The 45,627-nt window shown below is 65.1% G+C and carries 46 protein-coding genes; 24 read left to right on the forward strand and 22 right to left on the reverse strand.

Annotated features, from left to right (window positions below; genetic code table 11):
* The first annotated feature begins 29 nt into the window (after nucleotides 1-29).
* Nucleotides 30-821: a PP2C family protein-serine/threonine phosphatase gene (locus BM031_RS05800; RefSeq protein ID WP_091872302.1), complete on the forward strand. Its 792-nt coding sequence runs from the start codon at nucleotides 30-32 to the stop codon at nucleotides 819-821.
* A gap of 188 nt (nucleotides 822-1,009) precedes the next feature.
* On the opposite strand, the gene BM031_RS05805 is transcribed toward BM031_RS05800, so the two are convergent.
* From BM031_RS05805 to BM031_RS05830, 6 genes are all read right to left on the reverse strand, one after another.
* A complete protein-coding gene (locus tag BM031_RS05805; RefSeq protein WP_091872304.1) occupies nucleotides 1,010-1,690 on the reverse strand; it encodes a hypothetical protein in 681 nt (226 codons plus the stop codon).
* Between the two features lie 15 nt (nucleotides 1,691-1,705).
* Nucleotides 1,706-2,803: a cell division protein ZapE gene (gene zapE / locus BM031_RS05810; protein ID WP_091872307.1), complete on the reverse strand. Its 1,098-nt coding sequence runs from the start codon at nucleotides 2,801-2,803 to the stop codon at nucleotides 1,706-1,708.
* Nucleotides 2,804-2,940: 137 nt separating this feature from the next.
* The gene (lpdA, locus tag BM031_RS05815) at nucleotides 2,941-4,371 is read right to left on the reverse strand and encodes a dihydrolipoyl dehydrogenase (RefSeq protein WP_091872309.1); all 1,431 of its coding nucleotides are present in this window, start codon (nucleotides 4,369-4,371) and stop codon (nucleotides 2,941-2,943) included.
* 227 nt (nucleotides 4,372-4,598) lie between these two features.
* The gene (locus BM031_RS05820) at nucleotides 4,599-4,943 is read right to left on the reverse strand and encodes a PspC domain-containing protein (protein ID WP_091872312.1); all 345 of its coding nucleotides are present in this window, start codon (nucleotides 4,941-4,943) and stop codon (nucleotides 4,599-4,601) included.
* A gap of 62 nt (nucleotides 4,944-5,005) precedes the next feature.
* A complete protein-coding gene (gene odhB / locus BM031_RS05825) occupies nucleotides 5,006-6,262 on the reverse strand; it encodes a 2-oxoglutarate dehydrogenase complex dihydrolipoyllysine-residue succinyltransferase (protein ID WP_091872315.1) in 1,257 nt (418 codons plus the stop codon).
* A gap of 71 nt (nucleotides 6,263-6,333) precedes the next feature.
* A complete protein-coding gene (locus BM031_RS05830) occupies nucleotides 6,334-9,189 on the reverse strand; it encodes a 2-oxoglutarate dehydrogenase E1 component (RefSeq protein ID WP_091872318.1) in 2,856 nt (951 codons plus the stop codon).
* 274 nt (nucleotides 9,190-9,463) lie between these two features.
* On the opposite strand from BM031_RS05830, the gene BM031_RS05835 reads away from it, so the two are divergent.
* Genes BM031_RS05835 through BM031_RS05855 form a run of 5 tightly spaced genes read left to right on the forward strand, consistent with a single transcriptional unit; the run spans nucleotide 9,464 to nucleotide 13,870 of the window.
* Complete coding sequence (locus BM031_RS05835; protein WP_091872320.1) at nucleotides 9,464-10,126, forward strand: PepSY-associated TM helix domain-containing protein; 663 nt, start codon at nucleotides 9,464-9,466, stop codon at nucleotides 10,124-10,126.
* Nucleotides 10,127-10,173: 47 nt separating this feature from the next.
* Nucleotides 10,174-10,677: a DUF2271 domain-containing protein gene (locus BM031_RS05840; protein ID WP_091872323.1), complete on the forward strand. Its 504-nt coding sequence runs from the start codon at nucleotides 10,174-10,176 to the stop codon at nucleotides 10,675-10,677.
* Between the two features lie 18 nt (nucleotides 10,678-10,695).
* Nucleotides 10,696-11,511, forward strand: a complete 816-nt coding sequence (locus tag BM031_RS05845) for a DUF4198 domain-containing protein (RefSeq protein ID WP_091872325.1) — start codon at nucleotides 10,696-10,698, stop codon at nucleotides 11,509-11,511.
* A gap of 14 nt (nucleotides 11,512-11,525) precedes the next feature.
* A complete protein-coding gene (locus tag BM031_RS05850; protein ID WP_091872328.1) occupies nucleotides 11,526-12,530 on the forward strand; it encodes an FAD:protein FMN transferase in 1,005 nt (334 codons plus the stop codon).
* Nucleotides 12,527-13,870, forward strand: a complete 1,344-nt coding sequence (locus tag BM031_RS05855; protein WP_091872331.1) for a sulfite reductase subunit alpha — start codon at nucleotides 12,527-12,529, stop codon at nucleotides 13,868-13,870. The genes BM031_RS05850 and BM031_RS05855 overlap by 4 nt, the downstream gene beginning before the upstream one ends.
* A 200-nt stretch (nucleotides 13,871-14,070) precedes the next feature.
* Here the strand turns inward: BM031_RS05855 and BM031_RS05860 are convergent, their stop codons facing one another.
* On the reverse strand, nucleotides 14,071-14,430 hold the full coding sequence (locus tag BM031_RS05860) for a KGG domain-containing protein (RefSeq protein WP_091872333.1): 360 nt from the start codon (nucleotides 14,428-14,430) through the stop codon (nucleotides 14,071-14,073).
* Nucleotides 14,431-14,695: 265 nt separating this feature from the next.
* On the opposite strand from BM031_RS05860, the gene BM031_RS05865 reads away from it, so the two are divergent.
* The 8 genes from BM031_RS05865 to BM031_RS05900 all read left to right on the forward strand — a co-directional run bounded on the left by BM031_RS05865 (nucleotide 14,696) and on the right by BM031_RS05900 (nucleotide 20,002).
* On the forward strand, nucleotides 14,696-16,276 hold the full coding sequence (locus BM031_RS05865) for an ATP-binding protein (protein WP_502500618.1): 1,581 nt from the start codon (nucleotides 14,696-14,698) through the stop codon (nucleotides 16,274-16,276).
* Nucleotides 16,273-16,935, forward strand: coding sequence for a response regulator (locus tag BM031_RS05870; RefSeq protein WP_091872338.1), 663 nt, complete (start codon nucleotides 16,273-16,275; stop codon nucleotides 16,933-16,935). The genes BM031_RS05865 and BM031_RS05870 overlap by 4 nt, the downstream gene beginning before the upstream one ends.
* 85 nt (nucleotides 16,936-17,020) lie before the next feature.
* Complete coding sequence (locus BM031_RS25450) at nucleotides 17,021-17,413, forward strand: hypothetical protein (RefSeq protein ID WP_177207661.1); 393 nt, start codon at nucleotides 17,021-17,023, stop codon at nucleotides 17,411-17,413.
* Between the two features lie 53 nt (nucleotides 17,414-17,466).
* Entirely contained in the window at nucleotides 17,467-17,847 is a 381-nt protein-coding gene (locus BM031_RS05880; RefSeq protein ID WP_091872341.1) for a BlaI/MecI/CopY family transcriptional regulator, read from the forward strand.
* Nucleotides 17,848-17,849: 2 nt separating this feature from the next.
* Nucleotides 17,850-18,023 (forward strand): oxidoreductase-like domain-containing protein, encoded by a 174-nt coding sequence (locus BM031_RS05885; RefSeq protein WP_091872343.1) that lies wholly within the window; start codon nucleotides 17,850-17,852, stop codon nucleotides 18,021-18,023.
* An 83-nt stretch (nucleotides 18,024-18,106) separates the two neighbouring features.
* The gene (locus BM031_RS05890; RefSeq protein ID WP_091872345.1) at nucleotides 18,107-18,571 is read left to right on the forward strand and encodes a DUF421 domain-containing protein; all 465 of its coding nucleotides are present in this window, start codon (nucleotides 18,107-18,109) and stop codon (nucleotides 18,569-18,571) included.
* Between the two features lie 141 nt (nucleotides 18,572-18,712).
* Complete coding sequence (locus BM031_RS05895; protein ID WP_091872348.1) at nucleotides 18,713-19,306, forward strand: CHRD domain-containing protein; 594 nt, start codon at nucleotides 18,713-18,715, stop codon at nucleotides 19,304-19,306.
* A 273-nt stretch (nucleotides 19,307-19,579) separates the two neighbouring features.
* A complete protein-coding gene (locus BM031_RS05900) occupies nucleotides 19,580-20,002 on the forward strand; it encodes a hypothetical protein (RefSeq protein ID WP_091872350.1) in 423 nt (140 codons plus the stop codon).
* A gap of 2 nt (nucleotides 20,003-20,004) precedes the next feature.
* Here BM031_RS05900 and gluQRS read toward each other — a convergent pair whose 3' ends face one another.
* Both gluQRS and BM031_RS05910 read right to left on the reverse strand, forming a co-directional pair.
* Nucleotides 20,005-20,901, reverse strand: coding sequence for a tRNA glutamyl-Q(34) synthetase GluQRS (gluQRS, locus tag BM031_RS05905; RefSeq protein ID WP_091872353.1), 897 nt, complete (start codon nucleotides 20,899-20,901; stop codon nucleotides 20,005-20,007).
* An 18-nt stretch (nucleotides 20,902-20,919) separates the two neighbouring features.
* Nucleotides 20,920-21,414: a nuclear transport factor 2 family protein gene (locus BM031_RS05910; protein WP_091872356.1), complete on the reverse strand. Its 495-nt coding sequence runs from the start codon at nucleotides 21,412-21,414 to the stop codon at nucleotides 20,920-20,922.
* Nucleotides 21,415-21,562: 148 nt separating this feature from the next.
* On the opposite strand from BM031_RS05910, the gene BM031_RS05915 reads away from it, so the two are divergent.
* From BM031_RS05915 to BM031_RS05930, 4 genes are all read left to right on the forward strand, one after another.
* The gene (locus tag BM031_RS05915; protein ID WP_091872358.1) at nucleotides 21,563-22,252 is read left to right on the forward strand and encodes a response regulator transcription factor; all 690 of its coding nucleotides are present in this window, start codon (nucleotides 21,563-21,565) and stop codon (nucleotides 22,250-22,252) included.
* Nucleotides 22,239-23,462 (forward strand): sensor histidine kinase, encoded by a 1,224-nt coding sequence (locus tag BM031_RS05920; RefSeq protein WP_091872361.1) that lies wholly within the window; start codon nucleotides 22,239-22,241, stop codon nucleotides 23,460-23,462. Before BM031_RS05915 ends, BM031_RS05920 begins: the two co-directional genes overlap by 14 nt.
* Nucleotides 23,463-23,684: 222 nt before the next feature.
* Entirely contained in the window at nucleotides 23,685-25,325 is a 1,641-nt protein-coding gene (locus BM031_RS05925; RefSeq protein ID WP_091872363.1) for a phosphoethanolamine transferase, read from the forward strand.
* Nucleotides 25,326-25,341: 16 nt separating this feature from the next.
* Nucleotides 25,342-26,109: a phosphatase PAP2 family protein gene (locus BM031_RS05930; protein WP_229408635.1), complete on the forward strand. Its 768-nt coding sequence runs from the start codon at nucleotides 25,342-25,344 to the stop codon at nucleotides 26,107-26,109.
* Here the strand turns inward: BM031_RS05930 and rnk are convergent.
* From rnk to paoA, 6 genes are all read right to left on the reverse strand, one after another.
* The gene (gene rnk / locus BM031_RS05935) at nucleotides 26,018-26,425 is read right to left on the reverse strand and encodes a nucleoside diphosphate kinase regulator (RefSeq protein ID WP_218147568.1); all 408 of its coding nucleotides are present in this window, start codon (nucleotides 26,423-26,425) and stop codon (nucleotides 26,018-26,020) included. The two genes, BM031_RS05930 and rnk, sit on opposite strands and share 92 nt — an antisense overlap.
* Nucleotides 26,426-26,749: 324 nt before the next feature.
* The gene (locus tag BM031_RS05940) at nucleotides 26,750-27,694 is read right to left on the reverse strand and encodes a hypothetical protein (RefSeq protein ID WP_091872371.1); all 945 of its coding nucleotides are present in this window, start codon (nucleotides 27,692-27,694) and stop codon (nucleotides 26,750-26,752) included.
* Nucleotides 27,695-27,780: 86 nt separating this feature from the next.
* Nucleotides 27,781-28,551 carry a hypothetical protein gene (locus BM031_RS05945; protein WP_143084513.1) on the reverse strand — a complete coding sequence of 257 codons (771 nt, stop codon included), beginning with the start codon at nucleotides 28,549-28,551 and terminating at the stop codon, nucleotides 27,781-27,783.
* 290 nt (nucleotides 28,552-28,841) lie between these two features.
* Entirely contained in the window at nucleotides 28,842-31,100 is a 2,259-nt protein-coding gene (locus tag BM031_RS05950) for a xanthine dehydrogenase family protein molybdopterin-binding subunit (RefSeq protein WP_091872377.1), read from the reverse strand.
* Nucleotides 31,101-31,103: 3 nt separating this feature from the next.
* On the reverse strand, nucleotides 31,104-32,054 hold the full coding sequence (locus tag BM031_RS05955) for an FAD binding domain-containing protein (RefSeq protein WP_091872380.1): 951 nt from the start codon (nucleotides 32,052-32,054) through the stop codon (nucleotides 31,104-31,106).
* A complete protein-coding gene (paoA, locus tag BM031_RS05960; RefSeq protein ID WP_091872382.1) occupies nucleotides 32,051-32,698 on the reverse strand; it encodes an aldehyde dehydrogenase iron-sulfur subunit PaoA in 648 nt (215 codons plus the stop codon). Before paoA ends, BM031_RS05955 begins: the two co-directional genes overlap by 4 nt.
* Nucleotides 32,699-32,991: 293 nt before the next feature.
* Between paoA and BM031_RS05965 the strand changes: the two genes are divergently transcribed.
* Nucleotides 32,992-35,571 (forward strand): hybrid sensor histidine kinase/response regulator, encoded by a 2,580-nt coding sequence (locus tag BM031_RS05965; RefSeq protein ID WP_091872385.1) that lies wholly within the window; start codon nucleotides 32,992-32,994, stop codon nucleotides 35,569-35,571.
* On the opposite strand, the gene BM031_RS05970 is transcribed toward BM031_RS05965, so the two are convergent.
* From BM031_RS05970 to BM031_RS05980, 3 genes are read right to left on the reverse strand one after another with little or no spacing between them, the layout of a single operon-like run.
* Nucleotides 35,568-36,503 carry a prolipoprotein diacylglyceryl transferase gene (locus BM031_RS05970; RefSeq protein WP_091872387.1) on the reverse strand — a complete coding sequence of 312 codons (936 nt, stop codon included), beginning with the start codon at nucleotides 36,501-36,503 and terminating at the stop codon, nucleotides 35,568-35,570. The two genes, BM031_RS05965 and BM031_RS05970, sit on opposite strands and share 4 nt — an antisense overlap.
* 18 nt (nucleotides 36,504-36,521) lie before the next feature.
* The gene (locus BM031_RS05975) at nucleotides 36,522-36,863 is read right to left on the reverse strand and encodes a TfoX/Sxy family protein (RefSeq protein WP_091872390.1); all 342 of its coding nucleotides are present in this window, start codon (nucleotides 36,861-36,863) and stop codon (nucleotides 36,522-36,524) included.
* A gap of 16 nt (nucleotides 36,864-36,879) precedes the next feature.
* Nucleotides 36,880-37,755, reverse strand: a complete 876-nt coding sequence (locus BM031_RS05980; protein WP_091872393.1) for a PhzF family phenazine biosynthesis protein — start codon at nucleotides 37,753-37,755, stop codon at nucleotides 36,880-36,882.
* A gap of 176 nt (nucleotides 37,756-37,931) precedes the next feature.
* Between BM031_RS05980 and BM031_RS05985 the strand changes: the two genes are divergently transcribed.
* Nucleotides 37,932-38,363, forward strand: coding sequence for a hypothetical protein (locus BM031_RS05985; RefSeq protein ID WP_091872395.1), 432 nt, complete (start codon nucleotides 37,932-37,934; stop codon nucleotides 38,361-38,363).
* A 55-nt stretch (nucleotides 38,364-38,418) separates the two neighbouring features.
* Here BM031_RS05985 and BM031_RS24935 read toward each other — a convergent pair whose 3' ends face one another.
* From BM031_RS24935 to BM031_RS05995, 3 genes are all read right to left on the reverse strand, one after another.
* Complete coding sequence (locus BM031_RS24935; RefSeq protein ID WP_143084514.1) at nucleotides 38,419-38,916, reverse strand: hypothetical protein; 498 nt, start codon at nucleotides 38,914-38,916, stop codon at nucleotides 38,419-38,421.
* A gap of 110 nt (nucleotides 38,917-39,026) precedes the next feature.
* Nucleotides 39,027-39,572 carry a HipA N-terminal domain-containing protein gene (locus BM031_RS05990; protein WP_091872398.1) on the reverse strand — a complete coding sequence of 182 codons (546 nt, stop codon included), beginning with the start codon at nucleotides 39,570-39,572 and terminating at the stop codon, nucleotides 39,027-39,029.
* Between the two features lie 2 nt (nucleotides 39,573-39,574).
* Nucleotides 39,575-39,838, reverse strand: a complete 264-nt coding sequence (locus BM031_RS05995; RefSeq protein WP_091872401.1) for a helix-turn-helix domain-containing protein — start codon at nucleotides 39,836-39,838, stop codon at nucleotides 39,575-39,577.
* 287 nt (nucleotides 39,839-40,125) lie between these two features.
* Here BM031_RS05995 and BM031_RS24940 point away from each other — a divergent pair, with 287 nt between their 5' ends.
* Nucleotides 40,126-40,404, forward strand: a complete 279-nt coding sequence (locus tag BM031_RS24940; RefSeq protein ID WP_143084515.1) for a hypothetical protein — start codon at nucleotides 40,126-40,128, stop codon at nucleotides 40,402-40,404.
* Between the two features lie 395 nt (nucleotides 40,405-40,799).
* Here the strand turns inward: BM031_RS24940 and BM031_RS06005 are convergent, their stop codons facing one another.
* On the reverse strand, nucleotides 40,800-42,347 hold the full coding sequence (locus tag BM031_RS06005) for a DUF4214 domain-containing protein (RefSeq protein WP_091872405.1): 1,548 nt from the start codon (nucleotides 42,345-42,347) through the stop codon (nucleotides 40,800-40,802).
* 73 nt (nucleotides 42,348-42,420) lie between these two features.
* Here BM031_RS06005 and BM031_RS25455 point away from each other — a divergent pair, with 73 nt between their 5' ends.
* The 3 genes from BM031_RS25455 to BM031_RS24950 all read left to right on the forward strand — a co-directional run bounded on the left by BM031_RS25455 (nucleotide 42,421) and on the right by BM031_RS24950 (nucleotide 45,504).
* Nucleotides 42,421-42,567, forward strand: coding sequence for a hypothetical protein (locus tag BM031_RS25455; protein WP_177207662.1), 147 nt, complete (start codon nucleotides 42,421-42,423; stop codon nucleotides 42,565-42,567).
* Between the two features lie 546 nt (nucleotides 42,568-43,113).
* Nucleotides 43,114-44,685 carry a hypothetical protein gene (locus BM031_RS24945; protein WP_143084506.1) on the forward strand — a complete coding sequence of 524 codons (1,572 nt, stop codon included), beginning with the start codon at nucleotides 43,114-43,116 and terminating at the stop codon, nucleotides 44,683-44,685.
* 15 nt (nucleotides 44,686-44,700) lie between these two features.
* Nucleotides 44,701-45,504, forward strand: coding sequence for a hypothetical protein (locus BM031_RS24950; RefSeq protein ID WP_143084505.1), 804 nt, complete (start codon nucleotides 44,701-44,703; stop codon nucleotides 45,502-45,504).
* Nucleotides 45,505-45,627: the final 123 nt, after the last annotated feature.

The following is a 45,627-nucleotide window of genomic DNA, read 5'->3' on the forward strand; positions in this document are numbered from 1 at the left end:
TGGCGCGAGCGCTAAGGAATCCAAGGTTTATGACAACATACAAGATCGAAGCAGGCACCGCGCAACACATCGGCAACCGCCCCCAGCAGAACGACCGCGTTGCCCTGCTCACCGGCGCGCGCGCGCCCGGCTACGTGCTGGCCGTGCTGTCCGACGGCCTGGCCGGCTCGTCCGGCTCGGACCAGGTGCTGCACACGGCGCGCCAGGTATTCGACGAATTCAAGCCCGGCGACCACCCGAGCCTCGAACGCCTCGGCCAGCTGCTGCGCGAGATCGTGGGCGAAACCCACCTGGTCATGAAGATGAACGCCGTCACCACCCAGGTCGAGGCGCATGCCAGCTTCGTGGGGCTGGTATTGACGCCGCATGGCGAGGCGGTGTGGGGGCACGTGGGCGATTCGCGGCTGTACCGCTTCCAGGACGGCAAATGCGTGGCGCGCACGAACGACACCGCCTATATCGACCACCTGGTGGCCAGCGACAAGCTGCCGGAAGACGCGGCCAGGAACCACCGCAAGTCGAAACTGCTGCTCAACGTGCTGGGCAATAGCCGCAAGGATCCGTTCGTCACCATCGACAGCCATGCGGGGCTGGCGCCAGGGGACAGTTTTCTTCTGGCGACCGATGGGCTGTGGCATTTCTTTACCGATGCGGAGCTGGCGGCCGTGATGGCCAAGGCCACGCCCCGGCAGGCGTCGGAAATGCTGATCAGCAAGGCGGGGGAGCGCTCGCAGGGCAAGGGTGGGAATTGCACGATGGCAATCGTGAAGCTGGTGAAGGCGGCGCAGGAGGGGATGGGGAGGGTGGGACGGATTGTTTGAGCACCCTAACGCCCCCTGTTCCCACTACCCCTCGATCCGTCGTTCCGGCGAAGGCCGGAACCTCATTTTGCTCGCGTACCGATAAAAAGGAGCGTAGGTGCTACGCGAAGGACTTGGGTCCCGGCCTGCGCCGGGACGACGACTCAACGTGCGGTGGTCAGTTGCAGGCGCCGCGAAACCGCCCTGCTTCACTTCCCGGCCGGCACGGCCGCTTTCGCCTTCTCTGCATCCGCCTTCTTGCGCGCAGCCTTCGCCTCGCGTTCCGCGACGCGCTGCGCCACGTCCTTCTGCTTCTGCTCCGCCTTGCGCTTGCGCTCTTCGAACGCCGCTGCATTGGCTGCGGCCTTGGCCGCCTCCTGCGGTGCACGCGCGGCTTCTTCCTGGGCCTTGGCGTTGCGGCGCGCCATGCGCGAGGCGGCTGGCGAGGGCTTGGCTGGCGGCAGGGCCGTGGCTTCTTTCGGGGCCACCGCGGGCTGGCCGGCCAGCGCGGCTTCTTCAGCCTTGTACTGGGCCTCGGCCGCGGCGATGTCGCGGTCGCGCTCTTCGACCTTCACGCGGCGCTTGAAGCGCTCGGCTTCGATTTCGATGTTGCGCTGGGCGGCCAGCGCGGTGCGGCGGCGTTCCTGCGCTTCATCGAGGCAGTTATTGACCAGGAATTTGTCGTAGCAGACCGCCTCGCGCTCGGCGAAGCGCGCTTCGATGGCGGCGCGCTCGGCGGCCACGGCGACCAGGCGGGCGTCGGCCTGCTCGCTTGAGGTCACCGGGTCGATCGCCGCCACGGTCGGTCCCTGCTCTACCGTCGAACACGCGCCCAGGACCAGGGCCGCAAGGCCCGCCGCGATGCTGCGCAAAACTGTGTGACTCGTCATGGTGTCCTTTCGGGTTCAGGCGATGGCGTCGGCGGCGCCGCGGCGCTCGGCGAGCATGTACTCGCGCGACTGCATTTCAATGATACGCGAGACGGTACGGTGGAATTCGTTCGCCAGCATGCCTTGCGTGTAGAGCTCTTCCGGCTCCACCGCTGCCGACATGATCAGCTTGACCTTGTGGTCGTAGAACACGTCGATCAGCCAGGTGAAGCGGCGCGCTTCCGAAGACTGGCCGGCCGACATCGCCGGGATGCTCGACAGGACCACCGTGTGAAAGCGCTCGGCCAGTTCCAGGTAGTCGTTCTGCGAGCGCGGCCCGCCGCACAGGGTGGCGAAGTCGAACCAGATCACGCCGCCAGCGCGGCGCAGCGCGCGGATCTCGCGGTTCTCGATGTGGACGATCGGGTGTTCGTCGGCGGTATCGGCCACCTTGGCGTAGGCGTCGCGCAGCTGCTGGTCCGATGCCGCGTTGAGCGGCGTGTAATAGGCCTGCACCTGTTCCATCGCGCGCTTGCGGTAGTCGTTGCCGGCATCGACGTTGAGCACGTCGAGCTTGTCCTTGAGCAGCGCGATGGTCGGCAGCATGCGGTCGCGGTGCAGGCCGTCCGGGTACAGCGTGGACGGCTCGTAGTTCGAGGTCATCACGAAGCTCACGCCGTTGTTGAACAGCGCCGACAGCAGGTTATACAGGATCATCGCGTCGGCGATGTCGGAGACGTGGAATTCGTCGAAGCAGATCAGGCGGTACTTCTTGGCGATGCGCTTGGCCACTTCGTCGAGCGGGTCGGCCACGCCCTTGAGCTCGTCCAGCTGACCGTGCACGGCGCGCATGAATTCATGGAAGTGCAGGCGCGTCTTGCGCACCACCGGCACCACCGAATAGAAGGAGTCCATCAGGAAGGACTTGCCGCGCCCTACCCCGCCCCACATGTACACGCCCTTCGGGACGTCCGGTCGGTTGATGAGGCGCTTGAAAGCGGACGACCGCTGGGCCTTGTACTGGACCCAGTCGTCGTACGCCTGCTGCAGGCGGTCCACGGCGGCCTGCTGGGCCGGGTCGGACGTGAAGCCGCGCTCGGTCAGCGCGTGTTGATAGTACTCTTGGACATTCATATTGTTGACGCTGTTAACGTAGGGTGGGCGGGTCTCCCGCCCGCGCGTTCAAGCCACGCATCCCGGCCCGCTCCGTGGCCATTCATCCGGGAGTTGAACGCGCGGACGGCAGAGCCGCCCACCCTACAGGTACTGCTTTAGAAGTTCAGCGAACGCTTGTCCACCGCCAGCGCCGCTTCCTTCACGGCTTCCGACAGCGACGGGTGCGCGTGGCAGATGCGGGCGATGTCTTCCGACGAGGCCTTGAATTCCATCGCCACGACGGCTTCCGAGATCAGTTCCGATGCGACCGGGCCGACGATGTGCACGCCCAGGATTTCATCGGTCGTGGCATCGGCCAGGAATTTCACCATGCCCGAGGTATCGCCCAGCGCGCGCGCACGGCCGTTGGCCATGAATGGGAAGGTGCCGGCCTTGTAGGCCACGCCTTCGGCCTTGAGCTGCTGCTCGGTCTTGCCGACCCACGCGATTTCCGGCGAAGTGTAGATCACCCATGGAATCGTGTTGAAGTTGACGTGGCCGTGCTGGCCGGCGATGCGCTCGGCAACCGCGACGCCCTCTTCTTCGGCCTTGTGCGCCAGCATCGGGCCGCGCACGACGTCGCCCACCGCCCACACGCCCGGCAGGCTGGTGCGGCATTCGTCGTCGACGACCACGAAGCCGCGTTCGTCCAGTTGCAGGCCGACCGCTTCGCCATTCAGGCCGATGGTGTTCGGCACGCGGCCGATCGAGATGATCAGGCGGTCAAAGGTCGCGGTCTGCTCGGCGCCAGTGCTGTCGGCATAAGCGACGGACACGCTGTTCTCGCCCTTGGTGATCGCACCGATCTTGCAGCCCAGGTTGATCTTGAGGCCCTGCTTGGTGAACAGCTTGTGCGTTTCCTTGGCGATCTGCTCGTCGACCGCGCCCAGGAAGGTCGGCAGGCCTTCGAGCACCGTAACGTCGGCGCCGACGCGGCGCCACACCGAACCCATTTCCAGGCCGATGACGCCGGCGCCGATCACGCCCAGCTTGCCAGGGACGGCTTCGATCGCCAGTGCACCGGCGTTCGACAGGATCAGCTTCTCGTCGAATTCCGCACCCGGCAGCTGGCGCGCGTTCGAACCGGTCGCGATGACCACGTTCCTGGCGGTGAGCGTGTCGGTGGTCGGGCCACTGACGTTGATGGTGTAGCCGCCTTCCGCGGTGCCGGCGAAGGCGCCGCGGCCGTGGAAGAAGCTGACCTTGTTCTTCTTGAACAGGAACAGGATGCCGTCGTTGTTCTGCTTGACGATGGTGTCCTTACGCTTGAGCATGGTGCCCAGGTCGAGCTCCAGGCCCGACACCTTGATGCCGTGGTCGGCGAAGGCGTGGCCGGCGTGCTCGAAATGCTCGGAGGACTGCAGCAGCGCCTTCGATGGGATGCAACCCACGTTGGTGCAGGTGCCGCCCGGTGCAGGCTTGCCTGCGGCGTTGCTCCACTCGTCCACGCAGGCGACCTTGAAGCCCAGCTGCGCTGCACGGATAGCGGCGATATAACCGCCAGGACCGCCGCCGATCACGACGACGTCAAATTGTTTGTCACTCATTTGTTAATTCCTTGTTTGGATCGATCCGTATCCATTGACCACCACAGGATGAACCGTCGTCCCGGCGCAGGCCGGGACCCAATTTTCCACGCAGGCCGCGAGCGCGTCACGCCAGGGCTGCTCGACGAAATTGGGTTCCGGCCTTCGCCGGAAGTCGTAGGCGCCAGTGGCGCGTACGACGGTTTTGCGGGCGGTGGTTCAAAATCTTGTCGCTGGACCGAACAGTTTTATTCTTCGGGAACAAAAATCCACAACAGCAGGTACACGAGGAAGCCGAATCCGAAGCAGATGGCGAACAGCGCGAACATCAGCCGCCAGACCCAGGATTCAACCCCGGTGGCCGGCGCCAGGCCGCCGCAGACGCCGCCCAGCCAGCGGTCGGTGCGCGAGCGGCGCAGGTTCTGGATGCTGTTGGCAATGTTGTCGCCGCTGCCCTTGTTCAGGTTCACGCCGGGGCCCGCCACGTTGGCGGAAGACAGCACCCTGGCCTTGGCCATCTCGAATTCGACGTCGCTCAGCGCGCCGGCCTGGTGCAGCTCGTGCAGCCGCTTGATTTCGTCCGACAGGTTCATGCCTTACTCCTTCAAACTTGACTGCACGGCGCGACAGGCGGCGCGCCCTGCGGGTTGTGAAATTACAGGTCGAGCAGCAGGCGGGCCGGATCTTCCAGCGCGTCCTTCATGGCGACCAGGCCCAGCACGGCTTCGCGGCCGTCGATGATGCGGTGGTCGTACGACATCGCCAGGTAGTTCATCGGACGGATCACGATCTGGCCGTTTTCGACGACGGCGCGGTCCTTGGTCGCGTGCACGCCCAGGATTGCCGACTGTGGCGGGTTGATGATCGGGGTCGAGAGCATCGAGCCGAAGGTGCCGCCGTTCGAGATCGAGAATGTACCGCCCGACAGGTCTTCCAGGGTCAGCTTGCCGTCCTTGGCTTTCTGGCCGAATTCACCGATTTTCTTTTCGATCTCGGCGATCGACATCTGGTCGGCGTTGCGCAGGATTGGCACCACCAGGCCGCGTGGCGAACCGACAGCGATACCGATGTCGAAGTAGCCGTGGTAGACGATGTCGTTGCCGTCGACCGATGCATTGATGATCGGGTACTTCTTCAGCGCGGCGACAGCGGCCTTGACGAAGAAGGACATGAAGCCCAGCTTGACGCCGTGTTCTTTCTCGAACTTGTCCTTGTACTTGGCGCGCAGTTCCATGACCGGCGCCATGTTGACTTCGTTGAAAGTGGTCAGGATGGCGTTGGTCGACTGCGATTGCAGCAGGCGCTCGGCGATACGGGCGCGCAGGCGGCTCATCGGCACGCGCTCTTCCGGACGGTCGCCCAGGTTGGCGACCGGTGCGGCCACCTGTTGCAGCGCTGGCTTGGCGGCGGCAGCAGGCGCTGGCGCGGCGGCGGCTGGCTTGCCGGCGACTGCGGCCAGGGCGTCGCCCTTGGTCACGCGGCCATCGCGGCCCGAGCCGTCGATGCCGGCAGCGTTCATGTTGTTGTCAGCCAGGATCTTGGCGGCGGCAGGCATCGCCACGCCCGATTTCGAACCGGCGGCTGCAGGAGCAGCGGCAGGGGTTTCGATCGGTGCGTTCGGTGCAGCCGAAGGAATCGCCTTCACTTCCAGCGGGCTGGTCTGGGCCGAGGCTTCGGTGTCGATGATGGCGATGACTTCGCCGGCGACGACGGTCGCGCCGTCGGCTTTGAGCAGTTGCACGATCACGCCCGCGCCTGGCGCCGGCAGCTCAAGGACCACCTTGTCGGTTTCGATGTCGATCATGTTTTCGTCGCGCGCAACCGGCTCGCCGACTTTCTTGTGCCAGGACAGCAGGGTTGCTTCAGCAACCGATTCCGACAGGACGGGGACCTTGACTTCGATTTGTGCCATTTTTTATAAACTCCGATGTGTATTTATTCTGTGCAAACGCCCCCGGCCGAGGCCGGGGGCAGTGGTATGCATTACTTGGTCAGGATGAAACCTTTGAGCTTCGAGAACGCGGTTTCCAGCAGCTCCTTCTGTTGCGCCACGTGCTTGTCGGCATAGCCGACCGCCGGGGACGCCGACGCCGGGCGACCGGCATAGGCCAGGCGCTGGCCATCTTCGAGGCTTTCGAAGATGTTGTGCTGGATCTGGAACCACGGACCCTGGTTCTGCGGCTCGTCCTGCACCCACACCACCTCAGTCGCGTTGCTGAATTTTTTCAGTTCGGCGGCGAACGACTTGTGCGGGAACGGATACATCTGCTCCATGCGCACGATCGCCGTATCGGTAGTGCCACGGGTCTTGCGTGCATTGGCCAGGTCATAATAAACCTTGCCCGAGCAGACCAGCACGCGCTTGACCTTCGACGCGTCGATCTTCTCGTCCACTTCGCCGATCACGGTCTGGAAACCGCCCTTGGACAGCTCAAGCAGCGGCGAGCCGGCATCCTTGTTACGCAGCAGCGACTTCGGCGTGAAGATCACCAGCGGCTTGCGGAACTGGCGCACCATCTGGCGGCGCAGCAGGTGGAAGATCTGGGCGGCCGTGGTCGGCTGCACCACTTGCATATTGTTGTCGGCGCACAGCTGCAGGAAGCGCTCGATACGGGCCGACGAGTGTTCCGGACCCTGGCCTTCATAGCCGTGCGGGAGCATCATGACCAGGCCCGAGGCGCGGCCCCACTTCACTTCGCCCGAGGCGATGAACTGGTCGATGACCACTTGCGCGCCGTTGACGAAGTCGCCGAACTGGGCTTCCCAGATGGTGAGGGTATTCGGTTCGGCGGTCGAGAAGCCGTATTCGAAGGCCAGCACCGCTTCTTCCGACAGCACCGAGTCGATCACGGTGAAGTTGGCCTGGTTGTCCGAGACGTTGGCCAGCGGCAGGTAGATGCCCTGGTCCCAGCGCTCGCGGTTCTGGTCGTGCAGCACGGCGTGGCGGTGCACGAAGGTGCCGCGCCCTGCGTCCTGGCCCGACAGGCGGATCGCATAACCCGACGACAGGAGCGATGCGAACGCGAGGTGCTCGCCCATGCCCCAGTCGAGGTTGACTTCGCCCTTGCCCATGTTGGCGCGGTCGTTCAGGACTTTTTCCACCAGCGAGTGCGGCTTGAAGTCTTCCGGCACCTTGGTGATGCGTTCGGCCAGGCGCTTCAGCTCGGTCATCGGCACGGCGGTATCGGCGGCGTCGGTCCACTTCTTGTTCAGGAACGGCGCCCAGTCGACGGCGTACTTGTTCTTGAAGTTGGTCAGCACCGGGTCGACCGTGTGCTTGCCGGCGTCCATCGCATCGCGGAACTGGGCGACCAGCTGGTCGCCGCCGTCGGCGGCGATGGTGCCCTGCGCGGCCAGCTTCTCCGCGTACAGCTTGCGGGTGCCCGGGTGTTTGGCGATCTTCTTGTACATCAGCGGCTGGGTCAGCGCCGGGGTGTCCTGCTCGTTGTGGCCCAGTTTGCGGTAGCAGACGATGTCCACCACCACGTCCTTGCCGAACTCGGTGCGGTAGTCCATCGCGATCTGCGAGGCCAGCACGACCGCTTCCGGGTCATCGGCGTTCACGTGCAGCACCGGTGCTTCGATCATCTTGACGACGTCCGAGCAGTACAGCGTCGAGCGCGCATCGCGCGGGTCCGACGTGGTGAAGCCGATCTGGTTGTTGATGACGATGTGGACCGTGCCGCCGGTGCCGTAGCCGCGGGTCTGGGCCAGGTTCAGGGTTTCCATGACCACGCCCTGGCCGGCGAATGCGGCGTCGCCGTGCACCAGGATCGGCAGCACTTCCTTGCCCTTGCGGTCGCCGCGGCGTTCCATGCGCGCCTTGACCGAACCCTCGACCACCGGGTTGACGATTTCCAGGTGCGATGGATTGAAGGCCAGCGACAGGTGGACCGGGCCGCCCGGGGTCGAGATATCGCTCGAGAAGCCCTGGTGGTACTTGACGTCGCCCGATGGCAGGTCGTCGGCGTGCTTGCCTTCGAATTCTTCGAACAGGTCGGCCGGCGACTTGCCCAGGGTGTTGACCAGCACGTTCAGGCGGCCGCGGTGGGCCATGCCGATGACGATCTCCTGCACGCCTTTTTCACCGGCGCGCTGGATCACTTCGTCCATCGAGGCGATGAAGGATTCGCCGCCCTCCAGCGAGAAGCGCTTGGCGCCGACGTACTTGGTGTGGAGGTAGCGTTCCAGGCCTTCGGCCGCGGTGAGGCGCTCGAGGATGTGCTTTTTCTTTTCAGCCGAGAAGGCCGGGGTCGAGCGGGTGGCTTCCAGGCGTTCCTGCAGCCAGCGCTTTTCGGTCGGGTCGCTGATGTACATGAACTCGGCGCCGATCGAACGGCAGTACGTGTCACGCAGCCAGTTCAGGATGTCGCGCAGGGGCGCGGTTTCCTTGCCGAAGTAGGTATTGCTGATGTTGAAGACGGTGTCCAGGTCCGCCTCGGTGAAGCCGTAGAAGCTCGGGTCGAGTTCCGGCAGGGGCGGACGTTCCTGGCGCTGCAGCGGGTCCAGGTTGGCCCAGCGCGAGCCGAGGTAGCGGTAAGCGGCGATCAGCTGGGTGACGGCGACGCGCTTGCGGCCGAGCTCTGCGTCCGGCGAGGCGACCACGGTGCGGATCGGGCCCTGCTTGGCGCGCTCGGCGAACGAGGCGACGACCGACGAGTGCACCACGTCGGGACGGTTGGAGCCGTCGACCGCTGGCACGTTCTGCATCTGGTCGAAATAGGCGCGCCAGTTTTCCGGGACCGAGCCAGGATTGTCCAGGTACGCTTCGTATAACTCTTCCACGTAAGGCGCATTACCGCCAAACAGGTACGAGTTCGCATTCTGTTGCTGCATCATTCTTGCTCACCTTTCTTCGCGCTTCGCGAATTATTGGGCGGGTTAGTTAACCTTCCGCGACACGGCCTGACCGGTTAGCGGATCGCACTACTACTCAAGTTGTGGGGAAGGACGTAATTCTATGGACCATCGGACTCTTACAGCCAATGAGCGCTCAATATTGTAACGCAGACCTGCTGTCAAGGCAGACCCGGCCGCCTTTTTTATTTGTTTCCGTATGTAAAGAACACAATAGGCGGTTGACCACGTAAATGATAATCGTTATCATTTAAGGATGAGCTCAACCGGACCTTCCTCGACTGCCGCCCCCAGCGCCCTTCCCGGCGCACGCCGCGCCGTCTACCTGAAACAGCTGCACACCTGGCACTGGATCAGTTCGGCCATCTGCCTGATGGCGATGCTCCTGTTCAGCTTTACCGGTTTTACCCTGAACCACGCCGCCGACATCGAGGCCAAGCCGCAAGTCACGCGCCTGAAGGCCAAGCTGCCCGAGCCGCTGCGGGCCCAGCTCGCCGCCTATGCCGAAGGCCACGCCGACGCCGAAGTACCGCTGCCCAGCGAACTGGCCGACTGGACCAACGGCGCCTTCCCGGTCGACGTGCGCGGCAAGCGCGCCGAGTGGAGCGAGGAAGACGCCTACATCGCCCTGCCCCGCCCGGGCGGCGACGCCTGGGTGCGCATCGCGGCCGATGGCTCGGCCGAATACGAAGCGACCTCGCGCGGCTGGATCTCGTGGCTCAACGACATGCACAAGGGCCGCAACACGGGCGTGGTGTGGAGCTGGTTCATCGATATCTTCGCGATCGCCTGCGTGCTGTTCTGCCTTACCGGTTTCCTGATCATGAAATACCACGCGGCCAACCGGCCCTCGACCTGGCCGGTGATCGGCTTCGGCATCGTGCTGCCGGCGGTGATCGCCCTGCTCTTCGTGCATTGATTTATAAGCTTTCCTTCTAGACACCCCATTATATATAAGGCGATCTAATGAAACTGTCCCACTCGCTCGCACTGACCCTGCCGCTCGCATCCGGCTGGGCCATGGCCGCCGACCTGTCCGTGAAGTTCGAACTGCCGCAGCTGCAAGTGGCCGAGTACCACAAGCCCTATGTGGCGGTGTGGATCGAGAAGGCCGACCAGACGGTCGCCTCGAACCTGGCCGTCCTGTACGACGTCAAGAAGAAGGACAACGCCGGCGAGAAGTGGATCAAGGACTTGCGCACCTGGTGGCGCAAGGGCGGCAAGGACGTCAAGCTGCCGATGGACGGCGTCAGCGGCGCCACCAAGGCGGTGGGCAGCCACACCCTGAACTTCGCCGGCGCGACTGACAAGCTGCCGGCCGGCGAATACAAGCTGGTGGTGGAAGCGGCGCGCGAAGCGGGCGGGCGCGAGATCGTGCGCGTGCCGTTCACGCTGCCGGCCAAGGGCAAGCTGGCGGCCAACGCCGCCGGCAAGGAAGAACTCGGCGCCGTTGCGATCGCCGTCCAATAAGCACAGCCGGAGACCACGATGAACCACCTCGTCAAGAAGACCATCCTGTCGCTGGCCCTGGCCAGCGTCTCGTTCGCCGCCAGCGCCCACCGCGGCTGGATGCTCCCTAGCACCACCCTCGTCGAAAAAGAAGAAGCCTGGGTCACCATCGACGGCGCCATCTCGGAAGGCCTGTTCGAATTCGACCACGTGCCGCTGCGCATGGACGGCGTGACGGTCACCGACCCGGACGGCATCACGACCCCCGCCACCGGCGCCATCCTGGGCAAGGTGCGCTCGACGCTCGATTTGCGCCTGCCGAAGGACGGCACCTACCGCATCGCCATGGTCAGCAACAACGTCATGGGCAGCTACAAAGTGGGCGGTGAAACCAAGCGCTTCCGCGGCACCGAAGAGAGCGTGGCCAAGGAGATCCCGGCCGGCGCCACCGACGTGCAGAAATCGACCACGCATACCCGCATGGAGACCTTCGTGTCGGCCCATTCGATCTCGAATGGCGCGCTAAAAGCCAGCGGACAGGGCCTGGAACTGGTCCCGGTCACCAACCCGAACGACCTGCGCGCCGGCGAAACCGCGAAGTTCCGCTTCCAGCTCGACGGCAAGCCGCTGGCCAACTTCCCGTTCTCGCTGGTGCCGGGCGGCGTGAAGTACCGCGGCACGGTCGGCGAAATCCGCATCAACACCGATGCCAAGGGCGAAGCCAGCTTCACCCTGCCGGCGCCGAACCGCTACTGGGTGACCGCCAAGTTCCCGGTCGAAGCGGGCAAGGGTCCGGGCGAACCGGGTTCGCGCCGCTACGCCTACTCGGCCACCCTCGAAGTGCTGCCGGAATAAGACGGGAAAGCCGCATGCGCGCCGTCCTGGTTCCGCTCGAGATCGACCTGGCCCTGCCGCCTGCCGGCAGCGTGCTGCGCAAGGCGGCAGGCCGGTCGATGGGTACGGGCTGGTCGGCGCAGATGCTGGTGCCCGCCGGCGTGACGGCCGACCTGGAAGCCGCGCTGCAGCGCGAGCTGGGCGACATCGTCGCCCAGATGAGCCACTGGGAAGAAGGCTCGCTCCTGTCGCGCTTCAACCGCGCGCCCGGCGGCACCTGGCATGCGCTGCCGGCCCAGTTCTACGAGGTGGTGGACTTCGCGCTGCGGGTGCACGAAGACGCGGCCGGCGCCTACGACCCGGCCGCCGGCGCGCTGGTCAACCTGTGGGGCTTCGGCCCGGACGCACGCTTCGACCAGACCGGGTTCAACGCGCCGTCGGCAGCAGCGATTGCCGCCGTCATGGCGCGCCGCGAGACGGCCACGCCGCAGCTCGACCGCGCCAGCCGCCGCCTGCTGCAACCGGGCGGCGCCATCCTCGATTTTTCCTCGATCGCCAAGGGCTACGGCGTCGACCGCCTCGGCCAGTGCCTCGAACGCCACGGCGTGCGCCACTACCTGGTGGAAGTTGGCGGCGAACTGCGCGGCGCCGGCATGAAGCCGGGCGGCGAGCCGTGGTGGGTCGAGATCGAAGGCGTGCCCGATGCCGCCGCCGGACCTCAGGCGGTGGTGGCCCTGCACGGGCTGGCGATCGCCACCTCGGGCGACTACCGCCGTTATTTTCAACATGCGCCGCGCCGCGCCTCGCATACGCTCGACCCGCGCAGCGGCCACCCGGTGGCCAATGACGTCGCCTCGTGCACGGTGGTCGCCACCACCTGCATGGCGGCCGACGCGCTGTCCACCGCGCTCACCGTGATGGGCGCCGAGGCCGGCCTGGCGTTTGCCGGCGCGCGCGGCATCGCTGCGCGCTACCTGCTGCGGCAGGACGGCGCCCTGCACGAACACGTTTCCGACGCCTGGCGCGAGCTGCTGCAATGACACTGACCATCGACTCCCTGCGCCTTGGCAGCGCCTTCGCCCTCTCGGGCGGCTACCTGGCGATGTGCCTGGCGATCTGGCGCGCGCGCGCCGCGCGCCGTCCGGCGCCCGTGGGCAAGGCCGACTGGCTGGTGGTCTACGCCAGCCAGACCGGCAGCGCCGAATACCTGGCCGAGCGCACCGCCGCCACCCTGGCCACCGGCGGCCTGTCGGCCAGCGCGGCCTGCATGTCCGACCTCGACGCCGGCGCCCTGTCCGGCGCATCGCGCATCCTGTTCATTGCCAGCACCTACGGCGAAGGCGACGCGCCCGATTCCGGTGCGCGCTTCGCCGGCGTCACCATGGGCGGCGCGCCCGACCTCTCGCACCTGCACTACGCGGTGCTGGCGCTGGGCGACAGCAGCTACACCAACTACTGCGGCTTCGGCCGCGCCCTCGACGGCTGGCTCGCCGCCCACGGCGCCACGCCGCTGTTCGAGCGCATCGACGTCGACCGCGGCAACCCGGCCGCGCTCAGCGACTGGCAGCACCACATCGGCCGCCTGGCCGGCACCAGCGACGCGCCGGACTGGGAAGCGCCGGCCTACGCCGACTGGCGCATCGCCAGCCGCGTGCTGGCCAACCCGGGCAGCGCCGGCGCCCCGCTCTACCAGCTCGCACTGGTGCCGCTCGATGGCGTACTGCCGGACTGGGAAGCCGGCGACCTGGCCCAAGTGAGCGCGCCGGCCGATCCCGATCATCCGCGCGAATACTCGATCGCCTCGCTGCCGCGCGAAGGCCGGCTGGAACTGATGGTGCGCCTGCAGCGGCGCGAGGATGGCAGTCCGGGCGCCGCTTCCGGCTGGCTGTGCGAGTCAAGCAGCGACGGCGACGTGATCCGCATGCGCGTGCGTGCGCACCAGCGCTTCCGCCTCAACGGCAACGCCGCGCGTCCGCTCATCGCCATCGGCAACGGCAGCGGGCTGGCGGGCTTGCGCGCGCTGCTCAAGTCGCGCATCGACGCGGGCCGCGGCGACAACTGGCTGCTGTTCGGCGAACGCCATGCGGCGCACGACTTCCTGCGCCGCGAAGAGCTGCAGGAATGGATGGCCTGCGGCTGCCTGGAACGGCTCGACCTCGCCTTCTCGCGCGACCAGGCCACGCCGCGCTACGTGCAGCACCTGGTGCGCGAGCAGGCCGATACCTTGCGTGCATGGGTTGCGCGCGGCGCGGCGATCTATGTGTGCGGAAGCCTGCAGGGGATGGCGGGCGGGGTGCATGAGGCGCTGGCCGAGGTGCTGGGTGCGCAGGCGCTCGATGCGCTGACGGCCGAGGGCCGCTACAGGCGTGATGTGTATTGATGAGTGAATAGCGACGCCGCGTGATTGTGGCACGCACCATCAGCACGTCGTTCCGGCGCAGGCCGGAACCCAAGTTCAGCGTCTCGACAGCGCATGCAAAATTGGGCGAAATAATGCCAGTGGCATTATTTCGGCCCGCGCCGGGACGACGGTCTCAAGTCTAACTAATCGATCAGCAGTAAGCGACGATCGAGCGAAGACTACTTCTTGTTCTTGTGACTCTGCGCCCCAGCCAGCGCATGCTGCTCGGGCGTCCCACCCTGCACGCCCTTCACCGCCGGCTTTCCGGCCTCGTTGCCACTGCCCTGCCCTCCGCTCTGCTGGCTCCCGCTCCGCCCGTTCTGGCTGTTACCGTCATTCTTGTGGCTCATCGACCCTGCCCGGCGTGCTTCCTCCGGCGTGAACTCATGCGCGTTGCCCGATGCATGGGCCGCGCGGCCACCGGCGCTGGCGATTTCGCGCTGGCGCTGCGGGTCCATCGAAGCGAAGCCGCGCCCGGTGCTCTGCTTGTTGGCGCCGTCGTTGCCGCCGCCTTTGTTGCCCTGGTTATTCGTTGCCATCTTTGCCCCCTGTTCAGTGTCCGGTCCCACCCCTGTGGATGAGAAAGACCATCCTAAGGCCGCCGAACCCAGCAGGCCATCTTGAAACGGCAATGACCCTGTAGGACGATGCCTTGTCGTGCTCCGGGCTTTGTCTGTCATTCTCGCGGCAACATTTCGTGGAATATTTGGCGTTTTCGTGAGGACGTGGAATAGTATGAACGTTCGTATGCTGTTATTTGAACAGGCATTCGGTATCCATGTAGTCCAACGCTGACTCGACATTGTGAAATTCTCCATCGGCCATCGGCTGTTTTTGTCCGTTTTGCTGGCCATCCTCGCGGTGGCGGCCAGCGCCGTTTACCTGCTGCGCCAGAACGTGCTGGCCAGCTTCGGCGATTACGCTGTCGGCATCGAACTGGACCGCCTCGACGAACTGTCCGGCGCGCTGGCCGCGCGCTACCGCGCCCAGGGCGGCTGGGAGTTCCTGCCGGCCCTGGATGCGCGGCGCAGCTGGATTGCCGGCGAACTGGCGCGCCTGCAGGACGAGCGCCGCTACCGCGCCGTGGCCGCGCCGGCGCCGGCGCCGGCAGCCTTGCCGGCACGCACCGCGCCTGCCGCACCGGTTGCACCAGCCGCCCCCGTGGCCGCGCTCGCCCGCGCCGTCCCTGCAAGCCCGCCCGCGCCCCCGGCCCCGCCGGCGCCGCCGGCGCCGCCCATGATGCCCCTGCCGCCGCCCCCGGTCGATGCGCCGCGCGCAGGCGGCGTCACCTACGACCTGCATGAAAGGGTAACGCTGCTGGACGCGAGCGGCGCCTACCTGGCTGGCCGGCAGCCCGGCACGCTGCCGCTGGCGCGCCGCGCCATCGCGGTGGACGGCGCTACCATCGGCTACCTCGGCGTGGCGCGCAGCCACCGGCCGAGCGACGCGATGGCGCTCGCCTTTTTGGATCAGTTGCGCAGCAGCCTGTGGCTGATCGTGGCCGCGGCGCTTGCCTTGAGCGCGCTGGCGGCGGTGCTGCTGGCGCGCCACTTCCGCCAGCCGATCGGCCGCCTGGCCGAAGGCGCCCGCGCGCTTGCCGGCGGGCGCTACGACGTGCGCCTGCCGGATACCCGCAGCGACGAACTGGGCGAGCTGGCGCGCCACTTCAACGCGCTGGCCCGACAGCTGGGCAGCGCCGAGGGCGCGCGCCGCCAGTGGGTGGCCGATACCTCGCACGAGCTGCGCACCCCGCTGGCCGTGCTGCGCGCCCAGCTCGAAGCGCTGCAGGACGGCGTGCGCAGCCCCACGCCGGACACGCTGGACGCCATGCTGCGCCAGGTGCTGGCGCTGAACAAGCTGATCGACGAGCTGTATGCGCTGGCGCGCGCCGACGTCGGCGCCCTCGACTGCAAGTGCGCGCCGCTCGACCTGTGGCCCTTGGTGACAGCGCAGGCGCAGGGCTTTGCCGACCGCCTGCAGGCGGCCGGCCTGGCGCTGGAGCTCGGCGACGCCCCAGCCGCGCAGCCGGTGCTGGCCGACGCCGACCGCGTGCGCCAGGTGCTCGACAACCTGTTCGAGAACAGCCTGCGCTACAGCGCGCCGGGCGGGCGCATCGCCCTGCACGCGCACGCCGATGCCGCCTGCCTGCACCTGGTCATCGACGACAGCGCGCCCGGCGTGCCGGATGACGCCTTGGCGCGCCTGGGCGAACGCTTCTACCGCGTCGACGCTTCGCGCAGTCGCGCCCATGGCGGCGCGGGCCTGGGCCTGGCGCTGTGCCGGCGCCTGCTCGAAGCCCAGGGCGGCGCCCTCGCCTTCGCCCACTCGCCGCTGGGCGGCCTGCGCGTGACCGTGTCGCTGCCGCTGGCGCGGGGGGCCGCATGAGCCCCACCATCATGATCGTCGAGGACGAGCCGGAACTGGCCGCGCTGATGGCCGACTACGCAAGCGCTGCCGGCTATACACCGCGGGTAGTCGGCGACGGCGCCGAGGCGCTGGCGGCGATCCGCGCCGCCCCGCCGGCGCTGGTGGTGCTCGACCTGATGCTGCCCGGTCTCGACGGCCTCTCGGTCTGCCGCGCGCTGCGCGAATTCACCGAGGTGCCGGTGGTGATGGTGACGGCGCGGGTGGAAGAGATCGACCGCCTGCTGGGCCTGGAGGCCGGGGCCGACGATTACCTGTGCAAGCCCTTCAGCCCGCGCGAGCTCATCGCCCGCATCAAGGCCATCCTGCGCCGCGCCGGCACGCCGGCGCCCGCCCGCGCGCTGGCCATCGACGAAGCGGCCCGCCGCATCAGCATCCACGGCCAGCCGCTCGCGCTCACGCCGAGCGAATTCGCCATCCTCGCCACGCTGGCGCGCCGGCCCGGCCAGGTGTTCGCGCGCGCCCAGCTGCTCGACGCCGCCCGCGCCGACAGCCTGGACGCCACCGACCGCGCCATCGACAGCCACATCAAGAACCTGCGGCGCAAGATCGACGCCGCGGCGCCCGGCCTGGACGCGATCCGCTCGATCTACGGGCTGGGCTACCGCTGCGACCTGTAGCGCTCCATCATTCCTCCACATTCGGGATGCACGATGCACTCCATGGCCTGCCGCACGGCGCGGGCCGCAGCCCAAGGAGAACACCATGAAAACGATCACGATCACGCTGGCCCTCGCAACCCTGCTCGGCCTGGCAGCCGGTTCCGCGCAGGCGGGCGTGCATTACCAGTGCGAGTCGACCGTGAAGGGCAAGTGCCCGCCGCCGCCGGCCCCGCCGGCCCCGCCCGCCCCGCCGGCCCCACCGGCCGCGCCTGCCATGAGCGCCATGCCGGCGCCACCGGCACCACCGCCACCACCCGCACCGCCGGCGGTCGAGCTGCCGGACATTCCCGCCGCCGCCCACGCCGCCTGCGCCGGCAAGAAGGATGGCGCGCGCATTACCTACGTCGTGCGCAAAGGCGAAACCATCGCTGGCGAATGCGAACGCGAAGGCGGCAAGACCGTGTTCCAGCTGCGCGAATACCACCGCGAAGACTGACGGCGCCATGCGGGCGGCTCGACTTGCTGGACTAGATCATTTATTCTAGAAGCATGAGCACTTCGAACCCTCCCGCCAAGCCGACCCCGTCCGAACTGGAAATGCTGCGCCTGCTGTGGCAGCTTGGCCCGTCCACCGCCCGCCAGGTGCATGAGGCGGCGCTGGAGGCGCGCCCCGACATGGCCTATGCCAACGTGCTGCGCCTGCTGCAGGTGATGCATGCCAAGGGCCTGCTGGGCCGCGACGAAAGCGCCCGCGCCCACATCTACGCGCCGGCCCAGCCGCAGGACAGCCTGCAGACCAATCTCATCAAGGACCTGATCCATAAAGCTTTCTCCGGCTCCGGCAAGGAACTGGTGCTGGCCGCGCTGCGCGGCCACGTCAGCAAGAAAGAACGCGAGGAAATCCAGCAGATCCTCAGCAAGGAAGACTGAGCATGCCGGCACCATTGCAGCGTCCCGTGCCGCCGGTGCCGCCGGAACTGGAAGACTGCTGCCGCAGCGGCTGCACGCCCTGCGTGTTCGACCTGTACGAGGAAGCGCTCGAGCGCTACCAGAAAGAACTGGCCGCCTGGGAAGCGGCGCATGCTCCCAGGTCCGCACCGGCCTGAACGCACCACTGTAGCGCACGCTAGAATCCAGCGTCATGCCGTTTTCATTACAATGAACTCATCGGTTGGCACACGGAGCGGCTATGTTCGACATGGATCTTCCCTGGTGGGAATTCGTTGTACGCGGCCTGGCTGTTTACATGCTGCTGCTGGTCATGGTGCGCCTGTCGGGCCACCGCACGGTCGGCCAGTTCACGCCCTTCGACCTGCTGGTCGTCATGCTCCTGTCCGAAGCGGTGTCGAATTCCCTGGTCGGCGGCGATACCTCGCTGATCGGCGGACTGGTCGCCGCGGCCACCCTGGTGGCGGTCAATTCCCTGGTCGCGCTGGCCAGTTCGCGCAGCGCCAAGTTCGAGAAGCTGGTGGACGGCGACGCCGTGCTGATCGGCCGAGACGGCGAATTCTTCGACAAGGTGGTGCGCCGCTGCCGGCTGTCCGAGACCGACCTCGAAGAAGCCCTGCGCGAGCACGACTGCCCGCGCGAGGAAATGAAGCGCGCCTTCCTGGAAGCGGACGGCCAGATCTCCATCCTGCGCAAGCCGCAATAATTTTCATTACTCTTGCACCTGTTCCGGGGGTACTTTGATCCCCCGTACGGTGTGGGCAGTGCCAAATTGATGTGCTACTTTTTTCCTCAGTGCGCCCGGTCGGGTGTGCTGTCTGGTTCTTTCCTAATCAGGAGGATTACCATGAAAAAAGTACTGTCCGCACTAGCACTCGCTGCATCGACCCTGGCCCTGGCGCCGGCGGCATCTGCCCAGGACCTCTACCGCGCCGTCTCCAGCGGACCCGGCGAAGCGCCTCCCAACGGGTCCCCGGGCTCCAGCATCGCCACCTTCGACATCGACGGCAACATCTTGCGGGCCGAAGTACCGTTCCGCGACCTGCTGGCCGGCACCACCGTCGCCCACATCCATTGCTGCACCACCGAAGCCTTCACCGGCACGGCCGGGGTCGCCATCGGGCTGACCGATTTCCCCCTCACGGTCACGGCGGGCGACTACAGCCGCAGCTTCGACCTGTCCGACGCGGCGGTCTACGACCCGGCCTTCCTGGCGGCCTTCGGCGGCACCGCGGCCTCGGCCACCACGGCGCTGCTCGCTGCGCTCGCGTCGAACCAGGCCTACCTCAACATCCATTCCACGCTGTACCCGGCCGGAGAAATCCGCGGCTTCCTGGTGGCGGCGCCGATCCCGGAACCGGCCCACTGGGGGATGCTGGGCGTCGGGCTGCTGGGCCTGGCCGTGATGTCGCGCCGGCGTCCGGCCGTGGCGAAAAGGTGAGCCGGACAGTCCTGCGGCGCACGCCGGCGAACCCATGACGCAGGCGGTGCGCCTCTTCCATCATGATTCAACGTGGGCGCGAGCTGTCCAAATCTGAATCATGTCCTGCGGTTGTGGATTTGCCCGAACCGCGACAATTTAGTGATGGCCCCGCCTGCGTCCTTGCATGCGCCACGCCCCGCCCTAGACTGGAGGTTTCTCCAACGGCTCCCACCGCGCCCGCAGGGCGCAGCGCGTCCCGAAGGCCTATTGTTGCTTCGTGAAGGAATTATCATGCGCCCCCTCCAGCTCCTGCTTCCCCTTTCCCTTGCGCTGCTCGTTTCCAGCGCCGGCGCCCAGAACCTGCCCTACCCGCCCGCAGACACGGCGCCGCTCTCGACCGTGCAAGTGAGCGGCCTTGCCAGGGACATGCGGATCGAACCGCGCCAGGCAAAGCGCATCGCCGGCGCCTACGAGATGTCGAACGGCTGGTACCTGAGGGTCAATACCGCCGTGCGCCACATCGACGCCATTATCGACGACCAGCAGCCACTTCGCCTGGTCCAGGTAGCGCGCAACAAATTCGCGTCCGGCGACGGCAATGTGACGATGGAGTTTGGCCGCGGCACCCAGCGCGATGAAATGGAGATGAGCTACGTGCCTGGCGGCGCATTCGCCCAGCGCGTGGTCATGACCTCGACGCTGGCCCAGCGCTGAGGCTAGCGCGCAGCGCCCTTCTCCACCAGCAGCACGCTCCATGCCGGTATCGCGGCGGCCCAGAAGGCGCCGAGCGATGCCGGCCGTTCCAGCGCCAGGCCGAGGAAGCGCGCCGCCTGCACCAGCGCGTCGATCGCAGCGGTTTCGTCCCCCGGCGCCACCGCCAGCGCGCCGGTCTGCTTCGACAGCTTTTCGCCAAGCTCGTTGCGCACCACCGGCACGTGCAGGTAGCGCGGCGTCGGCACGCCGAGCACGCGCTGCAGGAAGACCTGGCGCGGCGTCGAGTCGAGCAGGTCCGCCCCGCGCACCACGTCGGTCACATGCTGCTCCGCGTCGTCCACCACCACTGCCAGCTGGTAGGCCCAGAACCCGTCCGCGCGCTTGAGGACGAAGTCGCCCGAGTCATGCGTGAGGCGCTGCGTTACTTCGCCCGCGAAGCGGTCGCTGAAGCTGATCACGTCGTAGCCGGGTTCGGGCACGCGCAGGCGCAGGCTGCGCATGCTGCGTCCCTCGGCCAGCCCGTAGCGGCAGGTGCCGGGGTAGATCGCCGCGCCGTCGGGCGCGACGCCCAGGCGCGAATCGGCGATCTCGCGCCGGTTGCAGCCGCACGGGTAGGTATGCTCGGCGATGCGCTCGGCCGCGGCCTGGTACAGGTGCTTGCGCCGGCTCTGCCAGACGATCTCGCCGTCGGCATGCATGCCCAGCAGGTCGAGCAGCGCCAGGATGCCCTCGGCCGCACCTGGCACGCTGCGGCCCTCGTCGATGTCCTCGATGCGCACCAGCCAGCTGCCGTGGTGGGCACGCGCGTCGAGATAGCTGGCCAGCGCCGCCACCAGCGAGCCGGCGTGCAGCGGGCCGGTGGGCGACGGGGCGAAGCGGCCGATGTAGGGGTCGTTCACGTGCGTCGCGCGCCGCTGTTATTTGGCGGCCTTGGCATGCTCGCCAATCACCTTGGTCACCTTGTCCGCCACCTCGTTCGGCACCGCCATCGACAGCTGGTAATGGACGATCTCGAAACCCTTCGCCGTCTTGCGGATCACGCCACTGGCCATGCACGGGCCCATGTTCGGCGTATCGAGCAGCTCGTCGAACCAGATCACCGATTTGTCGGGCGTGGCGTAGACGTTGCGGCGCGTGGCCTTGAAGCTCCAGGCCGACTTGCGCTCGAAGTACTTGCTGGCCCAGGCCTTGAAGTCGTCGCGCACCCACAGCTCGGTGCGGTCGGTGCCGATGTACACGCCGTCCTTGGCCATCTTGTCGAAGTAGGCCATGCGCGCATTGGCGGCGTCGTCGTGCCACTCGTCGACGAAGGCATTCACCTGTTTCGTCAAGGCGGCGTCGGTGGCGGCGCGGGCGTGGGCGGCGCCAAACAGGCCCAGGAACAGAACGGTGGCGGCAAGGAAGCGTTTCATGGTCTCTTTCATTGACAGGCGCAGGCGGGCTGCAAGCGCTCACAATAATGCAAGCCGCGCCGCCTTGCCAAGCTTAACGCGTTCTTAACGCGATGCGCGCTATCCTTCAGACGGAGGCATTTCGCCCATAACAACTTAGAATAGACGGATGCGCATCCTCATCGTCGAAGACCACCCCGACATCCTGGCCAATCTCTACGGTTTCCTGGAACCGAAGGGCCACCAGCTCGACTCCGCCCGCAACGGCTACGGCGGCCTGGCGCTCGCCTCCGAGAACGACTACGACGTGATCGTCCTCGACATCATGCTGCCGGGCCTGAACGGCCTCGAACTGTGCCAGAAACTGCGCACGGAGCTCGGCAAGTCCACGCCGGTGCTCATGCTCACCGCGCGCGACAGCCTGCCCGACAAAGTGGCCGGCTTCGACAGCGGCGCCGACGACTACCTGGTCAAGCCCTTTTCGCTGGTGGAGCTCGAAGTGCGGCTCAAGGCGCTGGTGCGGCGCTCGGCCGCCACCCATGCGCTGCATGCCACCATGCGCTTCGGCGAACTGAGTTTCGATCCCGATACCCAGGAAGCCTCGCGCGCCGGCGTGCCTGTCAACCTGACCAAGACCGGCTACACGCTGCTGCGCTGCCTGCTCGCGGCCGCGCCGCGCATCGTCTCGCGCGATGCGCTGGAACAGGCGGTGTGGGGCGAAGACCGGCCCGACAGCGACGCCCTGCGCACCCACATCCATGCGCTGCGCCAGGCCATCGACAAGCCTTTCGCCACCCCCATGCTGCAAACGGTTGCCGGCGTCGGCTACAAGCTGGTCGCGCCCGATGCGCAGCGCTGATTCGCTCAAGCGCCGCATCGTCGTCGCCTTCCTGCTGTTCGGCATCGGGGCGTCCGGTTTCTTCGCCATCGTGGCGGCGCTGGCGGTCGAAGGCATCGAAGTGCAGCTGGTGGACAAGCGGCTGGAAGCGACCGTGGCCTGGGCCGCGCCGCGCCAGGCGGCCGGGCTCGATATCGACATGCCGGCCGGCCTGCGCTTCCAGCGCAACGCGGACATTCCGACGCCGCTGCGCGGCCTGCCCGACGGCGTGCACAAGGTCGACGTCGGCGCCACCCGCCTGCACGTGCTGGCCGGGCACGACACGCTCGGCGGCTGGGTGCTGGTGGACCACGAGAGCGACTACGACAAGATCGAGCTGGTGGTGTACTCGATGTTCGCCACCGTCTTCGCCGGCTTCCTGCTGCTGGCCACCCTGCTGGGGCGCTTCCTGGCCACGCGCGTGGTCACGCCGATCCAGGAACTGGCCCAGGCGGTCGGCAACGACAGCGCGCCGCCCGCCCTCACCGGACGCAAGGACGAGCTGGGCGTGCTGGCGCGCGCCCTCGAGGCCCACACCGCCGAACTGCGCACCTTCCTCGACCGCGAACGCTACTTCACCGGCGACGTCAGTCATGAGCTGCGCAGCCCGCTCACCGTCATCATGGGCGCGGCCGAGATCCTGATGCAGGACGGCGCCCCGCCCGCCGTGCGCGCACCGGCCGAGCGCATCTACCGCGCCGCCCACGAAGCCGCCGAATGCGTCACCGTGCTGCTGCTGCTGGCGCGCGCGCCTGAACTGGGCGCGCTGGCGCCGGTGGCGGTCGACCAGGTCGCGGAAGAAGAAGTGGAACGCTACCGCCCGCTGGTGGCCGGCAAGCCGGTGGCGCTGCGCTTCCTCGATGGCCCGCCGCTGCCGGCGCGCGCGCCGCGCGAGCTGTGCGCGGCGGCGATCGGCAACCTGGTGCGCAACGCCTGCCAGTACACCGACCAGGGCGAAGTCGTGGTCAGGGTGCTGCCCGGCCAGGTGGTGGTCGAGGACACCGGCCCCGGCTTGCCCCCGGCCGTCGTCGCCACGCTTGGCAGCATTGAGGGCAGTCCCTCGCGCGGCTCGGCCGGCACTGGGCTCGGCCTGGCGCTGGCGCGGCGGATCTGCGATTTTTTGGGGGCGGGGTTCAGTTATGAAGCGCGTGAAGGCGGGGGCAGCCGGTTTACCATCAGCTTCGCCGTATAGGCGCGCACCCATTCACTCCCGCACGGCAGTCCCGCAACCCCTGAGTCGTCGTACCGGCGAAGGCCGGTACGACGGTCTTAGAGTTAGCGATAAAAACAATGTGCGCGCCATTCGAGCCGTTCACGCCAGCTTAACGCCCGGCTGACAGGCCGTTCACACCCCCGCCGCTATCGTTCAGTTAACGCAGCAACCCCTGCTGCGAGCCTTGAAACGATTCGCGAAGTGCACACATCGACCACCCGGCGCGTCAGCGCCAACACCCTTGTCCTGGCCGTAGCGCTGCTGCTGGCCTCCATCGCCAACCTCAATTTCTGGTCCGCCTTCATCCACGCCGTGGGCGGTTTCTCGCTTGCGCGCCTGCCTCTGATCGCGGGCAGCTTTGCGATCGTCGTGCTGCTGTTCCACGGCTTGCTCACGCCCTTCAGCTTCCGCTTCGTGGCCAAGCCCGCGCTGATCCTGTTCCTGCTGACGGCCTCCGCATCGGCCTGGTTCATCAACCAGTACGGCGTGGTGATCGACAAGGCGATCATCCAGAGCATTTTCGAAACCGACACGCGCGAGGCGGCCGAGCTGCTGAGCTGGCGCCTGGTGCTGTTCGTGGCGATGACCGGCGGCCTGCCTGCGCTGCTGGTGGCGCGCGCCAACGTGCGCTTTCCGGCCGGCGTGCGCGGCATCGGCCAGCGCGCCGGTATTGCGGCGGGCTCGCTGGCCGTGGCCGCGCTGCTGCTGGTGGTGCTGTTCAAGAGCCTGGCCCCGGCCGTGCGCGAGCACCGCGAACTGCGCTACCTGCTCACGCCGACCAACGCGGTTCAGGCGATGAACAGCTACCTGCGCAACCGCTGGAGTTCGCCGGTGCCGCTTGCCCCGCTGGGACGCGACGCCGCCAAGGGCAGCCGCTGGGCCGGCCAGGCGCGCCGCACGGTGACGGTGATCGTGGTCGGCGAGACCGCGCGCGCCGCCAATTTCTCGCTCAACGGCTATGCGCGCGACACCAATCCACAGCTTGCACGCGAACAGGGCCTGGTGAACTTCGCTAACGTGCAGTCCTGCGGCACGGCCACCGCGGTGTCGGTGCCCTGCGTGTTTTCCTCGCTCGGCCACGACCGCTACGACGACACCCGGGCCAAGAACCAGGAAGGCCTGCTCGACGTGCTCTCGCATGCGGGTTTCAGCGTGCTGTGGCGCGATAATAATTCGGGCTGCAAGGGCGTGTGCGACCGCGTGGCCTTCACCGACCTGTCCACGCCGCGCAGCGGCAACAGCCATTGCGACGGCGACGAATGCCATGACGAAGGCCTGCTCGAGGGCCTGCCGGACCTGATTAAACATGCAAAGAAAGACCAGGTCATCGTGCTGCACCAGAAGGGCAGCCATGGCCCCGCCTACGCGAAGCGCTACCCGCACGGCTTCGGGCGCTTCGGCCCGGTGTGCGAGACCAGCGAGTTCGAGAGCTGCAGCCGCGACGCCATCGTGGCCGCCTACGACAACACCATCCTGTACACCGACTTCTTCCTGGCAAAAACCATCGACCTGCTGCGCGGGACCGCGCGCGCCGAAGGCGTGGACACGGCGATGTTCTATTTTTCGGACCACGGCGAGTCGCTCGGCGAAGGCAATATGTACCTGCACGGCGCGCCCTACCTGTTCGCCCCGAAGGAACAGACCCACGTGCCGATGATGCTGTGGATGTCGGACGGCTTCAGCCAGCGCTTCCGCATCGACCGCGCCTGCCTGCAGGCGCGCCGCGACCAGCCGCTGTCGCACGATAACGTGTTCCATTCGGTGCTCGGCATGCTCAATGTCGAAACCGCTGTCCTGAATCCGAAACTTGACCTGTTCCATGCCTGTGTACGCAATTCCTGACATCCGGCAGCGCTTGTTGAGCAACAAGGCAGGCGTCGGGATCGCCATGGCACTTGGCATGGCGGCGCTACTGATCTTCGCGCTGGGACGCCACACCGATATCGACCTGCTGCTGGCCGACACCATGTACGACCGCGCCGCCGGGGTCTTCCCGTGGCGCGAGGCGTGGCTGGCGGCGACCTTCAACCACCGTATCCTCAAGCTCGCGCTGACCGTCCTGGCGGGCTGCATCATCGCGGCGGCGATCGTGGACGGGTTCTGGCCGCAGGCGCCGTTCGAACGGCCGCTGGCAAGGCTGCGGCTGCGCATTGTCGCCTGGTCGGCGGTGCTGGTGCCGCTTGCCACCAGCCTGCTCAAGCAGTCCAGCGACGCGCACTGCCCGTGGGACCTGGCGCGCTACGGCGGCGTGCAGCCCTACACGCGGCTGTTCGAAGCGCTGCCCGCCGGCGCCCTGCCCGGCCACTGCCTGCCGGCCGGCCACGCCTCCAGCGCGTTGTGGCTGGTGTCGCTGGTGGTGCTGTGGCTGCCCGGGCAGCCGGGCAAGGCCTGGCGCGGCGCCGGCGCAGCGCTGGCGGTCGGGTGCGCGGTGGGATGGATGCAGCAACTGCGCGGCGCGCACTTCCTGACCCATACCCTGTGGTCGGCCTGGATCGCGTGCGCCATCGTCGCTGCGCTGGTGCTGCTACTGCAGCCTAGCGGTGGTACACGCCTTCGCGTTCCGGCTGGTACTCGACGCCGTGCACCTGCACCTCGAACTGGCCGCCATCCGGCCGCTCCCAGCTGATCGCATCGCCTACCTTCAGGCCCAGCAGCGCGGTGCCGACCGGGGTCAGGATCGACAACTGCTCGGCGCCGCCGTTCATGTCCTTCGGGTAGGTCAGGGTCATGGTCACCCGTTGCGGCGAATCGGCAAAGGAAAAGCACACGCGCGAATTCATCGTGACGACATTCGGCGGCATTTCCCACGGTTCGGCCAGCGACGCGCGGCCCAGTTCATCGAGTAGCGCATCGCGCGCGCCGGCCTGCGCGGACGGCAGGGAATCGAGCATGCGGTCGAGGCGGTCCATATCCAGCCATGAGACGAGGATAGTCGGTTTCATCATTCACTCCTGATTGTGCCCGCAGCCTGGCGGGCGGATTGGTAACGGCCGTGGAAGCACGGCCGGCAAATCAAAGGGAAGGGGTGAGGCTCGGGAGGACGGAGTACAGCGCGGAACGGTCCTCACCGAGCCCAGGCGAGCCAGGCGAGGTTGCGCGAGGACTGCTGCACCGCTCGCAACACAGCGGCGCAATCACGTTCGACGGACGCGGCGAAGCCCCTGCCCTGCTGGCAGGCGCTGGTGCGCGGCGATGTGGAACGTGGTGGGTTCATGGGGGTTAAAAGCTGACGGACAGGGACCAGTATAGCCCTTATGCAGGATCCGTCAACGCGCCGGCGTCAATCGCAGGCGGGCGCACGCCGCAAAGGGCACCAGGAACGGGTACAGTCCCCACACCGCGCGGCCGTCGACGCGCACGCACAGGGCCGCATACAGCGGCGGCAGCGCCATCAGCGCGAGCAGGGTCGCGAACGGCCGCAAGGCCGGCGGCGCGCTGCGCCAGCCCAGCACCGCCAGCGGCACGATGATGCATGCGCTGCCCGCGATCGACAGCAGCGAACGCACGTCGCCCAGCGCATGCCGGACGGTCCACCAGCTCGGCGCCCAGGTATATCCCGGCAGCCCGGTGATCGTGAACCAGCGCACCGAAACGATCCAGGCGCCGGCGGCCGCGAGGAAAGCCAGGCCCGGCAGGATGCCGATGCGGCGCATGGCCACCAGCCACACCAGCAGCAGGATGTTCTCTTCGCGCACGGCGGTCCCCACCAGCCCCGCCAGCGCGGCAAGCCAGGGCTGGCCGCACAGCAGCGCCAGCACGAAGGCGGCGCGCGCGCACACCGAGCCGGGATCGACCAGCAGGTAGGGTGCGTACCAGGCCACCGGCAGCGACACGATCATCAGGAGCCCGGCGCCGATCGCTCGGCGTTCGCTCAGGCCGGCACGCAGCGCGGCGGCCGACATCAGGCAGGCGCCGGCCGTGACCAGCACCCAGTTGAGCATGGCGAAGCCGTTGCGCAGCTCGCCCGGGATCACCGATGCCACCGCAGGCACCAGCAAGCGGTAAGGGAAAGGCGCGACAAGCTCGCTGGCCGGGATCTCGCCGCGCAGGTAGCGCGCGGTGTCGAAATAGGCTTGCGAATCGGCGACGGTGCCGCCCCAGCGCCACACCATCAGCAGGAAGGCCAGCAGCGCAAAGGCGGCCGCCAGCAGGGGCCAGTCGACACGGCGAACGCTTGATGGGGAAAGGGTCTGGGACTTCGCTGTCAGCATGTGATCGGGTTTGATGGCGTAACGGTGCGGGATGATAGCAGCGCGCCCTGCGTAAGTACAGTTACACAGGGCGAATCGATGTCTGCTTATTTGCAAGGACGCTTGGCGCTGCGCATCGCATCGACTTGTGCCTGGGTGATGAACTTGGGCGCCGGCTCGTCCTCAGGAAAACCATCTGCCCCACGCCGCACGACCTTCGGCGGCGGTTCGTTCGGGCAGCCCTTGACCGAGGGCGGCAGCGAGGCGGCTAACGCAAACAACTCGCCGCGCAAAGGCGAGCCGGCCACGTTGGCGTCGATCCACAGCTCGTAGCCGCGGCGGTTCTCGAACCACGACAGCACCGACACCGCCTGCCCCGACGGGGCCTGCAGGACGACCAGGCGCGCCGGCAGCTTGTTGATGCGTTCCGGTTCATCCGCCGGGTCGCGCCAGGCGCTGGTGCCGTCGGCCGACATGTCGTGCTCGAACAGCGTCAGCACCTGGCCACCGGGCATGCGAAAGCCTCGGTACAGGCGCGAAGGGACGTCGCCGACGGTTTCCGCCAGTGCGCCGAGTGCTGTCAGGCGGGCGAAGGGCGTGCGCGAGAGGTCCACCGGCGGGAAGGCCAGGCCTTTCATTTCGGCCGCCTTGTCTTTCATGCGGACGGTGTAGCGATCGAGGTTGGCGGCGCAGACGAGGTTGTAGCCACGCTGCTTGACCTCCGCCGCCTTGCGCGCGTTGGCGGTGGCGAAGCCGGGGTCGTTCGGTGGCGGGCCCAGGCCGCATTCGATGCTTGCGGCGGCGGGGGCGGCGTGGGTGAGTGCTGAATACAGCAAGGCGGCAGCGAGCAAGCTGCCGGTTCGGATTGATCGGTTCATGTGCACTGCGGCTGGTCTTTGCTGTTCATAGGGACGCAGGGTAGCAGATGGAGGGGCGTGCAAATGCGCGGATTTCCGCGATGACGAAATTGATGAAAACGGTGGGTTTTAGGCCGGAGCAGTTCGCAAGCGATAAAAGCATTTTTTTTGTTACCCCCAAAGCGTCGTTCCCGCGCAGGCGGGAACCTAATTTGCGTGCGCTATCGAAACGCAAACAAACTTGGGTTCCCGCCTTCGCGGGAACGACGGGGTTATTGCAGCTATGTTTTGCTACTGGCGCGGATTGCCACTCACACCGACCGCGGCATCTTGGTAATGAGCTTATCCAGCGTAATCGGATAATCCCTCACCCTCACCCCGGTCGCGTTGTACACCGCGTTCGCAATCGCCGCAGCGACCCCGCAGATGCCCAGTTCCGCAATCCCCTTGGCCTTCATCGGCGACGACATAGGGTCGGTCTCGTCCAGGAAGATCACCTCCTGGTGCGGGATGTCCGCATGGACTGGCACCTCGTACCCGGCCAGGTCGTGGTTGACGAAGTAGCCGAGGCGCGTGTCGACCGCCAGTTCTTCCATCAGCGCCGCTCCCACGCCCATGGTCATGGCGCCGATCACCTGGCTGCGCGCGGTCTTGGGGTTGATGATCCGCCCCGCCGCGCACACGGCCAGCATGCGGCGCACGCGTACTTCGCAGGTGGCGGCATCGACGCCGACTTCGACGAAGTGGGCGCCGAAAGTGGACTGGTGGAAGCGCTTGTCGAGGTCGCCGTATTCGATCGTGTCTTCGGCCACCAGCTCGCGCTCGCCGGCCGCCTGCGCCAGCGGGATGCTGCGCTCGCCCACGCGCACCAGTCCATCGGCGAAGATGGCGCGCTCCGGATCCAGGCCTGCCTGTTGCGCGATGGCGGCGCGCAGCTTCATGCAGGCGGCGTAGACGCCGGCCGCCGAGTTGTTGCCGCCCCACTGGCCGCCCGAGCCGCAGGACACCGGGAAGCTCGAATCGCCCAGGCGCACGCGCACGCGCTCGATCGGGATGCCCATCATCTCGCTGGCCGTCTGCGCCAGGATGGTGTAGCTGCCGGTGCCGATGTCGGTCATGTCGGTTTCCACCGTCAGGATGCCGCGGCGGTCCAGGCGCACGCGGGCGGCCGACTTCATCAGGAGGTTGTCGCGGAAGGCCGCGGCCACGCCCATGCCGACCAGCCAGCGGCCGTCGCGCAGCTTGCCCGGTTGCGCGGAGCGCTTGTCCCAGCCGAAGCGCTGGGCGCCGGTCTGCAGGCACTGGACGAACTGGCGCTTGGAGAACGGTGGATGTGGCACGTGCGGGGCCTTTTCCTTGTCCTTGGACTGCGGATCGGCGCCGGCCGGCTTTTCCGGATTGTCCGGCACCACCTGGGTGTCGTTCAGGATGCGGAACTGCACCGGGTCGATGCCCAGCTTTTCCGCCATCTCGTCCATCGCGATCTCCAGCACCGCCATACCGGGCGCCTCGCCTGGCGCGCGCATGGCGTTCGCTTCCGGCAGGTCCATCACGGCGACGCGGTTGGAGGTCATGCGGTGCTCGCCCGCGTACAGCGCGCGGGTTTGCGTGGCGCCGTTTTCCGGGCTGCCTTCGGGCAGGTTGCCGGACCAGCTTTCGTGGCCGATGGCGGTAATCTTGCCTTCGCGCGTGGCGCCGATGCGCACGCGCTGGATGGTGGCCGAGCGGTGCGTGGTGTTGTTGGGGATGAGCGCGCGCGGCAAGCTCACCTTCACCGGGCGCTTCGCGGCCCGGGCGCCCAGCGCGGCCAGGATGGCGTCGGCGCGCACGAACAGCTTGGAGCCGAAGCCGCCGCCGATGTAGGGCGACATGACGTGCACCTTGTCTTTCGGGATGCCGAGCGTCTTGGCGACGTCGCCCTTGCTCCAGGCGATCATCTGGTTCGAGGTCCACAGCGTGAGGCGGTCGCCATCCCAGGAGGCCAGGCTGGCGTGCGGCTCCATCATGGAGTGCGATTCGTGCGCGGTGGTGTACTCGCCGTCGTGGCGCATCGCGCTCGACGCAAAGGCGCCGGTGAAGTTGCCGATCTTGGTTTCGGCCGCCTCCCCTTTCGGCGCGGTGGCCTTGTTTTTGACCGCGTGCAGGTCGAATACACCCTGGTCGCGGTCGTACTTGATGCGCACGAGGTGGGCGGCGTCGCGCGCCTGCTCGAAGGTCTCGGCCACCACCACGGCCACGGCCTGGTGGTAGTGTTCAACACGCGGCCCCGCCAGCAGCTTGGCGGTGTTGAAGTTGCCCTTGGCGAGCTTGCCGGCATTTTCGGCATTGACGATGGCGATCACGCCCGGCGCGGCCCTGGCGGCCGACAGGTCCATCGAGACGATGCGGCCTTTCGGGATAGCCGAGCCGATGATGTAGCCGTGCGCCTGGTTCGGCACCACGTCGTGGCGGTCCATAGCGTACGGCGCCGTGCCGGTGGTCTTGAGCGGGCCGTCGACGCGGTCGACCGGCTGGCCGACCACCTTGAGCTGGTCGATCGGGTTGGTAGTGGCTGGTTCGTTGAATTTCATGGCTTACCCTTTGGCTTCAGCGATGATGGCGGCCAGCGTGCGCTCGACGAGCGGCACCTTGAACGCATTCTCTTCGGTCGTGCGGGCGCCCGCGAGCAGGCTTGTTGCCACTGCCTGTGCGCCGCGCGGCATCGCGCCTTCGGCCGACTCGACCCGCCACGGCTTGTGGGCGACGCCGCCGAGCGCAACGCGCCCGCTGCCGTCACGCTGCACGATGGCCGCTACCGACACCAGCGCGAACGCATACGAGGCGCGGTCGCGCACCTTGCGGTAGCTCTGGAACCCGCCGACCGGCGCCGGCAGCGTCACCGCCGTGATCAGCTCACCCGGTTTCAGGTTGTGGTCGAGGTGCGGCGTGTTGCCCGGCAGGCGGTGGAAGTCGGCGATCGGGATCACGCGCGTGGCGCCGCCCGGCGACACGGTTTCCACCTGCGCGTCCAGCACCCGCATGGCCACCGCCATGTCGCTCGGGTGGGTGGCGATGCAGGCATCGCTCTGGCCGACGATGGCGTGCAGGCGGGTAAAGCCGCCGATGGCGCTGCAGCCGCTGCCCGGCTTGCGCTTGTTGCAGGGCTGGTTGGTGTCGTAGAAGTAGGGACAGCGGGTGCGCTGCAGCAGGTTGCCGGCGGTGGTGGCCTGGTTGCGCAGCTGGCCCGAAGCGCCCGCCACCAGCGCGCGCGTGAGCACGGCGTAGTCGCGCCGGATGCGTCCGTCGGCCGCCAGGTCGGAATTGCGCACCAGCGCGCCGATACGCAGGCCGCCGTTCGGCAGCGCCTCGATGCGGTCGAGCGCGAGGTCGTTGACGTCGATGAGGTGGGACGGCGTTTCGATCTGCAGCTTCATCAGGTCGAGCAAATTGGTGCCGCCGGCGACGAAGCGCGCATTCGGGTTTTTTGCGGCCGCATCGGCGGCTTCGGCCGGCGACTTGGCGCGCTCATAAGTAAAGGCCTTCATGCTTTGACTCCCGCTACCTCGGCGATCGCTTCCTGGATGTTGGAATAGGCGCCGCAGCGGCAGATATTGCCGCTCATGCGTTCACGGAATTCCAGCGGGCTGGCCTGCACCTTGGCATTCAGGTCGCCCGTCACGTGGCTGGGTGCGCCGGCGCGCATCTCGTCGAGCATGCCGACGGCCGAACAGATCTGACCCGGTGTACAGAAGCCGCACTGGAAGCCGTCGTGCTTGATGAAGGCGGCCTGCAGCGGGTGCAGGTTGTTCGGGGTGCCGAGGCCTTCGATGGTGGTGACCTCGTGGCCTTCCTGCATCACCGCCAGCGTGAGGCAGGACGTGGTGCGGCGGCCGTCGATCAGGACCGTGCAGGCGCCGCACTGGCCCTGGTCGCAGCCCTTCTTGCTGCCGGTGAGGTGCAGCCGGTCGCGCAGCGCGTCGAGCAGCGTGGTGCGCGGGTCGACGTTGAGCTGGCGCTCGATGCCGTTGACCTTCAGGCGGATGCTCATGGTGGTCGGCGCGGTCGGCGCCGTGGCCTTCGGGACTGCAGCCTCGGCCTGCGGCGCGAGCTGCGAGACAACGGCAACACCACCGACCGCGACGGTCGAGGCCTTGAGCAGTTGCCGCCTGTTTGGATCGAAGTCGGACATCGTTCTTCCTTTCTTGTGCAGGTGCAAGATTTGACATGCGCTGCAGGATTTGACGGAAACGCGCGTTACAACACAGGCAAGAACATAGCGCGTTTCTAAATTCGGGGGCGTGCGTTTCGTTTCATGGGCTTGCCTGCGCACGCGCGCAGCCGGGCTTCACGCGCGCAAGCCGGTATGGAAGATTGTATGGCCCAAAATGCAACATGATTCATGTCGTATTTGCATGGGCTTATGACGCCAATTTATGAATCGGGTGCACTGGCATTGGCATGTAGACCGGCTTTACGCTTGCCATGAACCGCCATCCTGAGGCGCGCTGTGCATTGTGGCAACTGGTTACAATGGCCCTCTTACCCATCATAAGTTGGCAGGGATTCACCATGGCTGCAATTTCTACCGATCGTGGCGAGATCGACCGTTGCGCCGTCCTCGATGCCTACGGCATCCTCGATACGCCGCCGGAAAAAGCATTCGACGACGTCGTCGTCCTGCTGAGCCAGTTACTGAAAGCGCCTATTGCTGCGGTCAACCTGCTTGCAAGAACCCGGCAGTGGTTCAAGGCCGAGGTTGGCCTGAACACGCGAGAAATGCCGCTCGACGATTCCATTTGCAAGTTTGCCTTGCTCCAGCAAGACCTGATGGTGGTGCCGGACACCCGTCTCGACAGCCGCTTCCGCTGCAATCCCCTCGTCACCGGTGCGCCGGGGCTGCGCTTCTACGCGGGCGAACTGCTGAAAACGGCAGACGGCGTTCCGCTCGGTACGCTGTGCGTGCTCGACACGCAGGCCCGGCCCCAGGGCTTGAGCGAGCAGGAACGTTTCATCCTCCAGACCCTTGCCCAGCAGGTGATGAGCCAGATCGAGCTGAGGAAAGCGCTCCGCGAACAGCAAGACCTGCTGGTACGCGAGCAGGCCATTCAGGAAGAGCTGAAGCAGGAACGCGACCAGAGCCAGCGCCTGCTGCATGGCATGGACGAAGGATTCATCTTCCTCGACAGCGACTTCCGGGTCAGGCAGATCAACGCCGGCGGCCTGAAATTCGAAACCCGCGGCGCGGCCGACATCGTGGGCCTGTCGCACTGGGAGGCCTGGTCCGGCTCCGAGGCCCTGCCGCTGGCGCGCCATTATCGGCACGCGCTGGAACAGCAGATAGCGGTCAACTTTGAACAGCACTACCAGTTTCCGGACGGCCGCGGCTATTGGCTCGATATCCGCGCCTATCCCGCGGGCGGCGGCCTGGCCGTGTTCTACCGCGACATCACTGAGCGCAAACTTGCCGAAGACGCGTTGCGGGAAAGCCGGCAGCATGCCCTGGACATCGCGCGCCAGGCCGAGAACGAGCGGCGGCGCCTCGACGCGCTTCTGGAAGCGGTACCCGTCGGTATCATCGTTGCGGACGCAAAGGGGGCGGTCATCCAGGTGAATGCCGAGAATCGCAAGATCTGGGGCAGCCACCCGCTTTCCGAAAATATCGACGCGTACGGCGAATGGAAAGGCTGGTGGGCGGACGGCTCCGCGCAACATGGCCAGCCTCTTGCGCAGCACGAGTGGGCCATGAGCCGGGCTTTGGCCGGCGAGGCGGCGCCGCGCCAGATCATCGAGGTCCAGTCTTTCGATGCGGCGCACCAGCGCCGCATCGTGCTCAATTCGGGCGCCCCGATCCGCAACGAAGCGGGATCGATCATCGGCGCCGTGGTAGCCCAGATGGATATCACCGACCGCATCAAGGCCGAGGAAGCGCTGCGGCAGGCCGACCAGAGGAAAGACGAGTTCCTCGCCATGCTGGCCCATGAACTGCGCAACCCGCTGGCGCCGATCACGTCCGCCGCCGCCATCCTGGCCATGCGCCCCGGCGACGAGGCGACCGTGCGCCGTACGGGCGCGATCATCGCGCGCCAGGCCAGGCACATGACCGGGCTGATCGACGACCTGCTCGACGTCTCCCGGGTAACGCGAGGCAAGGTAGAACTCGACAATGTGGAGCTCGATGTGGGCGACGTGATCGCCGTCGCCATCGAGCAGGTGCGGCCGCTGGTCGAGCGGCACGCGCACCGGCTGGCGCTGCGCCTGCCGCCGGCGCCGTCGATCGTGCTGGGCGACCGCAAGCGGCTGGTGCAGGTGGTGACCAACCTGCTGAGCAACGCCGCCAAATACACGCCCGATGGCGGCAACATCGAGGTGGTGCTGGAATCGCACCAGGACACGGTCGTCATCCGGGTAAGCGACGATGGCATCGGCATGACGCCGGAGCTGACCGCCTGCGCATTCGACCTGTTTTCGCAGGGCACGCGCGGCCTGGATCGCAGCCAGGGCGGGCTGGGGATCGGGCTAGCGCTGGTCAAGAGCCTGTCTTCACTGCATGGCGGTTCGGTGACGGTGCAGAGCGACGGCCCAGGCATGGGCAGCGTGTTCCAGGTCACCCTGCCCCGCCTTGCCGCCACGGTGGCGCCGGTGGGCGACATTCCGCATGCCGGCAGCGAGCAGCCGGCCAAGCCATTGCGCATAGCGGTGGTGGACGACAATGAGGATGCCGCCGCCATGCTGGCCATGTTCCTTGAATCGTTTGGCCACCAGGTCCTGGTCTCGCCTGGCGCTCAGCACGCGCTCGAGCGCCTGCCGGCATTCCAGCCCGACGTCTGCTTGCTGGATATCGGCCTGCCCGGGATGAATGGCTACGACCTGGCGCGCACCCTGCGCGCCCATCCCGCCACCGCAGGGGCCATGCTGATTGCCATTACCGGCTACGCGCAGGAGAAAGACAGGCAGGACGCGCTCGCAGCGGGATTTGACGACCTGTTTGCCAAGCCGGTCGACCTGGCCTTCCTGGATGCCGCCCTGGCGCGGATAGCGCGGCGGCGGACGCTGGCGGCTTAGCGCTGCGGGGCTTCCAAGCCAGCTGGACGTCGAACCAAGGCCTGGCCCCGTGCGCGTAGCAGCACCACGCCCACCGCGCCGGCGAGCATCAACATGACCGCGATCAGTTCGGCCTGGGTCGCCTGCAGGCTGCCCAGGTGATAGGCCGGGTTCACACGGATCTGTTCGATCAGCAGGCGCTCGATTCCGGACAGGAGCAAATAGACCGAAAACAGCCAGCCGGCCTGGAACGGACGCTTGCGCAGCGCCCACAGCAGCCCGAAGCACGCGAAGGCCATCAGCGATTCGTAGACCGGCGTGGGATAGACGCCGGGCGCCGCGATCAGCTCACCGTAGATATTGTTGTCGTAGGTTTGGGCCCAGAACCAGGTCGGCAGCCAGTCCGGCTTGAGCGCCATGTTAGCCGGGACGCCCCAGTCGCCATCGCCCGATACCTGGCAGCCGATCCGGCCGATCGCATAGCCGAGCATCATGGCCGGGGCGACCGCATCGAGCATCGGGCGGATCGGCAAGTGCCAGCGCCGGACATATACCAACCCAGCCACGGTGCCGAGGATCAGGCCGCCGAATACGCTCAGTCCGGAACGGCTGAAGATCATCGACCACGGCGATGCGAAGAACTGGTCGAGGTTCTCGAGGATGTGGAACACCCGCGCACCGACGATTCCCGTGACCATGACCACCAGCGTCAGGTTGGACACCAGCTCGTGGGCAGGCTTGACGATCCATTGCTCGACGCCGTCCTTGGCCTTGACGCGCCGCCGTCCGGGCAGGATGGCGCCAAGGCTGTCCATGCGGCGCAGTTCCGCGGTGAGGCAGGAGGCCGCGACGATCATCGCGCAGGCGACCAGCAGGCCGAAGGTGGCAAGCGGCAGCGGGACGTCGTAGCCGGTGAGGGCTTTGACGACATCGCCCAGGTAGGGATAGGACATGGCCTGGCTCGTTCCTTGTCAGCCGGCGGTTGTGGTGCGCTTGGGTTTTTTTTCCTTCGGTGGCGGCATCAGTTCCGCCGTATCGACGATCAGGCGGCGCAAGGCTGCCGGGTCGTCCAGCAGTTCGTCGGCGATGGGGTAATCCTTCGCGCCGGGATAGGGCGGGCCCTGGGGCAAGTCCGGCGCCAGGGCCGTCACCGCCTTCGAGGGCTTGATGAAGACGCTGTTATCGCAGGCAAAGGCCACGACCTTGCCATCCAAGTAGAGGGCGAATTCGCCGAACAGCTTTTTGTAGGTGAGCCGGCTGCCCAGGCCTGCCGTCTCGACCACGTACTCGACGAAGCTTATATCCGTTGCCATCCTATTTCCTTAGTGTTTAGATAAACAGCGACCCGTCGACGCAGGTGATGGCATTGCCGCCGACGTGGATCGCCTTGTCCGAGATCGATAGCCGCAACGTGCCGGCGCGTCCGACCATTTCGCCTTGCGTGGCCAGGAAGTCACGACCGAATTCTCCAAGCTGGCCCGTATGGCGCAGGTAGGCCGCCACGGCGCCGGTGCCGCTGCCGCACACCGGGTCTTCGTCGATGCCATGGGCCGGTGCAAAGGCGCGCACTTCGATGCCGGCTTCGCCGCCAGCATCGTGCTGGCCGAAGATGATGACGCCCGTGTGGCGGCCCTTGACGTCCTGCGCCTTCATCCGCTGCAGGTCAGGCTCGCAGGCGAGTACCGCACGGGCGCTGGTGAGCTGGGCGACGACCCAGCGCGCGCCAACATCGACCAGGTAGGGCGCGGTGTTGACTTCCAGGTCCGCACGCAGGATGGATTCCAGCTGCACTACCTCGCCGGCATCAAGTTCGGTGAAGCCCGGCGTCGGCAGCTCGAACGAAATCCACTGCGCGCCCTCCCCTGCCTCGACCCGCAGCGTGACCAGGCCGGCGCCGCACTGCTGCACCAGGACGCCATCCTTCGCCTGCACCACGCCTGCTTCCAGCAGCGCATGCACGGTGCCGATGGTCGGATGGCCGGCGAAGGGCAGCTCGGCGCCCGGCGTGAAGATGCGGACGTGGTAGTCGGCGCCATCAGCCGTGGCTGGAAAGACGAAGGTGGTTTCCGACAGCTTGGTCCAGCTCGCGATGTGCTGCATCTGCCCGGCCGTGAGCCCGCCGGCATCGAGCACGACGGCAACCGGGTTGCCCTTGAAAGGCACGGTGGTGAATACGTCGACGGTCTTGAAGGGTAGGCGCGCCATGTCGGTTCCAGTAGGAGTTCAGCCAGGTGGCTAGTGTACCGTTACCGCGTCATATCGGCTTGTTAAGACTTGCTTAATCGGCCAGCCGCTATGCGCCACAAATGGACAGCCGGATTAACGCGCCTGTACAGTCGGCTCACCAACAACCCGAGGTGTAGACGATGCGACTGTGGCCAATGACGATCCTGATGCAACTGGCGATGTGCAGCCTGGCCGCCCATGCGCGCCCGCAGCCAGCCGCCGGCGCTGGGCGGCAGGATCCGCTTGCCACCGAGGCTGCGCCGGCGGCGCATGTAGCCATCGGCAGATACCGGAATGAGGAAGCGGTGATCCAGGCAGTACGCGAGACGCTGGCGGAGAGCCCGGGTCTGTGGATGGCGCCTTCCGGCACCGCGCTCAGCGGTGACAGCTACCAGAAGTTCGCACAACAGTTCTCAATGGCCGCGAAACCCCATTGCCTGGGTCCCGATCCGATGAAGCACCAGCCGGCCAGTACTGTGATCGGCAACAACGCCACGGGCAAGTGGAACGTTGGCGTGGGTGGGGTATTTGCGTTGCCGTTCTGGGGTGCGGCGATTTTGCGGGGGAAATGCAGTTGGGGCCGCTGAGCACAGCCGATAGGTCCAATTCGACATTCCTGTCACTATTGTCCATACCGCAGGTCTAGCATCCCAATTTTTGGTACTGCTTGCGCAGGACGAACAGGTCTTTTTGGATCGGTCCAATCACGGCGCTTGGATGCCGTTCCGCTTGTTCCAGTTTCAGGATGGCCGGTTCGAGCTGATGACATTCGCGCTGCGTTGCTGCATCCAAAGGGTGGCGTCGTACAGCAGTGGCGAACTGGGCTGCATTCATGCCAGTGAGCGGCCGGATAGATTGTGCGATCTGCTCAGAACGAACCTCGTTGCTGACGTCCCTGCCCGTCCTGGCCGAGCCGGATAGCCGGTTCACGCCTCGGGTGGGCGTAGCGTCAAGACGCTGCGCGCCGACGCATGGTTCATCCGAGTAACTGATCGTGCCTTTAATCTGACACTTGTAGATCGTGCGGTTCGGCGGTGGAAGCTGGGATTGGGACCATACCCAAGACATTGGCAAAAAGCTGCCGATGAGCGCCCACCCGACAATAAAGAAGATCGAGCGGACATGGATGGCTTTTTTCACGGTCGTCCGGCAGTGGTTGCGCCACTTCTATATACACGAGCAGGAAGCATACAATATCCTTCCAGAGCGGATTGTCGTCAATTATCACTCTCAGCATTTGCCGCACATGGCTATTGCGGCCCCATCCATTCGCCCTGCCACCACAGGAAGGCGTCCTTCTCTTGCGCGCCGGCCAGAGAAATCTGGAAGTCGTCGTCTGCGCCCTTAGGGCAGCCGCGTTGGTTCGGATTCACCACATCCAGAGGATGGCGCTCAATGGCTTTATCATCGATCACGGTGCCGTCTACGTGGTCAAGGCCCTGCGGCAGGGCGCCATCCGGCGGCAGCTGCAGAGCGCAAACGCAATCTCGGCCAATGGCAGCCAAGAGGTCGAATGCGTCAATAGAGCCGGTCTTGAACCGGACCGCAACCCGATTGCGAATCGAATCGCTGTCGGGCTGCAAGCGGTCGAAGTAGTGGGCGGCCCGGGCACCCTTCAACGGCTCATTGTGCAGATTGAAGGGAAGCGACAGCGAGATAGGTCGACCGCGTGGGGATGCGCACCAGCCGGCATCGTAGTGCAGTTCCGAGTCGCCGGAGGCGTTGACCGTCCAGCGGCCAACATACTCTCGGTTGGCCCAGAGATTGAGGGTTTGGCTGTGCGAGTGACGCCCCATGATTACCACTCCGCCGAGCTGCTGGCCGCCGAGGTCTCCCTCTCGCCGAGTTTGAGCTCCAGCCCTAGTGCCGAGCACCAGCTGAGCAGCTGTTTAACGCTGAGTTCCTCGGGATGATTCTCGAGGTGCGAGAGGCGGTTCTGGCTGACCCCGACGTAGCCTGCCAGTGTGGCCTGCGTCATTTTGTGCCGTTTGCGCGTGGTCTTGAGGAGCTGCCCCAAGTGGGACGCCGTGGAGACGGTATGGAACGTAGGCGCGGAGGACATGTGAGAATATCCGATATTCAGATATAACAATATTATCTGAAAAACAGATAAAGTCAACATGTCCGGATATCAGATAAACAGAATTTATCCGAAATGCGGATAAATTAAGCCAGCTCAAGGTAGTTTGATATCGTAAGTTGGCGGGATAGATGCTCCGGTCAACGTGACCGCTGATTCGGGCCTGCTGTGTCCGACGAAGCGGACCTTGTGCTAGCGGGATTCTCATAGAGGAACTACGGTGACGACCAGCCAGCGGCTACACCGTTCATCCCAATCAGCACGTATCCGTGAAAGTTTCGATCAGCTATCCTGATTTGGCCTTTGCCGACATGTTCCTGCACGTATGGGATCACTTGTCCCCTTGGCTTGAGGTCTCCGATCTTCCGGTTTACCTCAACGAGAATGTCATCTGCGCGAATGAACTCGCCTATCAACGCGTTGAGTACTGCACTCCGAATTGTCCCATCAGCCTCGAGCACGTTTACCCAATTCAGCGTGACCAGCTCAACCGGCGGAAAGTTTGCGGTCATCAGCTCGTGGACCCGGCGTGGATTCATCATTTTTGACTTCGAGGCGTAAGGGTAAGGAAACCGTGTCGTCATCCGTCCGTCGAAGTCAAACGTCCGCACTTGGCCGTTTTCGGACGCTCAGCTCAGCGTAGCAGTTCGCCGCAACTGAAAGATCGCATACTGTCACGAAGGGCCGGAGCCGACCTGAAGCGGATACCGGCGAGATAAACAGATCCAGCCGACTTGGAACCATATACTCATCTTCTCAGCTAACCAAAACCACATAACTGGAAAGCTAGCAGCAGCTAGGAAGAACGCAGCACCGGAGAGGCCATGGATAGGTCGTTCCGTCCTACCGTGTATCTCACGAAATCGCGTCCCAGCCAGGGAGAAATGGGCTTCGATGATCCGGTCGCACGAACCAACTCCGCGAATACGGTCGCGTAACCGGATTAGCCCAGCACTTCGTAACCCAGCTGCATCAGCCCGACCACCTGCGCCACGTTTTCCGTGCTGTCGCTGAAAGCAGCGATCAGTTCCGGGATGCTGACCACGCGCTTGTCAAGCGCATCGAGCCAGAACGTGTAGCCGGCGGCATCCGCCGCGCGGTGCAACACGTTCTGGTAGACCGCTTTGAGCAGGTCGGCATTTGCTGGGCTGTCCCCGAATTTAGTCTTGAACTCCTGCGACTTGGCCAGCTCCGCCGCCATTTGCTGCACGCCCAGGCCGGACGCCAGCTGGTGCTTCCAGAACGCCAGACCGGCGGGATCGGGCGCGCGGTCGAACACCGCCTTGTACAGGCGGAAGGCCTGCGCGGCCGTCCCCGTGGTTTCAAAGGAAATGGTCGCGTCGTTGAACATGGCCCGTTCGATGCCGACAAGCGTATCGACGCCTTCGCCGCCGGTCCGGTCGCGGGCACGCAGCGCGCCATCGACCAGCTCGAACGTGAAGTTAGCACGCGAGCCAGCGAACAGCGCGGTGTCGATTCCAACGCCTCCGGTCAGGTGGTCGTTACCGGCGCCCCCGAAGAGGAAATCGTCGCCGCGTCCGCTGCTCAAGGTGTCGTTGCCGCCGAAGCCGCTCAGCTCGTCGGCGCCCAAGTCCGCATCGATCTTGTTATCCAGGTTGTCGCCACGCAGGTAGTCGCCGGCGTCGCTGTCGACGGTGAACGCCACATAGCCTCGCAAGTCGGCAACACTGACCGTCCTGTCGCTGAACCGGACGAACTCGATGCCCTTGAAATGCGTATCCGATCCGACCACCAGCCATTCCTTGGTCGGCGCGGTGAACGCGAACGGGCCCGAGCCCTTGGCAGTCAACGACGCGCTGGCGCTTGACACCGAGGGGAGCCACAGCGTATCAATGCCGGTTCCGCCGTCCACCCGCGCCAGGCTGCCCGATCCGTAGGCGGTCTTGATCACGTCCCACCCATCGCCGCCATAGAGATAGTTTGTCTGGTAGGGCACGCTTGACTCGATCAAGTCGTTACCGGCCCCGCCCCAGAACCCGGTGTGGACGCCCTGGAACGCGTCGCGGACGAAATGGTCGTTGCCGGCCGTACCTTTCGAATTGTCGACGTCGCGCCGGATCGAGAGGTCGGCATTGGCGAACACTGGGGAGTGCTGGGCGTACGCCTGCACGTAGATGCGGCCGGTTTCGGCCGCCACGAACCCGGTTGTGATGCTGTTGAGCGAGTATCGGTTGCTGCCATTCGAAACCGATAGCTCGAAACCCGCGGCGTCGTAGACCGTGATCGACGGCGCCCAGTATGCCTTGGAGGAAAACTCGTACAGTTCACCGGCAACCACGTCAATTGCGTAGAGTCCGCCAACCATGGTCGCGGACAGATCCCAGTTCTCGATGAAGCCCGGCGCATGCTGGATGGTCGCGACGAATGGTTTCCACACCGTCACCAGCGCTATGTCGGCCTTGGCGATCTGCTGGGGCGTCAGCCTGTAGTTGTAGTCAATTTCTTGCGGAAACGGCAGGTAGATGGACATGAGGAGGATGACGGTGACGGGTGGAGTAGAGGGAAATTGACACTTTGCATCGAAGATTCTTGGTTGTCAATCGATGAATACTGGAAATCTCGGTGCGGTGCGCGCCATCGCATGGCGGTATCACCTGTCGCGCTCGATCGGCGACACGGTCGAGCGGATGCTTGCCGCCGCCCTGGCACGTGGCCAGAGCGGCGCCTGCCCGCCAGCCGCCGTACGTTAAAATAAAAATGCCACTGCTTGTGCAGTGAAAGTGCCACAGTAACCGCAACCACCACCAGCCGCGATTGCCTAGGGAGGGTCCGCAATCGACCCAAAGCCGACGTCCGCAGATAGGCAGAAGCCCATGAGCTCCGCCTGCCCCTAAGCTGCAGCTATTTGCCGCGACTAAGAGGGCGCCATGGTAGCCGCTGGCGTACGCCCCCTGATGCTGGACGGTGAGCGCCTGGTCAAGCGCCTTAGGACCTACCCGCAGATCGTCCGGGAAGTCTCATGAGCGAGTTGGTAACGGTCTACCGTGGTCAGACAGTCCGCACGGTACTGGAACTTGACCCGCCCACCGGGCGAAAATGGCGAACAAGCCTCGGATTGGTTCCCACTATGCATCTGAGCCGTCGAACGTCTCTAAGTGAATGTCCGCATGGTTGGCATCGATTCAAGTTAAGCCTCTCAAGTGAACAAAGCCGTCGCGAAATATTTCGTGCAGTGATAAATTAGCAATGTCATAATGCAAACACGAAATTTCACTTGAATATTGGGGACTAATCCGATGAAAGATCGACGCAATTTTTTGCTAGGTGCTACTGGTGCGATTGGCGCCGCAGCCGTTACTTCGGGGGCCGCATCCGCAGCGGCAAGAAACAAATCCCTTCCACAAATAAAAAGTGCAAAAGGCAGCGACTTTCGGACGATCCGTGAAGAATTGACTAAGTCTTTTGTTGAAGAGGATAAGGATCTCCGCAAGTGGCTACAAGTTTTTGATAAAGACGTGGCTAGTCTTTCTTCGATTGCGGTACGAACGGCTGGACAAAATTGGAACAAGATTGCAGCCAAAGGTGAACCAAAATTCGACCCGAGGCAAGTAGAGCAGAATTTGTCGATCGCCAGTTCGTTGCTTGACGACGCACTTAGATTTCGGAATGAGCTCGCCGCGTTAGAAATTGCGGCTGTGAATGAGGGCCTGCACTATCAGCAAGGACTGCAATCCTTGCAAGTAGCTGAATATGTCATCGCCAACAGCTCATCGGAACCGGCTGCTGAAGCTTTATCCGAAGCTTATCGAATCGCAGCGGGAGTGGAAAACAAAAAAACCGTCGAAAGTGAACGCACGCTAGCCGATGCCGATGCTGCAAAAAATTTCGCCAACTTCAACGCGGTACAACATGATGCTGCGTTGTCGAATATGGTTATCGCAAGGAATAGCTTAAGCGCGCACAAAGCTGAACTTCTCCAACAAGGAAGTGCGAAAAACTTTAAAGAACGTTACTTACGACTACTTCCGTACTACATGGAGAGCTTGGGTGAAGCGTACCAGCGTAGTTATGCTGCGTCCCTTGCATTTACCGAACTGTACGGCCCCAACTCGGAACTCGAACTATTTACTTCGGATACCACGGACGACACTATTCGGAAGTGGTCGGAGAAACAGTTTTTGCTATCACCCTACCGGGAAAAGATTCTTGCAGAATTCAGTCAAGAGCAGGTTACTGCAGGCGACGTCGTTGACGCGCTTGTCGCTTGGTGCAGGAATTCGATCGATTTGATGGAGGCGGCCGCGCAGCACGAGACGGAGTTCACCGTTCTTATACCTTTACGCCAAGAAATTCTTGCCAACCTCGACGGCACACGAAAACCGCTGGTGTCGGCCGCTCAATACACAACAGCCCTAGATGATGGATCGGGCATCTTTGAGTTTAAGCTTACTAAGGAAATGTTGTTCGAGGACTACGGAGGCGAGATATTGGACTTGGATCGCGTTCGGATGATTGGAGTCGGCTTGCTCGTCAGTATGGCCACACCTGGCGAGGAGGCCGTTTTGCAGGTGTATAGTGGAAGAATCACCGTCGCTTCGCTTTCAGTGGCGGGAGCTCCTATTTTTAAACGTCCCCCAGTCACAATCGGTCGCATCAAGCTGGCATCCCAGTCGGGACCAAGCAATGATAGTGACTTAGTATATTCGGACGCCATTCATAACCTTAAACCTGACACGCTATGGAAAATTCGAATTTCCCAAAGGAGTATTCGAGCCCGGCCCCAAGCTATTTTGGCCGCGGCAAAGCGCAGTAAGATTGACGAAGTGTTACTAGCAATTCGCATTCGTGCTTTCATTAAATCGATATAGGCCGGGAGCGAGATAATGAGAATGAAACGAATAATTCGTCCGGGCGGACCGTTGGCAACGGGCCTGTTCTTGGAGGGTGCGCGATCAGGGAATTCGACCGATCGAACGTTGCAAGGCCTCACTTCCATCGGCCTGGGATCCATCATGTTGATTGGAGGTTGCGTTGTGGTGGGGACTGCCACAGGCTTTCCTCTCATCTTGGGCGCAATCTCGCTTAGCGCATCAATGGTGCATATTTTTTCTGGAAATTTATATTTGTCGAATAATATTGGTCAAGAACAATTTGACAAGATCAGCTTTGCGCAGGACCTGATCACTGATCCGTTTTACTCGGCTGTATACGTTGGTTACCGGGCTTTTCGAAGAGAGCACCATCAGAGCCACGAAGCTGCCGAGTTCGTATCGCTCTTCATCAATGGCATATCAGTCGCGCGTAGCTGGCGAGAGTTACGGAATTCCGGTGAGGCGTTTTCGGTCGCGCAGGAATATGAACTAGGATCTTTTCTTGCTAAGTCAACGGCCGCGTTCGACCCGGCCCCACCAGTACAGAAGCAAATTAGCGTTGTGCGTACAAATGAACCGCGACCGGAATCTGATCAGCATCGTAGTTCAGCACGCCAGGCACAACAGGAGATGCTCAGCTCGCGGAGTCCTCCTGCTAGTGAAGCGCTTAGCGGGAGACAGCTTGGTGAACATAAAGCCGGTAAGGGAGAACTTGGCGCGCAAGATGGCAATCGCCGCAACGGCAAGGGAATTCCAGAGTATGATTCCTCTACTATGGGAAAGCTATTGAACGTCGGAAAGCCAAAGCTTAATTAGGAGAAACCTAACCCCTTCCTTGATGGAAATTCAAACGGCTGGCCGAAACCGGTCGTTGAGCTAAGCATAGCAGGTTGCCAGGGCCGAAAATCGCGGACTTTCACGAAGGACCGGATTCGACCC

Source organism: Massilia yuzhufengensis, assembly GCF_900112225.1.
Classification (GTDB): Bacteria; Pseudomonadota; Gammaproteobacteria; order Burkholderiales; family Burkholderiaceae_D; genus Telluria; species Telluria yuzhufengensis.

Coding starts and splice junctions, on each gene's coding strand:
- BM031_RS05820 (WP_091872312.1), bottom strand. CDS start 4,943: ATGAACCTGTCGGACGAAATCAAGCGGCTGCACGAGCTGCACCAGGCC.
- lpdA (WP_091872309.1), bottom strand. CDS start 4,371: ATGAGTGACAAACAATTTGACGTCGTCGTGATCGGCGGCGGTCCTGGC.
- BM031_RS05990 (WP_091872398.1), bottom strand. CDS start 39,572: ATGGGGCGTCACTCGCACAGCCAAACCCTCAATCTCTGGGCCAACCGA.
- BM031_RS05855 (WP_091872331.1), top strand. CDS start 12,527: ATGACACTGACCATCGACTCCCTGCGCCTTGGCAGCGCCTTCGCCCTC.
- BM031_RS05860 (WP_091872333.1), bottom strand. CDS start 14,430: ATGGCAACGAATAACCAGGGCAACAAAGGCGGCGGCAACGACGGCGCC.
- BM031_RS05945 (WP_143084513.1), bottom strand. CDS start 28,551: ATGAACCGATCAATCCGAACCGGCAGCTTGCTCGCTGCCGCCTTGCTG.
- BM031_RS05885 (WP_091872343.1), top strand. CDS start 17,850: ATGCCGGCACCATTGCAGCGTCCCGTGCCGCCGGTGCCGCCGGAACTG.
- BM031_RS05800 (WP_091872302.1), top strand. CDS start 30: ATGACAACATACAAGATCGAAGCAGGCACCGCGCAACACATCGGCAAC.
- rnk (WP_218147568.1), bottom strand. CDS start 26,425: ATGAAACCGACTATCCTCGTCTCATGGCTGGATATGGACCGCCTCGAC.
- BM031_RS05975 (WP_091872390.1), bottom strand. CDS start 36,863: ATGGCAACGGATATAAGCTTCGTCGAGTACGTGGTCGAGACGGCAGGC.
- zapE (WP_091872307.1), bottom strand. CDS start 2,803: ATGAATGTCCAAGAGTACTATCAACACGCGCTGACCGAGCGCGGCTTC.
- BM031_RS05840 (WP_091872323.1), top strand. CDS start 10,174: ATGAAACTGTCCCACTCGCTCGCACTGACCCTGCCGCTCGCATCCGGC.
- BM031_RS05900 (WP_091872350.1), top strand. CDS start 19,580: ATGCGCCCCCTCCAGCTCCTGCTTCCCCTTTCCCTTGCGCTGCTCGTT.
- BM031_RS05980 (WP_091872393.1), bottom strand. CDS start 37,755: ATGGCGCGCCTACCCTTCAAGACCGTCGACGTATTCACCACCGTGCCT.
- BM031_RS05910 (WP_091872356.1), bottom strand. CDS start 21,414: ATGAAACGCTTCCTTGCCGCCACCGTTCTGTTCCTGGGCCTGTTTGGC.
- paoA (WP_091872382.1), bottom strand. CDS start 32,698: ATGTCCGACTTCGATCCAAACAGGCGGCAACTGCTCAAGGCCTCGACC.
- BM031_RS05895 (WP_091872348.1), top strand. CDS start 18,713: ATGAAAAAAGTACTGTCCGCACTAGCACTCGCTGCATCGACCCTGGCC.
- BM031_RS05940 (WP_091872371.1), bottom strand. CDS start 27,694: ATGCTGACAGCGAAGTCCCAGACCCTTTCCCCATCAAGCGTTCGCCGT.
- BM031_RS24945 (WP_143084506.1), top strand. CDS start 43,114: ATGAAAGATCGACGCAATTTTTTGCTAGGTGCTACTGGTGCGATTGGC.
- BM031_RS24950 (WP_143084505.1), top strand. CDS start 44,701: ATGAGAATGAAACGAATAATTCGTCCGGGCGGACCGTTGGCAACGGGC.
- BM031_RS05850 (WP_091872328.1), top strand. CDS start 11,526: ATGCGCGCCGTCCTGGTTCCGCTCGAGATCGACCTGGCCCTGCCGCCT.
- BM031_RS05915 (WP_091872358.1), top strand. CDS start 21,563: ATGCGCATCCTCATCGTCGAAGACCACCCCGACATCCTGGCCAATCTC.
- BM031_RS05985 (WP_091872395.1), top strand. CDS start 37,932: ATGACGATCCTGATGCAACTGGCGATGTGCAGCCTGGCCGCCCATGCG.
- BM031_RS05805 (WP_091872304.1), bottom strand. CDS start 1,690: ATGACGAGTCACACAGTTTTGCGCAGCATCGCGGCGGGCCTTGCGGCC.
- BM031_RS25455 (WP_177207662.1), top strand. CDS start 42,421: ATGAATACTGGAAATCTCGGTGCGGTGCGCGCCATCGCATGGCGGTAT.
- BM031_RS05995 (WP_091872401.1), bottom strand. CDS start 39,838: ATGTCCTCCGCGCCTACGTTCCATACCGTCTCCACGGCGTCCCACTTG.
- BM031_RS25450 (WP_177207661.1), top strand. CDS start 17,021: ATGAAAACGATCACGATCACGCTGGCCCTCGCAACCCTGCTCGGCCTG.
- BM031_RS05835 (WP_091872320.1), top strand. CDS start 9,464: ATGAGCTCAACCGGACCTTCCTCGACTGCCGCCCCCAGCGCCCTTCCC.
- BM031_RS05955 (WP_091872380.1), bottom strand. CDS start 32,054: ATGAAGGCCTTTACTTATGAGCGCGCCAAGTCGCCGGCCGAAGCCGCC.
- BM031_RS05965 (WP_091872385.1), top strand. CDS start 32,992: ATGAACCGCCATCCTGAGGCGCGCTGTGCATTGTGGCAACTGGTTACA.
- odhB (WP_091872315.1), bottom strand. CDS start 6,262: ATGGCACAAATCGAAGTCAAGGTCCCCGTCCTGTCGGAATCGGTTGCT.
- BM031_RS05830 (WP_091872318.1), bottom strand. CDS start 9,189: ATGATGCAGCAACAGAATGCGAACTCGTACCTGTTTGGCGGTAATGCG.
- BM031_RS05880 (WP_091872341.1), top strand. CDS start 17,467: ATGAGCACTTCGAACCCTCCCGCCAAGCCGACCCCGTCCGAACTGGAA.
- BM031_RS05920 (WP_091872361.1), top strand. CDS start 22,239: ATGCGCAGCGCTGATTCGCTCAAGCGCCGCATCGTCGTCGCCTTCCTG.
- BM031_RS05890 (WP_091872345.1), top strand. CDS start 18,107: ATGTTCGACATGGATCTTCCCTGGTGGGAATTCGTTGTACGCGGCCTG.
- BM031_RS06005 (WP_091872405.1), bottom strand. CDS start 42,347: ATGTCCATCTACCTGCCGTTTCCGCAAGAAATTGACTACAACTACAGG.
- BM031_RS05970 (WP_091872387.1), bottom strand. CDS start 36,503: ATGTCCTATCCCTACCTGGGCGATGTCGTCAAAGCCCTCACCGGCTAC.
- BM031_RS05845 (WP_091872325.1), top strand. CDS start 10,696: ATGAACCACCTCGTCAAGAAGACCATCCTGTCGCTGGCCCTGGCCAGC.
- BM031_RS05870 (WP_091872338.1), top strand. CDS start 16,273: ATGAGCCCCACCATCATGATCGTCGAGGACGAGCCGGAACTGGCCGCG.
- BM031_RS05950 (WP_091872377.1), bottom strand. CDS start 31,100: ATGAAATTCAACGAACCAGCCACTACCAACCCGATCGACCAGCTCAAG.